Source organism: Verrucomicrobium spinosum DSM 4136 = JCM 18804 (assembly GCF_000172155.1).
In the GTDB taxonomy this organism is placed as follows: domain Bacteria; phylum Verrucomicrobiota; class Verrucomicrobiia; order Verrucomicrobiales; family Verrucomicrobiaceae; genus Verrucomicrobium; species Verrucomicrobium spinosum.
Genome location: NZ_ABIZ01000001.1, coordinates 7,546,109 through 7,603,779 on the forward strand (window position 1 = coordinate 7,546,109; position 57,671 = coordinate 7,603,779).

At 61.1% G+C, this 57,671-nt stretch carries 33 protein-coding genes (2 of these 33 running past the window's edge); 10 read left to right on the forward strand and 23 right to left on the reverse strand.

Going from position 1 to position 57,671, the window contains the following annotated elements; genetic code table 11:
* The 6 genes in view from VSP_RS30565 to VSP_RS30590 are tightly spaced (at most 24 nt apart) and all read right to left on the reverse strand, a layout consistent with a single transcriptional unit that may run on beyond the window.
* Positions 1–198 carry the 5' end (the start) of a hypothetical protein gene (locus tag VSP_RS30565; RefSeq protein ID WP_009965520.1) on the reverse strand. The gene continues 648 nt to the left of window position 1, outside the view, so only the first 198 of its 846 coding nucleotides appear in the window; it begins with the start codon at positions 196–198; the stop codon falls past the left edge of the window.
* 1 nt (position 199) lies between these two features.
* Positions 200–1,447 (reverse strand): YncE family protein, encoded by a 1,248-nt coding sequence (locus tag VSP_RS30570; protein ID WP_009965521.1) that lies wholly within the window; start codon positions 1,445–1,447, stop codon positions 200–202.
* On the reverse strand, positions 1,444–3,897 hold the full coding sequence (locus tag VSP_RS30575; protein ID WP_009965522.1) for a glutamine amidotransferase: 2,454 nt from the start codon (positions 3,895–3,897) through the stop codon (positions 1,444–1,446). The genes VSP_RS30570 and VSP_RS30575 overlap by 4 nt, the downstream gene beginning before the upstream one ends.
* A gap of 24 nt (positions 3,898–3,921) precedes the next feature.
* The gene (locus VSP_RS38150; protein ID WP_198141266.1) at positions 3,922–5,367 is read right to left on the reverse strand and encodes a trypsin-like peptidase domain-containing protein; all 1,446 of its coding nucleotides are present in this window, start codon (positions 5,365–5,367) and stop codon (positions 3,922–3,924) included.
* Entirely contained in the window at positions 5,354–8,743 is a 3,390-nt protein-coding gene (locus VSP_RS30585) for a hypothetical protein (RefSeq protein WP_009965526.1), read from the reverse strand. The genes VSP_RS38150 and VSP_RS30585 overlap by 14 nt, the downstream gene beginning before the upstream one ends.
* A complete protein-coding gene (locus VSP_RS30590; RefSeq protein ID WP_009965528.1) occupies positions 8,740–10,692 on the reverse strand; it encodes a vWA domain-containing protein in 1,953 nt (650 codons plus the stop codon). The genes VSP_RS30585 and VSP_RS30590 overlap by 4 nt, the downstream gene beginning before the upstream one ends.
* 15 nt (positions 10,693–10,707) lie before the next feature.
* Between VSP_RS30590 and VSP_RS43715 the strand changes: the two genes are divergently transcribed.
* The 3 genes from VSP_RS43715 to VSP_RS30600 all read left to right on the forward strand — a co-directional run bounded on the left by VSP_RS43715 (position 10,708) and on the right by VSP_RS30600 (position 15,336).
* On the forward strand, positions 10,708–10,842 hold the full coding sequence (locus tag VSP_RS43715) for a hypothetical protein (RefSeq protein ID WP_256200181.1): 135 nt from the start codon (positions 10,708–10,710) through the stop codon (positions 10,840–10,842).
* Positions 10,843–11,226: 384 nt separating this feature from the next.
* Positions 11,227–13,848 carry a DUF1800 family protein gene (locus VSP_RS41630; protein WP_157211146.1) on the forward strand — a complete coding sequence of 874 codons (2,622 nt, stop codon included), beginning with the start codon at positions 11,227–11,229 and terminating at the stop codon, positions 13,846–13,848.
* A 42-nt stretch (positions 13,849–13,890) separates the two neighbouring features.
* Positions 13,891–15,336: a DUF1501 domain-containing protein gene (locus VSP_RS30600; RefSeq protein WP_009965532.1), complete on the forward strand. Its 1,446-nt coding sequence runs from the start codon at positions 13,891–13,893 to the stop codon at positions 15,334–15,336.
* 25 nt (positions 15,337–15,361) lie between these two features.
* On the opposite strand, the gene VSP_RS30605 is transcribed toward VSP_RS30600, so the two are convergent.
* Positions 15,362–16,024: a PEP-CTERM sorting domain-containing protein gene (locus VSP_RS30605; protein ID WP_009965535.1), complete on the reverse strand. Its 663-nt coding sequence runs from the start codon at positions 16,022–16,024 to the stop codon at positions 15,362–15,364.
* Positions 16,025–16,060: 36 nt separating this feature from the next.
* Complete coding sequence (locus tag VSP_RS30610) at positions 16,061–17,269, reverse strand: TIGR02597 family protein (RefSeq protein WP_009965537.1); 1,209 nt, start codon at positions 17,267–17,269, stop codon at positions 16,061–16,063.
* 572 nt (positions 17,270–17,841) lie between these two features.
* Here VSP_RS30610 and VSP_RS40285 point away from each other — a divergent pair.
* The 5 genes from VSP_RS40285 (at position 17,842) to VSP_RS40290 (ending at position 31,817) form a co-directional block, all read left to right on the forward strand.
* Complete coding sequence (locus VSP_RS40285; protein WP_081452826.1) at positions 17,842–22,959, forward strand: DUF1800 domain-containing protein; 5,118 nt, start codon at positions 17,842–17,844, stop codon at positions 22,957–22,959.
* A gap of 46 nt (positions 22,960–23,005) precedes the next feature.
* Positions 23,006–24,463 (forward strand): DUF1501 domain-containing protein, encoded by a 1,458-nt coding sequence (locus VSP_RS30620; protein WP_157211147.1) that lies wholly within the window; start codon positions 23,006–23,008, stop codon positions 24,461–24,463.
* 24 nt (positions 24,464–24,487) lie between these two features.
* The gene (locus VSP_RS30625; RefSeq protein ID WP_009965543.1) at positions 24,488–25,147 is read left to right on the forward strand and encodes a hypothetical protein; all 660 of its coding nucleotides are present in this window, start codon (positions 24,488–24,490) and stop codon (positions 25,145–25,147) included.
* A 72-nt stretch (positions 25,148–25,219) separates the two neighbouring features.
* Positions 25,220–26,050, forward strand: coding sequence for a hypothetical protein (locus tag VSP_RS30630; RefSeq protein ID WP_009965544.1), 831 nt, complete (start codon positions 25,220–25,222; stop codon positions 26,048–26,050).
* Positions 26,051–26,126: 76 nt separating this feature from the next.
* Positions 26,127–31,817 (forward strand): S8 family serine peptidase, encoded by a 5,691-nt coding sequence (locus VSP_RS40290; RefSeq protein WP_009965545.1) that lies wholly within the window; start codon positions 26,127–26,129, stop codon positions 31,815–31,817.
* Positions 31,818–31,970: 153 nt separating this feature from the next.
* On the opposite strand, the gene VSP_RS40295 is transcribed toward VSP_RS40290, so the two are convergent.
* From VSP_RS40295 to VSP_RS30655, 4 genes are all read right to left on the reverse strand, one after another.
* Positions 31,971–32,798, reverse strand: coding sequence for an endonuclease/exonuclease/phosphatase family protein (locus VSP_RS40295; protein ID WP_009965546.1), 828 nt, complete (start codon positions 32,796–32,798; stop codon positions 31,971–31,973).
* 228 nt (positions 32,799–33,026) lie between these two features.
* Entirely contained in the window at positions 33,027–33,872 is an 846-nt protein-coding gene (locus VSP_RS30645) for a glycosyltransferase family 2 protein (protein ID WP_156346314.1), read from the reverse strand.
* Between the two features lie 203 nt (positions 33,873–34,075).
* Complete coding sequence (locus tag VSP_RS30650; protein ID WP_009965548.1) at positions 34,076–34,780, reverse strand: response regulator; 705 nt, start codon at positions 34,778–34,780, stop codon at positions 34,076–34,078.
* Between the two features lie 158 nt (positions 34,781–34,938).
* Positions 34,939–35,163, reverse strand: a complete 225-nt coding sequence (locus tag VSP_RS30655; protein ID WP_009965549.1) for a DUF1501 domain-containing protein — start codon at positions 35,161–35,163, stop codon at positions 34,939–34,941.
* A gap of 401 nt (positions 35,164–35,564) precedes the next feature.
* Between VSP_RS30655 and VSP_RS30660 the strand changes: the two genes are divergently transcribed.
* Positions 35,565–36,806, forward strand: coding sequence for an outer membrane protein assembly factor BamB family protein (locus VSP_RS30660; protein WP_009965550.1), 1,242 nt, complete (start codon positions 35,565–35,567; stop codon positions 36,804–36,806).
* Between the two features lie 54 nt (positions 36,807–36,860).
* On the opposite strand, the gene VSP_RS30665 is transcribed toward VSP_RS30660, so the two are convergent.
* Entirely contained in the window at positions 36,861–38,765 is a 1,905-nt protein-coding gene (locus VSP_RS30665) for a type II secretion system protein GspD (RefSeq protein WP_009965552.1), read from the reverse strand.
* A gap of 683 nt (positions 38,766–39,448) precedes the next feature.
* Here VSP_RS30665 and VSP_RS30670 point away from each other — a divergent pair.
* Positions 39,449–40,222 (forward strand): helix-turn-helix domain-containing protein, encoded by a 774-nt coding sequence (locus VSP_RS30670; RefSeq protein ID WP_156346311.1) that lies wholly within the window; start codon positions 39,449–39,451, stop codon positions 40,220–40,222.
* Positions 40,223–40,518: 296 nt separating this feature from the next.
* On the opposite strand, the gene VSP_RS30675 is transcribed toward VSP_RS30670, so the two are convergent.
* From VSP_RS30675 to VSP_RS30720, 10 genes are all read right to left on the reverse strand, one after another.
* Complete coding sequence (locus tag VSP_RS30675; protein ID WP_029190890.1) at positions 40,519–42,084, reverse strand: DUF1501 domain-containing protein; 1,566 nt, start codon at positions 42,082–42,084, stop codon at positions 40,519–40,521.
* A 20-nt stretch (positions 42,085–42,104) separates the two neighbouring features.
* Complete coding sequence (locus VSP_RS38175) at positions 42,105–46,106, reverse strand: DUF1800 family protein (RefSeq protein ID WP_157211148.1); 4,002 nt, start codon at positions 46,104–46,106, stop codon at positions 42,105–42,107.
* A 380-nt stretch (positions 46,107–46,486) separates the two neighbouring features.
* Positions 46,487–47,728: an AraC family transcriptional regulator gene (locus VSP_RS38180; RefSeq protein ID WP_157211149.1), complete on the reverse strand. Its 1,242-nt coding sequence runs from the start codon at positions 47,726–47,728 to the stop codon at positions 46,487–46,489.
* A 434-nt stretch (positions 47,729–48,162) separates the two neighbouring features.
* On the reverse strand, positions 48,163–51,378 hold the full coding sequence (locus VSP_RS30690) for a DUF7133 domain-containing protein (protein WP_009965558.1): 3,216 nt from the start codon (positions 51,376–51,378) through the stop codon (positions 48,163–48,165).
* 154 nt (positions 51,379–51,532) lie between these two features.
* The gene (locus VSP_RS30695) at positions 51,533–53,458 is read right to left on the reverse strand and encodes an FAD-dependent oxidoreductase (protein WP_009965560.1); all 1,926 of its coding nucleotides are present in this window, start codon (positions 53,456–53,458) and stop codon (positions 51,533–51,535) included.
* A 31-nt stretch (positions 53,459–53,489) separates the two neighbouring features.
* Positions 53,490–54,824 carry a FecR domain-containing protein gene (locus tag VSP_RS30700; RefSeq protein ID WP_009965562.1) on the reverse strand — a complete coding sequence of 445 codons (1,335 nt, stop codon included), beginning with the start codon at positions 54,822–54,824 and terminating at the stop codon, positions 53,490–53,492.
* 2 nt (positions 54,825–54,826) lie between these two features.
* Entirely contained in the window at positions 54,827–55,363 is a 537-nt protein-coding gene (locus VSP_RS30705; RefSeq protein ID WP_009965563.1) for an RNA polymerase sigma factor, read from the reverse strand.
* A 207-nt stretch (positions 55,364–55,570) separates the two neighbouring features.
* Positions 55,571–57,172, reverse strand: a complete 1,602-nt coding sequence (locus VSP_RS40300; protein ID WP_198141267.1) for a PA14 domain-containing protein — start codon at positions 57,170–57,172, stop codon at positions 55,571–55,573.
* A 35-nt stretch (positions 57,173–57,207) separates the two neighbouring features.
* Complete coding sequence (locus VSP_RS30715; RefSeq protein WP_009965566.1) at positions 57,208–57,660, reverse strand: ExbD/TolR family protein; 453 nt, start codon at positions 57,658–57,660, stop codon at positions 57,208–57,210.
* Positions 57,657–57,671, reverse strand: partial view of an ExbD/TolR family protein gene (locus tag VSP_RS30720; protein ID WP_009965567.1) — the final stretch only. It continues 444 nt past the right edge of the window; 15 of the gene's 459 nt are visible here — the last part of the coding sequence; its start codon lies off the right edge, out of view — the gene reads right to left on this strand; it ends in the stop codon at positions 57,657–57,659. The genes VSP_RS30715 and VSP_RS30720 overlap by 4 nt, the downstream gene beginning before the upstream one ends.

Consider the following 57,671-nt stretch of genomic DNA (forward strand, 5'->3'; position numbering starts at 1 on the left):
GGTCAGGGAGCGTCGCAACGACTCCAGATTGGTTTCATAGAACTCGTGGTGCCTGTCGTCTCCCGGTGTCCCGTTGAAGATCCACACCCTCGGCACGGCCGTGTTGACGGAGGGCCGGGCAGCCGGCTCCTGGGCAGAACCTTTTGGAGCTGCCAGAAGGCAGATCATGCTGCAGAGGATCAGGCGGATACTGGGCATGTCAGCGGGCAGAGGGTGAAACACGTTTCTTCCAGATCAGGATGCGGTTGTCGAAGGTCTTGGCCGCGAAACGATCCGGCCCAAGCAGTGTCAGGTGGTAACATCCCATTGGGGCCGGTGGGGCCGTCCAGATCTCTGTGCCATCTGGCAGGGCAAGCTGGCGCACCGGGGCGTTCGCGCGTGCCGAGGTGATAAAGGCGCTCTTGTAGTCAGGCGCATAGGCCACGGAGGTGAGATCATCGATGGAGCGGCTGATGGTGATGGCCTGCGGGGCATCTGCGGCACAACGGACCACGCCGCGCTCTCGCATCGCCACAAGAGCCTCTGAGCCATCCAGGTTCACGGCAATCCAACGCGGCGTGACCGAGATGCGGGACACCCACAAGACCTTCAGATCAGCCAAAGAGATCATGGTCACCAGATCCTCCTCCGGACCGGGCACTTCAAACGCCACCCCCGCCGCCTTGCCATCCCGGGACACGGCCATGGATTGCGCAAGGATATTCCGGGTGATCTCAGGGAAGATCTGGGCCACGGACATCTTCCGAGGGCTGGCACCGCCGCTCGCATGCACAGTGAGTCCAGCGTTTGAAAACACCACGAGATCCTGGGTTCCAGGAAGAAACTCTGCCGCGACAGGCGGGGCATTCTGCGTGACCTCCCGAGGCACCCCATTGGGGTTGACTATCGTCTTCCGGGTTTCCACCGGAACTGTCAGAACACGCTTGCCGGCTTCGTCCTCCACCATCACGGCACCGGACTGGTTGGAGAAAGCGATCCTCTGCCCATCCTTGGACCAGGCGAGCATGCGCAGGGTGAGTGTGCCCGTGGTCGAGCGGCCCAACGTGCGCACCGTGGTCAGGTCCTGGGTCTCCACGAGGTCGATGCCCCGGGGGTGCAAGTTGGCGAGGTGCGCGCCATCCGAAGTGGCCCGCAGGGATCCCCGGTCAGGCCCAAGGTGGGTCTCGGCCTGCTGAACCTCGATGGTCCAGAGCCCGTCATGAAAACCTTTGAGGATCCGCTTGAGCCGCAATCGCGCCTCCTCACTGGGATGCGTCTCCATGGCCGCACGCAACTGCGGCTCCGCTTCGAGCATCTGCGCCAGCGCTTGTTGCGCCTCGTCCCGCAGGCGGACCTTGGGCTCGGCCAGTTGCTCGATGAGCGCCGGGACGCGGTCTCCATCCCGTTGTGGTTCCTGAGCCGCAAGAGCGGCCGCCAGACAAAGCCATGTCATGAGGACTCGATTCATGCAGCACCAGGGAGAGGGGTTAGAGGAGTCACACTGGAACGACCGGCGCGGCGCAGCAGCCATTCCAAAGCAAGCAGAGTCATGATGACCGCCCACCACGACCACCGGCTCCACACCGGCTGCGGCCAGGCCCGCGACTCCCGTGCGGCATGGGCCTCAGAGGCGGCGCGACTGGCGGCCACGGCGGACTCCACGGTGGTCAGCACCTCACCGCCGCCCGCTTTGGCCAGACCCGCCATGAGTTCACCATCGGGAGCAGAGCGGGTGTATTCACGGCTCTGCACCCGCACACCGCACTGCGCCGCATCGGTCAGGACTTCGCGCCCAGTGTTGGTATCGAAGAGCACCTGCACCTCCTGGTTGGTTAGCTCTCTGGGCATTTGCAGCATGCCGGTGAACTCCCGCCGGTCCCGGTCATAGGTGAGGCGGACACGGGGACTCCCCGGCAGATCGAGGCGGGCTCCAATCTCCTGCACCGCCACTTTCTCTGGATCCGTCTCCGCCAGGAACTCCACTGCCACTGGCAACTTCCCGCCCGGTTCGGCTTGCGCGACGAGGATCTTTCCAGAGAGCTTGTCCCGCCGCCAGCGGATGCTGTTCTCCGCGAGCCACTTCATGGTGTTCACCCAGTAGGCGGCATAGTACGGGGAGGGATGGGGAGGCCGTGGCGAGGCGGGAGCCTGGGCCTCACTGGGATGGGTGGTCAGAGATGCGCCCTGTCCCAGCTCAATGCGATCCCCCAAGGTGGGAGCGTGATCAGAGCTCCAGCGGATCACTTCTGCCCCCCAGCCTCCGTTGGGATCTGGCAGGTAGGCGATGGAACGGCCTCGCCCGTAGTTCTGGGCGGCGATGACAGGCTGGTCGGGCTCATCCTTCACCACTGCGAGAATCGTGGCCCCGGGCTTGGCGCGTCGCACGCGGTTCATGCCGCTGAAGGAGGGGTGCGTGTCCAGGATCGCCGCATTCTCTTTGGGGTCGCTCACCAACTGCCAGATGGGATGGTTCCGCACTGAGGCAGGAATGGCGACTTCCAGCGTGCCGCCATAGTTGCCATCGCCGTAGTCCACCATGTCCACCGGAGTGATCTTCTCCCAGGGCGTGCGGTCATAGTTGCCGGAGTCGAAGGCGGTGTTGCCGCCAGCCATGAGGAAGCCCCCGCCCCGCTCCACCACCCACTCCACGACCCACTGCATCTGCTCCTCAGAAAAATTCCCCACCGGCACATCGCTGAACATCATCACATCATAACTGTGCAGTTCCTCCCGGGTTTTAGGAAACGGACGGGAGGAATCCACCAGCATCTCGCCATTGGCGAACTTTACCCCGAAGAGGTTGGGCCGGTCCACATACTGGCTCACCGGGGTGAAGGTGGTGCATTCCATCTCACCGGTGCCGGTGCAGGCGGAGGTGATCATTTCGATGTCATTGACGAAGTGCCCCTCAGATCCCAGCGAGCGCTTGGCATGGGTGCCTTCTGCCACGAGCACACGCAGCTTGGTGGTCACCACTTCCATGGTGAAAGTGAAGCGGTTGTCCTCCAGCGTCGCCTCCGTGCCTGGTCCCTTGAGTTCCACGGTGTACTTCGTGGTGCGGGCCGGACTCACGAAGACGAGCTTGCGGGACGCGGTGGCGACACTGGCATCAGAGGCAGGCGAAAAAGTGACCGTCTGCCGCGTGATCTCCGCCCCCTCATCATCCCGGAGAATGAGATCAAAGCTCTCCGTCCGGGAGACACCGCCAGCCTCCAGCTCCACGGGCACCACCACGCGGGACTGGGCACGCACCATGCGCGGCGGCAGCACCGAGACCAGGGCAGCGTTTCGCGCTGGCACATCCCGACCCACCAATCGCGTGGACAGTCGAACCCCCGCCTCGTGTAGCGCTCCAAGCGCCGTGCTGAGCCGTGAAGCATCCTGCACACAACCATCTGACACCACCATGACATGGTCGAGATTCGAGGACTCACTGCTGGCGACCAGGCGCTCCAATGCCGCAGCCAGCCGCGTTTCCGGGCCATCCGGCTTCAGGGTGAGGTCCCCGCTCGTTCCGATGGGCAAAGGCTCCGAATCCACCGAGAACTGCCGGTACTCCGGTGCAGGCAGCCCCGCCTTCTGGAACGCGGAACCCAAGTCAGCCGTCCACCCCAGCGCCTCCTCCCAACGCGTCCCCTGCTCTGTGCCCGCCATCGTCATGCTCGCGGACGCATCCACCAGCACCACACTGCGGGAGGCCCTTACGGGCGTGCTCACATTCTCCGATGGGTTCAACAAGATGAATGCAATCAAGGCGATGGCGCTCAGACGCAGCAACAATACAGGAGCCTGGAGCCATGCCGGATGCAATGGTCTGCCCCGGAGCGCCGTCACCACGGCCAGCAGCGCGGCACCCACAGCGAGCCCCACGATCAGAGGGACTGGCAGCGCTGGTTGCAGGGTGGAGTACAGATTCATGCAGGAAGAGAAGGGTGTGGGCGACTACTCCCTTTCTGCATTCAGAGGCAGACGGATGGCGAGGGTCTGGTCGTCTGCTCCGGTTCGAGCCTTAACCTGATTCACCCCCTCCACCAGCGCCGCCCCGGCGGCGCTGGCATCCGCCACGGGTTTCCCGTTGATCTCCACGATCTCCATGCCCACGGCGAGACCCGTTTTGGCTTTCTCCTTCTTTCCTATCTGCTCGACCACGAGGCCTTTCCGACCCTTGCGAAAATCAATGCCGGGCAGGCTGTCGAGACGGAAGGTCGATCCAGCAGGAACTGCCTGGGGGTCATTGCGACCGGCGGTCAAGGTGGCCGTCAGTTTCTGGCCCGCCCGCTGATAGCTCAAGGGCAGTGATTCCCCAGGCCGGACCATGGAGGCGAGGAAACGCAGATCCCCACGGGTGAAAACCTTGCCGCCGGAAGCCTCCAGCACAATGTCTCCCGCCTTCAATCCCGCCGCCGCTGCGGGCCCCCCCTCCATCACCTGGCCCAGCTTTGCCCCCGCCATGCTGACGAGGCCCGCAGCTTCAATGTCCTTGCGCAAGGGCTCCTCAATCTGCCAGCCAAAGAAGCCGCGCTCCACCTGGCCCCGCTCGGCAAGCTGGGTGACCACATTTCGCACCAGGTTCGAGGGAATTGCGAAACCGATGCCGACATTAAACCGCCCTGCCGCGCCCCAGATGGCAGTGTTGATCCCGGCAAGCCTCCCGTGCCGGTCTGCGAGCACGCCGCCGGAGTTGCCTGGATTGATGGCGGCATCTGTCTGGATGTAACTCTCATACCCACCTCGCGTGGTGAGATCCAGGTTCGCACGACGCACGGCAGAGACCATGCCTTTGGTCGCGGTGATGCCGATCTTGAAGGGATTCCCCACCGCATACACCGGATCGCCCACACGCACCGAGTCACTGTCTGCCAGCCTCAAGAAGGGCAGCCCGGTGGCCTTGATCTTCAGCAAGGCCAGATCGGTCAGTGGATCATCCCCCACGATCTCCGCGTCATACCGCCGGCGGTCGGCGAACTCCACAGAGATCGCGTCGGCCTGCTTGCCGTTCTGCAAATGGATGACGTGGCTGTTCGTGACAATCCACCCGTCGGCGCTGATCACCACCCCGGAGCCCACGCCCTGCACCCGCTCGTTCTCCCGGCTGCCGCCATCCCCACCGTTGCCTCTGGGGGCGGAGCGGTCCCGGTTAAAGAACTGGTCGAGCGGGTTCTCCGCATCAGCCCCCTCCACGATGCGGGCGGGAAACACCGAGACCACGGCAGGCGTCACGGTGTCGATGAGGTCGGCATCGCTGGGATAAACAGGGGCCGCGCCCGAGGGAGCGGCAAAGATCACCGCCCCCTGCCCCGCAGGCAGACGGGGAACCTCCGCCCGCAACGACGACGGCGACAGGAAACAAAGCATGCTGGCGAGAGCGGCGGCCTTACTGGGGTTCATTGCCAAAGTCATCGGAGAGGTTGCGGAAATAAGCTTCGATCTCGCGGCGGTGTTTTTCTGGCACGCGATTCTGCACAGTTTGGGTGGTCACCCGGCCGGGAAGGCTGGCCATGAGGAGGTCCAGACGTTCGATGATGCCATCAAAGGCAGAGAGAGAAGGCACCACGGCATCCAGTTGGCTGGCCAGTCCGGTGATCGTCTCATCACCCAGACGTATTGCTTCCGCCGAGAAGCGATCAATGTCCGCCTTGGCACTGCCCGCACCAGATTTGCCCTCCCCTTCGCCTGGACCTTCACCGCTGCCTTGCCCCTTGCCGGGAGCTGGTGGGGTTGGTTTCCCGGCCTGGGCCAGGAGTTGTTCCGACGGAGCAGCACCCTCCCCCTTCTGAGCGGCCTTGTCGCGCAGGGCCTTGGCCTTCTCCCTTAGCTCGGTGAGTTGGGCGAGACGTGTGGCGTTCAGTCGCGCCGCCTCCGCATTCAGCACCTGGGCCATCTTCTCCAGCCGATTTGCAATGCCAGCCTCTCCTGTTGCGGCTTTGTCTTCATCGGGTTTGGTCCCTTGCCCGTTCCCACCTGCGTCACCGGGATCGCCCGGTTTATTTCCTACCCCTCCGGCAAGGGCTTTTAGATCCTTGGCAAGTGCTTCGGTGCCGGCGCGGGCGCGAAGGGCAGCGAGCTCCGCCGCTCCCATGCCGGGGCCGGGACCTGCGCCCTTGCCACCCGGTGTCTTGCCGTTGCCACCATCACCTGGCGTCTGAGCCGGCTGGTTGCCGCCTGCGGCGGCGAGCGCCTCCAGGGCCTTGAGGATTTCATCGGCGAGCTCTGCATTCCGCGCCGCCTTTCCGGCCGCCTGTCGCCCGTCTTTACCCTCCGCCTCCCCCTGCGGGTTCTTCGCAAGTTCCGGGGTTCTCCCTTCTCCGCTCTTTTGGTTATTTCCTTTCCAAGATTCCCCGCCTTGAGAGGGCTCCCCCTCCCCTTCGCCTTTGCCACTGCCCTGACCCTGCCCTTGGGAGCCGGACTTCTGTGCATCCGCCTGGGCCTTGGCGGCCATCTGCTTCAAGGTGTCGGCCAGCTTCTCCTCGATCATCGCGCGGATGAAGTCGGAGAGATCCCGCAACCGCTGCTCCGCATCCGTCAGGAGTGGCAGCGCCGTGAGATGCTCCTTGGAGTGAAGGCGCTCGTCCGCATCCCGCATGAAGGTCTCCGCGGCCGCCATCAGCTTCAGCATGGGGTCGTTCTTCTGCGGGTGGGTTACGATGGAGGAGAACAGTTCACCCGCATCCGCCACAGCCACCTCCTGCTGCCGGCGGGAGGCCTCCAGGGTTGCGATGGGCTTTGCCACCTCCTGCCCGATCTGCTCCCGGACGGTTCTTTCCTCTTCCGCCAGACGCTGGGCCTCGCGAGCCAGTTCTTCCAGGCTCTTGATTTCCATGTCCTCGCCTTCGTCCATCTCGCCGTCCTTGGCATCTCCAATCAACCAGATGAGATGCTTGCGGATCAGGAGCAGGGAGCTCAGGGCCCGGTCAGATGACAGATGAGCCGGTTCAGCAAGGATGCGCGCGAGGTGGCGACCGGTCTCCGTCATCTGCGCCACAGCGGTGCCCAGCAGGGTCACATCATCCTGCGGGGCATTGGGCAGTTGCTGCCAGTTGGCGAGCAAGGCATTCGCCTTGAGGATCACGTCCTGCTGCTTCACGCCCGTCTCCTGGCACCTCGGCCCCACGCCATCGGCATTTTCATCCTTGGCCGCCTCCTTCACCATATGGCAGTCTGAGACCACGACCCGCTGGCCGCGAATGAGCTCATTCAGCTTCGCGATCTGCAACGGGGTGCCGTTGGGTGGACGCCCCTTGTTCAGCGCAGCCAGTTTTTTAAAGTCGCGAATGTCGATGCAACGCAGAGCGCTGACGCTGCGGGGACCGCCCCGCGGCTTGTGATCCAGCGCATAGGCGTACAGCTTGATGTTGTCGTTGATCGTCAGCGGTACGGTCTCCAGCATGGCGCGGGTGAGTTCCATCAGGTCGCGCTGGTCCCGCTCGGTGATGACCTTTTCCAGCGTCCACAAAGTCTGGCCTGCGGCCTCCATGATGAGTCCCACCTCCGCGACCCCAAAGTCATCACGCGCCCGGATGCGCACGGGCAGCTCTGTCACGCACGTGGCCTGGAGGTCCTTCACCGGCTCCAGCAGCTCCACGGTGGGCAGCCGGTCTGCGAGCCCGACCACCTCATAGCGCCAGGTGTCCAGCAGGACACCCGCTTTGTCGAAGACGTTCAGGACGCCGGAGTACTTGCCCAGCGGCGCCTTCCAGGAGGCCTGCACCGTTGCTCCGTCGCCGTGCGTGGAGATCGTTTGGGGCGCACTGGTGTCGGAGGCCAGCGTCCACTCCACCCGGTCCGGCGGAGTGTTAAACCTGAAACTCCACTCCAGGCGGCTGCCCTCCACCACGCTGGCATCGCCTCCGGGCCGCTCCTCGGCACTGAGCCCCGTGTAGTCTGGGAAGTGCACAGTGACCCTTGCCTCCTCCAGCCGCGGGATGGGGAGATACTTCACCGTGTGTGTCGGTGTCGAGCCATCGCCGGCGACCACGCGCACCTGGAAGTCCCCCGTCATGCCGGTGAGCACGGCGTCATAGGTGTGCCCGTCTGCCAGGGTCGTCAGCGCGTGGGGCTGCCATTCCCTCGAATCCGCTGCCTGCACCAGCATCTGGGGTTCTGCATGCCGACCCGCAACTGCGACGGCGAGACGCGGTGGATGCCGGTCATCATAGCGTGCCGGTGGTGACTCCCAGGCGACCGTGGTGTAAGTAGGCGCACCGAGAGGGAACAGAATGCGGTGCAAGGCAGTCTGGAAATCCGGCGACTGCCGGGCCGCACCCAGCAGAGTGGCCACCAAGACGCCCCCTAGAGCAAGCCAAACCAGCAGACGCCCGGACGGCGCGAGAGCCTGCCACTTGCCACGACGCAGGCGCTCCTCTGCCTCGCCCAGCAAACGGGAGGACAGAATTCCCCGATCGCCGCCTGTGGGTGCAAGTACGCCTTTGCCCGACAGTTCCCAGGCGGTACGCAGGAGCTGACCGTCAGCCGGGTTCGTGGCCTCCATGGCCTTCACCACGGCCAGGGGATTCCGCCCCTTCCTGCCAACCAGCCAGCGTTGAAGCACAAGCAGCAACACTCCGGCAACGGTGATGCCAAGGAGCCACAGACGCTTCAGTTCTGGCCAGGCCGCCGTGAGATCCAAATATGCCAAGCCCATGATGGCGGCCACCCCCACCGCCAGCCCGGTCAGCAGGGCGGTCGAGCCATCAATCAGCCGGCGACGACGCACGACGGCGTGCACCGGTGACTCATCGAACCTAATCTGGGAGGGACGTTTCATCGGGTGGATGAGGGGTGCGGACGGCGGGTGGCGACGAGGTTCTCCGCCATGAGGAGGAACAGGAGTGCCACCGCCACCCACGGCCAGAGTTCATGCCGCCAGGGGACGGATGCCTTTGCCAACGAAGGATCTTCCTGTGGAGTAGAAGCGGGAAGCGATGCGTCTGGAACACCAAAGGCCTGTCGCAGTGCGGTGATCTCGACACCATTCACCACAGACTCCGATGGAGCCGCAGCCACGATCTCCGTATTGCCTGTGGCATCGGCGTAGAGGCCGGGAGGGCGATCTTCATGAACACCGGGATAGCGAGGCTTCAGTTCAGGGCTGGCCCCCTCCGCCTGGGCCACATAGGTGAAGAGGCTCTTTACAAGTGGCACGAACAAGGGATCGCGCGGCAAATCCGTCCACTCCCGGGTCAAGGAATGAGCCAGCACGAGGATGCGGCCCTTAGAGGTGACGGCGGGCGTCTTCTCCAGCAGCAAGGCGTGTCCGCCATCCAGCGTTGCCAGCGCCTTCCAGCCCGATTCAACAGGGACGTCAAATCCATCCCGCCACTCAGCCTCCCGGAGATCCCCGCCATCTTTGCCATCGTAAGGAGCCAGGATGGGATGCGTCCGTTCCCAGGTCGTCAACGTCCGTACGGGGCCGGCCTCCTCTGCCAAAGCTGGCATGCTGTCACCCCCAGCAGGACGGATGCCGGGAGGGAGGAGCCCTGCCGCTTCCAGAACAGCAGAAGCACCTCGGGTCCAGCGGGCATCGAGTGCAATCAGAACACCTCCACCCGTCTCCACATATTGTGCGAGGAGGCGCGCATCCGCCGTGGAGACCGCAGGCAGACCGCACAACGCCACCGCGGCCACTCCGGATAAATCCGTAGCTCCCTGGCGCGCGGAGAGTCCGTAAACGATCTCGGGCTGGAACGGGGTCTTCCCATGCGCCGCGCCAGAGGCCGTGAGCGCCTTGTCCACGAAGTAGGCCTGCCCTTCAAACGGCGTGTTGCCCGGGTTGCCATCCACCAGCAGGACCCGCCGGGGTTGGACCCACCGCACCGCGAAGGGACGCTCGTCATCCGCAGGCCAGTCGTCCCCGCCGCTGAGGGAGATAGTGCCCCGCACTTCATCACGAGGCGGCTTGAGTTTGAAGATGACCCGGTCTCCGCCCTCCGGCACGGTCTGCGTGATCGTGATGCCCTCCGCCTTCAAGGTCACGGCGCGGTCGGCCCCCGTGGGCAGGTGCACCTCGGCCTCGATCTCCATCTGCTCCATCACGTAAGGCGTGAGCAGGGTGACCTGACGCACGGCGGCGTTCTGCATCGAAGGCGACCGCAGGGCGTGCACTTCCAGCGACACTCCTGGAGGCCAGACTCGCGGAGGACTGGGCGGCACGTCTCCCTCCGCCAGATGCGCGATGAGCACCACTTTCCCAGACTGACCCGCTCCGCCGTCGCCAGCACCAATCCGGTCCAGGGCCCAATTCATGGCCCGGGTCAAATCTGTGGGAGCCCCGGCACGAGGGGTCCATTCCCCGGCATCAGAGATCACCGCCACCTCATCCGAGAACTGGGCCAGCGTCAGTTTGCCGCCTTCGGCGACGTCTGCGGCGGCACGTTGGAAAAAATCCATCCCCGCTGTTTTCATCGCCCCGGTCACGCTGCCGGAGGCATCCAGCAGGATCACCGTCTCCGCCGGATCAGCCACCGCCTTGACGCTGGAGCTGAAGAAGGGCCGACAGAAGACCACGGCCAGCAGGATCACGCAGAGAAGCCGCAGAAGCAGCAGGGGAATCTCCTCAAACCGCGACCGCCGCCGCCGCTCCTGCAACACCTCATTGAGAAACCGCAAACTGCCCACCGGAAGCTGCCGGTACTGCATGCGGCGACGCAGATGCACCCACAGCGGCACCGCCAACGCGGCTAGCGCCCAGAGGAATCCGGTGTTCAGGAGTGACATCTTGCGACATCATAGGTGAAAATTTCCGCCGCTGACAAGCAGGCATTTTCGGGCGTCGGGCTCGTTCGGGGGCGGGGGCGGCAGGAGATTGAGGCCATCGCCGGGGTGGACCTCCCCTTTGTCTGCCCAGATGCTGGCGGAGAATATTAGGAAACAACTCACGCTCCGGCAGGCGAAGGCGGCGTCGAGCCGCACGCACTCCAAGACGCTGGTGCGAAGCTCCTGGTACCAACTGGAAAGATATTCAAAAGAGATTGGACATCGATTGCTGCCTGACCTCCAAACACGCGAAGCGTCTTGGATTGTGTGCGGCTCGACGCCGCTTTGGTGGCTCTTGTGATGGGCTCGAGCCTCTCAACAGCAGCAGCGGACCTGTCGAGCCGACTTCAGGAAATTACGCCCCCATCTCCTGGGATAAACTCAAGCGCAGAGGGGGCCTCCTCTCCCGCTCCACCTAAGTTTTCACCTCGAAACAATTCCTCACCTCATCGGGAACATTTGCGCAGCATGATCTGCCAGTGGTACTTTACCTCCATGCGATCTCCTGCATCGTTGGTAAGCCCGTCCCGCTTCGCGGAATCCCGACCTGCTTGGGCTCTGTCCCTGCTGCTCGCCCTCCTGCCCGGCACGGCAGCCCTGGCCGAGCTGGACAAGAACACCAACCAGCTCAGTGACGTCTGGGAGCTGCAGTTCAACGCCCAGGCGCTCACTGCGGGGCTGGACACGGATCACGACGGCTTTACCAATCTCCAGGAAGCGGCGGGCGGCACCAACCCCTTTGACGCCACGTCCCGGCCAGCCATCGGCATCGGGGCAGGACCAGGGAATGGCGCGGAGATCTCCTGGCAGTCATCCCCGGGCAAGCGGTACCGGATCGATGTCAGCAACACCCTGGCGCTCAATTCATGGCAGACCTTGCTGACCGTGGACGGCACGGGCGAGATCTTCGACCTGCCGATTTCCGTGGCACCAGGCTCTCAGTTTTTCCGGCTCAATGTCAGCGACATCGATACTGACCTGGACGGTCTGAGCGACTGGGAGGAGCGGCAACTGGGGCTGGATCCACGCAGCAGCGCCTCGGAACGGCAAGCGACATCCGACTTCAGCCGGGTGAACACGGAGTGGACCGGCACCAGCGTGGTGACGGTGGGGCTGCTGGACGGTGAGATCAATGAAGACTGGCCGGACAAGGGGCTGGTGGCGATCCGACGGACCGGCGGGCTCAAGCCCATCACCGTCAATCTCACGCTGACCGGCACCGCCACCCGTGATGCTGACTACACCTGCCCGGTGATCGGCAGCCAGGTGACGATCCCGTTGGGAGTACGAGAAGTGTGGGTGGAGTTCACGCCCCTGGAGGACTCGCAAACAGAAGGGGCGGAAACCATCATCCTCACGGCCACGAGCGGGACCGGCTACACCCTGGGGACCACCACCACTGCCACGGTGACACTGGCGGATGCCAGCACGCAGCCCAGCCCGAAAGCCGCCGCCCGTTTCCTCATCCAAGCCGCCTTTGGCCCCGATTCCGATGGCGCAGATGCAGATGCCGTCCCAGAGAACGTGGAGGAAGTGATGGCACTGGGGTTTGAGGGCTGGATCGATCAGCAGTTTGCGATGACGCCGGTGGGCAAGCTACAGCCGTATGTGGACTGGGCGGTTCCCAATGGGCAGGCGCTCGCACTGTATGGCAACTACAAGGAGTTCGCCTGGTGGGGGCGCGTCATGGGATCGCCCAAGCTCAGCCCCACCGCACCCGCCAGCCCGGCACAGCCCTACGATGCGCTGCGTCAGCGGGTGGCCTTTGCCCTCAGCGAAATCCTCGTGACCTCCGACCGGCCGGAACAGCTGGCGGTGGAGCAGCAGGGCATGGCCAACTACTACGACCTGATGGTGCAGCATGCCTTCGGCAACTACCAGGACCTGCTCTATGCCGTGGCCACGCATCCGGTCATGGGCATCTATTTGAGCCATCTGGGCAACCAGAAGGCAAACTCCGCGTTGCGCATCTACCCGGACGAAAACTTTGCGCGGGAGGTGATGCAGCTCTTCAGCATCGGCCTGTGGGAACTGAATCCCGACGGGACAAGGAAACTCGTCAACGACAATCCGGTTCCCACCTACAACAATGGCGACATCACGGAGCTGGCGCGGGTGTTCACCGGCCTCTCCTTCGGCAACAACGCCAACTTCCAGCTTTATCCCCGTGACTTCACGGTTCCGATGAAGATGTGGGACCAGTACCACGACTGCGAAGCCAAGGTGCTTCTCGGAGGAATGCAACTGCCCGCCCGCACGCCCTCCAGCGGGAATGCCGGCACGGCCGGTCTGGCGGATGTCACAGCGGCGATTCAGAATCTCTTCAACCACCCCAACGTGGGCCCGTTCATCGGCCGCCAGCTCATTCAACGCCTGGTTACCTCGAACCCCAGCCCCGGCTACGTGGGCAGGGTTTCCGCGGCCTTTGCTGACAACGGCAGCGGAGTGCGCGGTGACCTGAAGGCGGTGGTCAAGGCCATCCTGCTGGACCCGGAGGCGCGGGATCCCGCCGTGATGGACCTGCCCACCTGGGGCAGGCTGCGGGAGCCGCTGCTGAGGGTGGTTAACATGGCCCGCGCCTTCAACGCCGCCTCCACCTCCGGTCACTACCCGCTGGACCAGTTCAGCACAGACCACATGCAGGATCCCATGAACGCCCCCAGTGTGTTCAACTTTTTCCTGCCCAATCACAGTCCACCCGGCCCCATCACCCAGGAGGGGCTGGTGGCGCCGGAATTCCAGATCATCAACGCGAGCACCGCCATCACCGGCCCCAATTACTTCTGGAACGCCATTGAGGGGAGCCTGCACCGCTACGGCAACGGCACCGCAGCCTACATCGTGAAGCTGCAGAACGATCCGGAGCTGGGCATGATTGTCCCCTCGAACCTCATCAACCAGGACACGCCTTCCGGCGCGGCTGCCATGGACCCCGATCCCTTGCTGCGGAGGCTGGATCTGGCCCTGACCGGGGGCACGCTGAGCGCCCGGCAGTTTCAGATCATCCGGGAGGCGATGATGCGCATCCCCACCAGCTCATGGCAGTGGCACCGTCAGCGGCTGCGGCTGGCGACTTACCTCATTGTCACCTCATCGGACTTCAACGTGCAGCGTTGATGCGCAGTGTGGCCGATCCATTCCCTTCTTCCATCCCCCTCCATGAAGCCCGCCCCTCTGATGAACCGTCGCCAGTTTCTGGGCCAGGCCAGTTGCGCCGGCGTCAGTTCCATCCCGCTGCTGAACACGCTGCTGAACCTTCGTTTGGCTGAGGGGATTGCCGAGGCGTCTTCTCCGCAGCCAGGCAGCTATCGGGCCCTGGTCTGCCTCTTCCTGGCGGGCGGCAATGACTCGTTCAACATGCTGGTGCCACGCGAACCCAGCGCTTATGCCACGTATCTAGCCTCCCGTTCCAACCTGGCACTGACGGACGCCCAGCTCGTCAACATCCAGCCCGAGGGACTGCCGCCGTTTGCCGTGCATGGCGGCATGCCGGAGGTGGCCACCCTCTTCGACAACGGCAATGCTGCCTTTGTGGCGAATGTGGGTACACTCATCGAACCCGTTTTCACCCGCGCCGAGGTGGAACAAAGCCTGAAGCGGCTGCCGCTGGGTCTCTATTCTCACTCTGACCAGATCGAGCAATGGCAGACCGGAGTGCCGCACTCCCGCTCCGGCATTGGCTGGGGTGGGAGGCTCGCAGACCTGATTCACCACATCAACTCGGTGCCGACCGTGCCCATGCAGATCAGCCTGGATGGTGGCAACGTGTGGCAGACCGGAGAGACCGTGGCGGAGTATGCGATCACCCCCCAAGGGGCGGTCAACCTGAGCAACTACAATACCGCCTATGAGGCCAACCAGAGCGTGCGCAACGCCCTGAGCGCCGCCGTGGACAGCCAACTGGCGCAGGACTATTCCAACTTGCTGGCACAGACGTTTAACTCACGGAAGAAGCAAGCCATGGACGCCTATGACATCTTTGCCACGGCCACCGCACCCGACCTCCCCGCCGGAGTCACCTTCCCCAATACCTACGTGGGCCAGCGCCTCGCCATGGTCGCCAAGACCATTCAGGGGCACAATCATGCCCGCCTCCAGGCCAGGCGACAGACCTTCTTCATCCAATGGGGCGGGTGGGATCATCATAGTGAAGTCCTCGCGGGTCAGGCCGCCATGCTCCCTCAGGTGAGCGCCGCCATCGGTGCCTTCTACAGCGCTCTCGTGGCCATGGGCATGCAGGACAAGGTCACCCTCTTCACCGCCTCAGACTTTGGCCGCACCCTCACCTCCAACAGTCGTGGCTCCGACCACGCCTGGGGCAGCAATCAACTCATCGTGGGCGGCGATGTGGCCGGCAAGCGCATCTATGGCCAGTACCCCTCCCTGGTGGTGAACCCCGATTCCGGCCCGACCGTCAACGATCTCGACACCGGCCGCGGCCGGTTCATTCCCACCACCAGCTGCGACTCCCTCTTCGCCGAACTCGCCCTCTGGCTCGGTGCCAACCGCAGCGACCTCCCCCTCATCCTCCCGAACATTGGGAACTTTTACAACACATCCCAATCGGCCTGGCCGATTGGGATGTTCAAACCTGACTTGGGGTAGATGGTGGAGGCAAGCCTCGGCCTATTCACGGATGACGATTGCGGCGTCTCCTGCGGCCGAAGACTGCGAACATGGCACCGGCCATGGCGAGGACAGAAACGCTTGGCTCGGGTACGGCGGAAACAGTATTGGCGGCGTTGCCCGCGCTCGCCAGATTTGACGCGCCAATTCCTGGGCTAAGCTCACTGCCATCCTTGGTAAAGAATCCCAACGAATAATTGCTAGTAGGGTCGGCTGGAGTGAGCCATGCGCTTGACCCATCGACAGCTACGGCATTGGTGTAGAAACCATATGTGGTCCCCTCGCCAATTGACGTATCGCCAGTGGTGAGCGTGGGAAACCAATACAGTGCCAGAGGGTCGTTTGTGGTGAGTCCTGCGAACAATGTTGAATCAATGGCTATTGTGGCATCGAGAACACCGTCCACTCCAAACGAGCCTAAATCACCGACAAACAAGATCCGATCGTCCAGGCCAAACGTGCTTCCCACAGCGGTAGATGTACCCGCCAAGATCGGCTGGAAGGTAGCGTCTGCAGTGCTCGCCACCAGCATAAACACTCCATCCTGAGACATTGCGACTCCGTTCGAATCTTTTAGGAGGTCGGCTTGCATCAAAAACGTGATCGTGGCGTTCACTGGAAGCAAGCCTGCGAACAGCGTGACCAAAGTGGCTACTATGAACTTCATGTCGTTAAAGAGGGGGGCTATGATGAACGGATAGCTTTAAGGCGCAGCGACATAGGAGGGGCGAACCGACCAGAGAACCGAACTCGCAACGGTCCCGGCTTTCTTTCTGATCACGATGCACTTGCTATTGCTAATAACCACATCGGAGTCCGCAATGGTGTTAGCCACCCCTGACTTTCTCCAACCCGGTCCTGCCCCACTGGAACCAGTATAGTAATAGTAGCTGGCGTCTGCTGCCTTGTTACGCCCTGGAATAGAGTTATCCCACACAAGCACCTGGTCCTGACGGGTGGCAATGGAATGGGTCGAACTGCCGACAAACGCTCCCGATGCAATCAGATTCAGCTGAGCCAAAGTGACTTCAGTCGCGAACGGCAAAGCCACTGCGTTGTCCTGATCAACCCCTGCTGAAACATTGAGGGGCGTGCTCAAGGTTGCCATCTGAACCCCACCTAACATTTTCACGGTGGTAGGGGTGGCAATGTTATGCCGAATTATGAAAAATGTATCAGGCAGCAACACATCATCATTCGCCAAAACGCTTGCAGCACCTGCCCTTCTCCAGCCAGGACCTGCTCCCGTAGAGCCTGAAAAATAATAGTATGACACTACGGCAGCCAAATCTTTCCCGGCTGTGCCATTGTCTGGAATCAGAATCTCCGACTGCCTATTGGCAATGGAGTGTGTGGAGCAGGGATGTACGCCACCTCCTGCTGGAAAAATTGAACTTAAGGTTTGAAAAGGAACTACATCCACGGTTGCTCCCGCAGCCAACGTTGAAAGGAGGTTGTCCCCCGCAGCGTCCACGGTCAAAGTTCCTACCCCATTAGCAAGCACTGTGTAGTACATGCCCGCCCGTGAGCCACTGCTCACCAACATGTAAAAGTGCTTTGGTTGTGTGCCAGCGGCATACACAAACTGATTCGAAATGAGACCCGGAGTGCCACTTAGAGTAACAACATTATCGGTGTCCACAAACACCTCGCCGGAATCCCGGACACTATTGTTGTTAGTATCGGTGAATGGCTCCCCCACGTCATAGGCACCGTTCTTTGAGACCGTCGCAACAGTTCCAACAAATTCAGGAACACGTCGCAAGGGAAGGTAGACGTAAGAGTCCGAATTGCCTGAAGTTTCAAAGGTGAATACCCCCAACGGATCCGTCGAAACCTCTGCGGCCATGGAGATCCCTTGCGTAGAGACGGCGGCAACAAAAGCTGCCAGGAGGAAGACCTTGGGTTTCATAGGAGGGCTTGGAGGAGAATTCGCAAGGGAGCTGTACACTATTGCATCTAAATCTCAACAAGTAGTTTCCCTTCTGAATTCACAGCTTGAAAAATACACGCCCTACCCACTGAAATAAAGGATATTTAGAGTCTTAAGACGCAATTTCCCTTGTCCGACGAGGCACTTCCACGGCGCATTTATAGGGGCAAGTGTTCAATGTGAACGCATTGAAGGGCAAGCTTGTGGCAATTTTGGACCGATAGAGTCTTCGCGTTGGTGACTTTGGGTGTGATGGGCGGGAGGGGGAGGAATCATCCGCAGAGTGTGAATCAAGATGGAATTGTTTTTGAGGACGCTGACCACGTCCGGTGTAGCCGGCAAGCCTGGGAGCTCCCCATCGACAACCCGTCCGACGAGACTAGATCGTTGAATCCCCGGCGGCAAAGCCCCTCAATTGTGGGCTTCCCAGTCGTGGAGGCGAACGTGTAATGTTGAACCCGGCGATCCTCCCGGCCCCTAATCGATCGTAAGACGGTCTGAAAATTGCCAGCAATCTAGAGAAGTCGTAATCTCCGCCAATACCAAAACCTATGCGAATGCCTGCCCTCTGGGTGCTGGTGACTTGGGTGGCCATTCTGCCCCTGCCTGCGCTCCATTCCCAGTTCACGACTCTTTGGTCCATCGGCGTGGAAAACAACGATCCCCAGGAACTGGGGGGTGAAACATGGCCGCAAAACAACCTGCCTGGCAGCGCAACGGCGCTTGATAACGACTACTACTTTGCCGGGACCTACGGCATCGGCACCGTGGCAGCCACTGAGGCCGCCTCGCAGTTCGAGCGGGTGCTGAGCACGACCAACCACACTCAGCGCATCCACTTCAATCTGAACGCCGGGCAGGCCACCACCACGGCGAGGATCCGGTTCCATTTCAACCAGGTGTGGGGCGGCTGGTGGCAGGCGACGACCAACACCCAGGGTCCCGGCTACGGCAACCACTCTCTTGAGGTGCGGCTCAATGGCGCTCTCATTGGGACGAAGCTCTTCACCACCCGGGGCGAGATGCTGGTGGAGGCCAATGCGGGCACCTTCACCCTCGCGACAGGCGAAAACGTCCTGGAAATCACGCGGGTGACGACCAGCCCCTCCAGCCCGGACGGAGCCCTCCAGTTCGACTATTTGCAACTCGATCTGCACCCCACTGCGCTCCAAGATGCAGATGGCGACGGCCTGCCCCGGTGGTGGGAGGAGGACCACGGGTTCGACGACCAGAATGCCGCCGATGCCGCATTTGATCCTGATCAGGACGGACTCACGAACCTACAGGAGTTCACCCGCACGACACTCCCGCGGAACCCCGATACCGACGGTGATGGCCTGAAGGACGGATACGAGACCCATACTGGCACCTATGTGGATGCCACGCACACCGGCACCGACCCCAACAACCCTGACACGGACGGCGACTCGCTCCAGGATGGTGAGGAAGTTTTTTTAAACCCGCGCCCGAATCCCCTGCTGGCTGACACTGACAACGACGGGGCACCCGATGCGTGGGAGGTCCGCACCGGATTCGATCCGACCAGCAGCAGCAGCAAGCCCCCTGCATTCCCCGGTGCCATCGGCATCAAGTTTGTCTCCGACCTCACCCCGGAGCACGGCCTGCTGCCGAAGGAGGTGACCGGCATCACTCCGCAGATGAACTGGAACAGCGCGATGCCCCTGAGCACTTGGAACGATCCCACAGGATCTGAGGTGGACATCGTGACCCCGATCGCGGGCAAGGTGGTGGATGCTACGGGAGTGGACTCAGGCGTGAAGTTCTCCTGGACCAACCCAGGGCACACCTGGGGCACAGGCAACGGTGGTGGTCCCACCCAGAAGCTCTTCGACGGCATGCTCTCCGTTGCAAGCGACAATGCCGCGTCCGTGACCGTCACGCAGGTGCCCTATGCCACCTATGACGTCATCGCCTACGTGGGGTCTCAGTCAGAGGCCTCCGTGGGTTATGTACGGCTCAACAACAACAGCGCCACAGACCTGAGGTTCAGCAGTGCGAGTTCCCGACCGGAGAAGACCTTTATCGAACAGGGCATCTACAATGCGACCTATCCCCGTCGCGGGAACACCGTGCGCTTCCGCAACGTGACGGGCAGCACCTTCAATCTGCAACTCTACCGGACCAGCTACTACAACGTAGGCCTGCATGGCATCCAGATCGTGAATGCCACTGCGGACACGGACTCCGACGGCATGCCTGACCACTGGGAGTACCGCTACGGTTTCAACCCGGGGTCCAATACCGATGCCACGCAGGATCCTGACAGCGACGGGCTCAACAACGTGGGTGAGAAAAACCGTGGCACGGATCCCCGGGTGGCCGACACCGATGGCGACGGCCTGCTGGACCTGGTGGAGACCGGCACCGGCATCTGGGCGAGTGCCACCGACACGGGCTCAAATCCGCTGCTGCAAGATACCGATGGTGATGGCCTGACGGACGGGGCCGAGGTGGCCACTCTGCCACTGCCGACCGATCCCAACAATGCCGATACAGATGGCGATGGGCGCAGTGACCTCCTCGAATCCACGGAGCGCACCAACCCTCTGGCGGCTGAGGCGACCACCTTCAGCATGCCAGTCGTGACCACCTCGCCCTCTCGCACTTTCGACTGGACGGTGGAGAACGCGCAACTGGTCTGGGACCACTCCCGCAATCACTCTGGCTTTAACGACGACCTGTTTGCGCTCTCCATTACCAACGCGGTGCGGCCGCGTGAGGCCGCCCTGTACTTTGCCCTGCCGATTCGCAATGGCAACGTGACCTACTATTTCCACACGAACTACTGGGGGGCCTTCAGCAATCCGGACAGTGACACCCAGCATGTCTGGGACAGCGACTGGTCCTCCCCGCCTGCTGACTTGAAGACGGCCATGGGCTTCAGCGGACGCGGCAGGGTGGACATCTCTGACCGTTTGCGGTTCCGGGTTTCAGCCACCAGCACTGGTGCCCAGACGAGCTGGAACGTGACCTTTGCCATCATCAATCAGCGGACGGGGTCAACGGTGGTGAGCCGCACTTACAACGGATGCGCCCTGGCCACCAGCGCGCACAACAACACCGCCACCTGGCAGACGAATGATGATCCGGCCGTGGTGAACCGGTTCAATTTTCGCGTGCCGGATGCTGTGACCGTTTACTTCCAGGCAACACCACTGGAGAACACGACCGCCTTCAGCGCCCACAAAGACACGGACAATGACGGGATGCCCGATGTCTGGGAGACGCAGTACGGGCTGAACATCAACAGTGCGGCGGATGCCCCCCTGGACCCCGACAGCGACGGGTTGAAAAACGTGGACGAATACACTGCCGGCACCTCCCCGCTACAGCGGGACACGGATGGCGATGGCGCTCAAGATGGGGTGGAAGTCTCCACCCGGAGCAACCCGCTCCTGGCCTCCAGCCTGCCACCGCTCTACCGCGGCACCGGCAGCTCGGGTGAGGACCTCAACGGCAACGGTCTGGCCGATGCCTGGGAACTCTGGGCGGGGAGCTTCAACCTGATGGCGAATGTGGACACCGATGGCGACGGCATGAGCAATGCGGCGGAAGCAGCGGCAGGCACGGACCCCTTTGACCCCGCGGGCCGGCTGTGGTCCGCCATTGCTGCTCAAGGAAACAACATCCTGGTGCGCTGGCCGGCGCTGGTGCAGAAGCAGCAGACCGTGTGGCAGAGCGGCAACCTCACGGACTGGAGCCCCGCCACGGGGACGCCTGTCACCCTGGATGGTGTGAACCAGCAGACCTTCACTGATGTGCTGAACGGCCCCTCCCGTATCTTTTACAAAGTGCGGGTGAACGATCTGGATCGTGACGGGGACGGCGTGAGCGACTGGACGGAGCAGCATGTGCTGGGATCAGACCCTCTGGCCGCCAACAGTTCCCGCAGCGCCACGGGCGTGGACGCCAACCAGGACGGCGTGGTGGACACGACCTACAGCGGTGACTACGTGACTCTGGTAGAGCGCCTCCAGGGCACCGCTGCAGCAGGCGGATTCCCCGGCTCTGGCAGCGGTGGCGGCGGCGGTACCGGCATCGCCAGTGGCAGCACGGCCATCTCCCGCACCCAGGCAGCGCGGTTCCTCACCCAGTCCACCTTTGGGCCGACGGTGGAAGACATCCAGGCCGTGCAGGAGCAGGGCTACGCGAGCTGGATCACCCAGCAGGCCGCGCTGCCCGCCACGCTGCACTCGCCCTACATCCTGGGCATCTACAATGACATCCGCGGGCAGCGCACGGGCCGGGGCTACAGCTATGGCGGCAGTGACAATGAGTACTTCCTCTTTGGCAACAATATGATGACTGCCTTCGCGCGCGGTGCGGTAAACGGGCAGGACCAGCTCCGGCAGCGCATGGCCTTTGCCCTGAGCCAGATCCTCGTAGCCTCCCGCCGCGATTCCGCCCTGGAGAACAAGGCAATCGGCATGGCCAGCTTCTATGACATCTTCGTGCGGAACGGTCTTGGAAACTACCTCGACGTGCTGCGCGAGGTCACCTTCCACCCCATCATGGGGCGCTACCTCAGCCATGTGGGCAACCAGAAGGCGCACCCGGAGATCAACCAGTATCCGGATGAGAATTACGCTCGTGAAGTGATGCAGCTCTTCACCATCGGGCTCTGGGAGCTGAACCCAGATGGCACGCGCATGCTGGACAGCGGCGGGCATCCCATCCCCACTTACACGAATACCGAGATCACCCAGGTGGCCCGCGTGCTCACCGGGCTCTGGTATGGCGGGCAGGAGTGGGGCAACGGTGGCTGGGATGACGCCGCCTTTGCCACGCCCATGACAATGCATTCTGACCGTCATGACTTCGGGAAAAAGACGCTGCTGCGCGGCTTTGTGGTGCCCTCCCGCTCCCCTTCCGCAGAGAATGCCCTGCGCGACATCGACGACCTCATCCGCATGCTCTTCGAGCACCCGAACACGGGTGTTTTCGTAGGCCGGCAGTTGATCCAGTTCTTCGTCACCGACAACCCAAGCCCCGCCTATGTGCAGCGGGTCTCGGCGGTGTTTGCCAACAACGGACAGGGCGTGCGCGGAGATCTGCTGGCGGTGATCAAGGCCATCCTGCTGGATGAAGAAGCGCGCGATGCACGCTACTCCTCCGGCACCTCGTTTGGCCGTCTGAAGGAGCCTGTCATCCGCGCCATGTCCATTGCACGCGCCTTTGGCCTGAAGGGAGAGACAAGCCTCCTGTGGTGGGACTGGAATGACTTCTTCAATGTGAGCCGCCAGGAGCCGACTTTCTCTCCCAGCGTGTTCAACTTTTACCGCCCCGACTACAAGGCCCCGGGCGTGCTGACGCAAAACAGCCTGTCTTCCCCAGTCTTCCAGATCACAGACAGCTTCTCCTCGATCTCCTTCCCCAACCGGCTCTGGGATCTGGTGCAGTATGGCTTCCGGCTCTGGAATGTGTACCAGTTCCCCCTGGACATGGAGCGGGAAAAGGCGCTGGCCGCCACGCCGGAACTGCTGGTGGACCACCTCAACACGATCCTCTGTGCAGGCAACATGGAGGTGGGCACCCGCACCCACATCCTGAGTGCGATCAATCAACTGCCGGCCAATGAACTGGCGATCCGCGCGCAGGTGGCGGCGTATCTGGCAATCGTCTCCCCGGAGGGGGCCGTGATCCGGTGACCCCCAGCCCTCTTCATTAAAACGCGACGCTGTTCTCCGTATGAACATGAAAGACCAACGGTCCCCCTTTCACCGGCCCAACCGCCGGCAGTTCCTCGGCCAGTCTGCCTGTGCGGCCCTGGGGAATCTCTCGATCCTCAACACGCTGCTGAATCTGAAGCTGGCCGGCTCCGCTGCCGCCCAGTCAGGGCCCACAGACTACCGCACCCTGGTGTGCGTCTTCCTTCACGGGGGCAATGACTCCTTCAACTGGCTGGTGCCTCGCGATGCCGCCCGGCATGCCGTGTACACGACCACGCGGGACAATCTGGCCCTGCCTCTGAACACCCTGCGTCCCCTGAACCAGTCCGGTGGAGACGGGCAGGAGTACGGCCTGCATCCGAACTGCCCGGGGTTGGAGGAAATGTTCAACGGGCTGGGCGGCGACACCGCAAAACGCCGCGCCGCCTGGATCTCCAACGTGGGCACGCTCATCGCTCCCGTGACCAAGGCGCAATATCTGGCGGAGACCATGCCGCTGCCCAGGGCGCTCTTCTCCCACAGTGACCAGATCGACCAGTGGCAGACCTCCGTCCCGCAGGGGATGACGCAGCTCAGCGGCTGGGCGGGCCGCGCTGCGGATGTGCTGCACGCCTCCTCCAATACGACGAATTTTTCCATGAACCTTTCCCTGGCGGGGAACAATCTCCTGCAGGTGGGCAACCAGACCAGCCAGTTCGTGGTGACAGACCAGGGGGCACTCACCTTCACCGGCTCTTACATCGGGGATCCGAGCCACTTTCACCGCATCAAGAACGCCGCGCACCGCAGCATCCTCGCCCAGCAGTACGCCAATCTGGTGCAGCAGTCCTTCTCCGGCCTCACGCGCAGCAGCATCGAGCTGCAGGAGTTCTTCCTGGAGCAGTTCAGCTCGTACGACGACAGCGCGGTGGCTGCCCTGTTCCCCAATTCCTACATGGGCTCCCAGTTCCGTGCGGCAGCCAAGATGATCGGGCTCCGTCAGGCGCTGGGGCTGCACCGGCAGACGCTCTTCATTGGCTTCGGCGGGTGGGACCATCACACAGAGCTGCTGGACTCCCAGGCCCCCATGCTCTCCGTGCTGGATGCCGGACTGGCCGGCTTCCAGCGGGCGCTGGATGCCATGGGCCTGCAGGACAGCGTCCTCACCTTCACCTCCTCAGACTTCAGCCGGACGCTGCGCAGCAACGGCCGCGGCACCGACCACGCCTGGGGGGCGAACGCCCTCGTCATGGGCGGGCCCGTGCAGGGCGGCAGAATCTACGGCACCTTCCCGGATCTCGCGATCGACAGCAACAATGACACCGGCTATGGCGGGCGGATGATCCCCACCACGTCTGTGGACCAGTTCGTGGGCGAGATGCTGCGGTGGTTCGGGGTGGCGGCCTCGGACATGCCCTATGTGCTGCCCAACCTGGGCAACTTCTACAACGCAAGCTCCTCCACCCTGCCCATCGGTTTCCTAAAACCCGGCACCTGGAGCTGACCCCCCGCTTCTCCTCCACATCACATGACAACACCGGGACAGGCGGGCAGTTCGGCGCACCAACGCCCCGGCCGCCTCATCACCGCAGCCCTTTTGCTGGCGGTGATTGCCGCAGGCTTGTGGCTGGTCCTCAAACCGAAACCCGGGCCTGGCTCTCCCGTTGACAACGCCACCCCGGCAGCGCCCAGCCCGCCCCTCCGGCCGTTGCCCCCGAATCCGCCCCCCGGCACCAAACTGCCGGGTGAAATGATCCTGCAGGCGTATGCCCGCCCCGGCTCCCGTCCCCAGGATGACCTGCACGCGGTGGCCCATGCGCTCGAGAATCTGGCGCTCCTGGTTAAAGGAAATGACCCTTTCCGGCTCGGGGCCAATGAAGAGTTCGCCGACGCTCTCAAAGGCCGCAACAAGGCGCAAATCCGGTTCCTGCGGGATGACCACCCGGCCTTCAATGAAAAGGGCCAGCTCGTGGACCGGTGGAAAACGCCGCTCTACATCCATGCCGCGAGCCGCGACCGCCTGGAGATCCGCAGCGCCGGGCCGGACCAGAAGATGTGGACGGAAGATGACCTCCAACGCCAGCCCGACGGCCAGTTTCTGAAAGGGAAGGACCTGAATCCCACCAGCCTGTATCTCCCACAAGACCGACCCCTGGGACAACCGCCCGCAGAAGCATCCAGTCGGTGACCGGTCAAAATGTTGTGGCGAATTGTCCCACTCAGAGGACACTTCCGGACAGACCTTCTTTTCCACAAATCCATGTCCTCCGCACCCGTCAGCGGCACACTGCCAGGCCTTCCCCGCCGCTCCATTGAGCTGGTGATGTTGATTTGCGCCGTCCCATTCCTGCTCGGATCTGATGTTGAGGCACAGCAGACCTTTGTGCCGCCTGAGCCTTTCCCGGCGGAGAAGTATGAGAACGGTTGGAGGAAGAACCCTTTTACCCTGAAGACGGCTCCGGTGGCCATCCAGCGAGAGTCCTTTGCCAAAAATCTCGCCCTGGGGAGCATGTATGATGATGCCGAGGGAGTCACCTGCGTGGTGGTGGTGAACACCAAGACGAGGGAGCGGACGCGACTCAAAGGCCAGGAACCCGCCGCCAACGGCATGCGGGTGACGGAGTCCGTCATCGCGGACACCCGGCGGGATTCCTACGCCGTGATCGTCTCGGGAGGCGAAAAGGCCACGCTGCGATACGACACCGCCTTCCTGAAACAGATGGCCGCTGGGCAGGGCGGTGGCGGGACCACACAGGCTTCGCCCCATGGGATGGGCCAAAAACACACTCCCAACGGAGCCGCCCCTGATCCCGGCACTGCCGCCATTAACATGACCAACATGGAGCAGGATCAGAGCGGTGCAACACAGCCCCCTCCGGGTGCCTATGGCCAACCCTCTCCGCAGGGTGCCAACCCCGGCATGATGAAGGGCGGCACCGCTCCCACGCCCGCGCCGCCGGGCATCCGGCCTCTCCCTGGTCAACCTCCCAACATGGGCGCAGGCCGCCCCAATATCCCCAGCAGGCGACGTTTAACCGTACCTCAACCCTCTGCGCCGCCCCCTGTCCCGCCCGTACAGGAGAATCCGTAGCCTTCCACGTACCGCAGGCGTTCACGTTCCAGTGGCCAAAAATGCTCGTTCCAAGTAGCATGGAGCGATTTTCCTCATGAGCACGCGTTCCTTCCGAATTTTCCCCTTCCTGGCAGGCGGTATCCTGGTGTTGGCGGGCTTGGCCATCACCACAGCATGGCTGCTGCGTGATGCGTACTCCGACAGAAGTGCTGACAGCGATGCTTCGCGAGATGGTTCTTCGACGGCAAGCCCCACCGCGCCGAAGCCGTGGGATCTGAGCCACTCGACCGCCGGAAGGAAGCAGGAAGCTCCCGCAACCGGATCCGCCTCCTTCCCCGCGCCTGCCGCCCCGCTCCCTCCAGCAGGCGGTCCCAACTCTCCCCGCCGGGGAGTGCCCGCCGAAATCGCGAGTGGCAAAGTGGTGGCCGCGGACAACTCAGAGATTTCTCCAGATGGTGTGCAACGGCGCGTGACGCTGCATGAGACCAACTTCAAATACCCGCACCTGCGCATGGAGGAGCAGGTGCGCCGCATGGCCAATGGCGGAGAGGTGCTGGTGAAACGGAATGTGATGGTGGCGGATCACCTCATGGTCACGCTGAAGCCACGTGTGACGGAGCCGGAGTTTCAGGCCTGGCTTGGCCAGCATCAGTTGACCATTCGCGAGCGCATCCCCAATGCCCCCCTTTATCTGGTGGCAACAAAGGATCCGAGTCTTGAGACCTATGACGCCGCCCTGCTGGCGCTTGCTGAGGCGGGCAGCCCGATCGCCTATGCGGACCCAGACTACATCGTGCAGAACCAGGCACAGGCTCCGGCCCCCAATGATCCGTCCTTCAATCAGCAATGGGCGCTCTCCAACACGGGTCAAACCGGGGGCATGGCAGGAGCAGACATCAATGCCCTCACCGCATGGGCCGTGACGGAAGGCAGCAGCAATGTGATCGTGGCGGTGATCGACACGGGCATGGACATGGACCACCCCGACCTGGAGCCCAACCTCTGGACCAACCCCGGTGAAATCGCCAGCAACGGCCTGGACGACGACAACAACGGCTATGTGGATGACATCCACGGCTACGACTTCGTCTCGAACGATGCCAACCCCGAAGACGATCACGGCCACGGCTCACACACCGCCGGCACCGTGGGCGCGGTGGGCCGCAACGGCACCGGCGTGGTGGGCGTGAGCCATCATGTGAAGCTCATGCCGCTGAAGTTTCTCAACTCGGCGGGATCCGGGGCGGACTCTGACGCGATCAAGGCCATCTACTATGCCACGGCCAAAGGTGTCCTCCTTTCTTCAAACTCCTGGGGCGGGGGCGACTACGTTCAGGCGATGAAAGATGCCATCAACCATGCCGGGACCAACGGCGTGGGTTTCGTGGCGGCGTCCGGGAATGACGGGCTCGACAACGACGTCATCCCCAACTACCCCTCCAACTACGAGGCGGACAACCTGATCGCCGTAGCCGCCACGGACGCGAATGACCAGCTGGCGTGGTTCTCCAACTACGGGGCCAGCAAGGTGCATCTGGCCGCACCGGGTGACAGCATTCTTTCCACGTACCGCGACGGGGGCTATGTGCACTCCAGCGGGACGTCCATGGCAACGCCGCACGTATCGGGTGCCGCGGCACTGCTCAAGGCGGCGAACCCGGCAATCAGTTTTGCCCAGATCAAAGCGGCGCTGCTGGCCAAGACGGATCTCGTGACCAATCTGACCGGCAAGGTGAGCACCGGCGGGCGTCTTGATGTAGGGAACGCGATAGATCTGGCCACTTCTGCCTACCCCGTGCTGGTCAAGACCACCGTCGTGGATGGAGGCGTACCCGGCACCACGGGCAATGCCGATGGCATCATCAGCCCCGGAGAAACCGCGGCCCTCACCCTGGAGGTGCAAAACCTGGGCGGCCTGTCCACCGGCCCGCTCCAGGCCACGGTGACGATGAACAGCGCCGATCCCAAGGTGACACTGGGCAATACCACCCAGACCTTCGGGGTGGTGCCAGCCGCCGCCCGGCAGGCCAACACCGGCACCTCGCTGACCATCACCGTGGCGGCCGATCACACGACGCCAGCAAGCCTGCCATTGAGCATCACGTTTACGGATGGCGCGGGCGTGAACCGGGTCGAGGAGGCAACCCTGCAGATCTTTACCGTTTCCCAGATCAGTGGACGCATCACCAATGTGAGCGATGGCTCCGGTCTGGCTGGAGCGACAGTGCACCTCAGCGGCCCCGTCACCCGAACGGCCACCACGATCACTGACGGCACCTACAGTGCCCATGTGGTGGATGGCAGCTATGCGGTACATGCCAGTGCGGCAGGGTTTGTTTCTTCCAGCTCACAGACGGTGGAGGTTCCGCCCTCCGCAGAGAACGTGAACATGACCCTCGGCTACTCGGCGCTCCAGATCACGCCCTCCATCCTGGGAGCGACGGTTGAAGAGGATGACACGACCGCGCAGACCATCACCCTGCAGAACAATGGCAACGTGCCGCTGACCTGGAAGCTGGAGGAAACTCCCCGGCCTGACAACGCGGCCACTGCCAAGGTGCTGGCCAACCAGCTCGCGGGATTGAAACCCGTGCATCCCCTTGCGTTTCTGCCCACCGGTTCGGCAGTGCAGGCCGTGGAGGAGGGTCCCGGGCCCGGACGACTGCTTCCAGCCCGCCCCGGTCTCAACGCCCTGGACAACAACACCGCGACGTATCCGTACCTGCCCTTCGCCGATGGGTTCGAGGATGGAACTTACAACAAGTGGTTTGAGAGCTGGACGGACGCGCATCGCGAGGTGGTGTCCAATACGGCAGGGGAGGGAACCAAGTCCTTCCGCTTCAACATGGCCGGCACCGAAGACCACTTCTCCGGAGTTCATCAGGAGTTTCAGTGGGCGCAACAGCCCGGGCATGTATCCTTCCGGGTGCGCACCGCGGCGCGGGATCTGGCCACCGCCTACATGGTGCTGTGTGATGTAAGTGGAAACTATCTCGTGGACTTCATCTGGTTCTTCGCCCACCCGAACGGGCGCTTCTATCTGAATGCCGATGTGGGAGGCAATCAACTGGTGGCCTACGACAAGGACACCTGGTACCACATCGAGTTCCGCAACATCGACTGGGACACCCAGACCTTTGATTACTATGTGAACGGCACCGTGGTGCAGGCTGGCGTCCCCTTTCGCAATCCCGGGGTCACTCAGTGCATTGCGGCCTTTGCTTACAACTACAGCAGCAATGTGAATGCGTGGTTTGACGGCGTGGAGTTCTCAGGTGATGCGCTGGACTGGATGACTCTCTCCCAATCCTCGGGCACCATCGCCCCAGGAGGCTCTGCCACGGTCACGGTCACGTACAACGCCTCCCGGCTCAATACGGGGACTTACGAGGGCCTGCTCACCCTGACCACCAACGATCCTACCAGCAGTGACTCGACTCTGCCAGTGACCCTGCAAGTCACACCCACCACGAATACCGTGCCGGTGGCCAACTCCAGCACCGTGCCTACCAGCGAGGATTCACTCACGGCTTTCACTCTCAGTGGGTCGGATGCCGACAACGACACGTTGCAGTACTACGTCACGCAACTTCCTGCCAGAGGGCGGCTTTTCCAGGCCTCTGATGGATTTGAACCAACAGTCCCCATCACCACAGCGCCCACACTTGTCCTCAGCAGCAACCGCCAGCTCATCTATCTGCCGGAGACCAATGAGAACGGAACACCGTACACAACATTCACATTCACAACGCGCGACAAACGCAGCGAGTCCGCCCCGGCCACCGTCACCATCCAGGTATCTTCCGTGCCGGATGCGCCGGTGCTGGGAGCCGATGTATTTGCGACCATGCCCGGGCAGTCCCTCGCTTCCCTCAATGTGCTGGCCAACGACTACAGTCCGGAAAACTTGCCACTGACGGTGCAGTCCTTTACCCAGCCTTCACAAGGCACGGTGACGGCCAATTCGGACGGCACACTCGCCTTTCAGCCCGGGGGCGGATTCCTCTCCGGCTCCACCAGCTTCACGTACACTGTGACGGATGGAGCACGCACCTCTATCTCAACTGTGATAGTGCATCTGGGCGATCTGCGGGGCGGCTCCTGGACAGCGCTGGGAGGGAACAGCCACCGCTCCGGACTCTTCCCCGCCGTCCTCAACGGTCCGCTGCAATTGCGCTGGACGCAGGCGCTGCAAGGCGCACCCACGATGCCCGTCGTGGCGGACAACCGCGTTTACGTTACCGGCCACCGAGCGGATGGCTCCAACGAGATCAAGGCTTTGCACCTGGACACCGGGCTCCCTACGTGGAGCCGCAACGAGATCATCTCAGGAGGGGTCAATCCCCCCCTGCATTACAGCTCGAACCTCTACTACGTGCTAACGGATCCCGGCAACGCCTCCAGCATCACCGGGCTGGAGGCCGCCACGGGTAATGTGATATTGTACGGCACCTTCACCCCCACCGTGAGCGAGCTGGGCAAGTCGCTGCTGGGATCACATGGCTTGGTTCACATGCCGGGCGGCTCTGGTCCCAAGATCTACGGTGTCGAGCCATACAACCCTCCCTCCGCCGCCTACATCACCACGCTGCCGGGTGCCCAGACAGGCACGCCCACAGAAGGTGCCGACCTCATCCTGACTGCCACAGGAGGAGCGATCCACGCACTGGATGCCAGCTATGGTGTCCAGCGCTGGACCTTCCGCCCCAATCCCGCCCTGCTTACCACCAACTCCACGGTGGTCTGGGAGGCCGGCGATGCCGTGGTGAACCTGGAAGGCACGCTGTACTGTGTGGCCACCCATCAGGCTCCGTTCACGCGATGGAGCAGCACGAGCAGCAAGCACCTTTTCACCCCCGCCGTGCGACAGGGCGTGGTGTATGCCACCTTTGAGGATGGCACTCCAGGTGTGCATGTGTTTGACCGGCGCACCGGGGCTCTGCTGCGCACCATTCCGCTGCCAGTCACCCCCACCAGCCAGCCTCTGTTCACGCAGGATCGGGTGATTGTCAGCACCGCCAGCACCACTCACATCATCAGCCTGATGGATGGCGCGGAGCAGCAGACCCTGCCCAGGGGCGGCCTGCTGGTTCCGGCTGACAACAACCTCATTCTTGTGGATACCACGAACCCAGGTGTGACGGCCTACGGATCGCCCCCGGTGATCACGTTGAGTCCCGCCACGGCCTCGTCCGGCAGCTCGATCCCCTGGAAAATCGGCACCACCGTGCCAGAGGGGCTCATTCACTTCACGCTGGACGGATCCACGCCTACTTCACAAAGCCCGACCCTTGCCAATCTGGGGGTGTTCAGCTCTCTGCGCACCACGACGGTGAAGGCGGTGGGCATTCATGCCGGACTCACCGGGCCCGTCACCACCGCCACCTTCACAGTGGGTGACAGCAACAGCAACCAACTGCCCGACTGGTGGGAGCAGCAGTATGGCAGCCTGCGCGCCACTCCCGTGAGCGTCCTGGACCCCACAGTGGATGACGATGGCGATGCCCGAAACAACCTCACCGAGTTTCTCGCTGGCACAAACCCCAATCAATCGGACGCCGTGGTCACGCCGTTGCAGGCGAACACCGGAGGCAGCATCACCCTCTCCTGGCCCAGTGAACAGGGGCGCTTCTACTCCGTGCAGACCAGCCTGGATCTGAAAACCTGGGATCCCGTAAGTGTGGCGACCATGCAGCCGGGTTCTGGCGCGGTCATGTCCTGGCAGGACACCACCGCAGGGGATGGGCCGCGGAAGTTCTACCGCGTGGTGATCACCACTCCATAGGGAGGGAGGAGGAAGACTGCGCTCGCGCGATTCCAAATCGCCAGCTACACCGACCATAGGTGACGAAGGTGGGTGGAGTATTGGCGTGCATCCCAGCAGGCGAATGGGTGGCGCGCTCCTCGGTGCCAGCCCAGGTCTGATGCCTGGTGTCTTCTACTCTTGTGTCTTCATCCTCACCCGCACGCGGCTCTGCAACGGCCGATGATCGCTGGCCTCCGCGTTGGGCACAACCTTGGTCCCGGCATCTTCCAGGCGGACGTCGGCTCCGTCGCGCAGCAGCACGTGATCGATCACCAGGCGCGGTTCGTCCGCAGGGTAGCTGCTGGCATCTCCTTCTGGCACGCATCTGCGAAATCCGGCCTCGGCCAGCAGAGTCAGAGTGGTGGAGCCCGGGCGATCATTGAAGTCACCCGCCAGAATTACCGGAGTGGTTGTTTCCTTAAGTGCAGCAATCAGGACGCGGGCGTTTTCCCGCCGGGCGGCATCATCCGCACCGGAGTCGAAGTGTACGCTCACCAGTGTGACCTCTGCCGGAGAGACGGTGGGGACGGCTACCGTGATCAAAGTGGCCGCCCGAGGCTCGCCGCCCTTCACCGGCAGGGCGATGGTGCGGGAAGACGCGATGGGAAGGCGAGACAACGCCGCAGTACCGTACTCCCCTCCCGCAAAAGACATCGCCGCCCCGTAGGCAAAGGTCATGCCCTGAGCTTTCGCAAAATCCGCCGGCACATCCAGACCCTGAACCCGGCTGGTCCGGCGGTCCACCTCCTGCAACGCCACAAGATCCGGCTTGAGCGCCCCAATCACGCGATGCTGCAAGGCGTGGTCATACTGCCCGTCGAAACGCCGTCCGCCGTTACGCAGGTTAAAGGAAACAATATCAAGCTCCGCTTTGACCGGCTCCTCGGCCGGGAGGACTGGAAGGCTCGGCAGGAACAAAAGGAGCAGATGGAAACAGAAGCGGCGACGGGAAAGGCGCATGGCGCACCCATTGACCAACCGCCCCCGTCTGGCAACCAAAAGGCTGTGAGACCGGCTTCGGGCCGGCCGCCTGCGTTTGGCCCCGCCTCTGCCCTGCTCCGCCGTTGTGGTTCGAGATGATCACAAGCTCCACCAAAGCGGTGTCGAGCCACACGCACTCCAAGACGCTTCGCGAGGCTGTTCACGGTGGAGCAATGTCCCCCAACCGAAGATGGCCACCTATAAAACCTAACTCCTAAACGACCCATACAACACAGGCCGGGAGAAATGAAACGCGCCCCATCCCTTGAGTCGCTCACACAACTGGAGCCGGAGGTCTCGCGCGTCGGGCTGGTTGGGCCGCAGCCAGCAGCCTGCCAGACACCGCACCGAATTCCAGACTCCGGGCCAGGCCGGCTTCACGTGATGCCAGGCTGCAAGCTGGAAGATTATCTGGGAGAAGAGCTTCTCACGTGAGGCGCAGCGCCGGGCCAGGGTGAAGGGGAAGTTCAGCCGACGGCAGACGTGCCCCGCATTCACCTGCTCCAGCGCCCATGCGTAGTCCTCCGCCGTGGGCAGGTTTTCATCGAACGGGCATTCCACCCAGCAGCTCCGGCGCAACAGACCCAGGTTGTTGCTGTAGAAAGACCCAAATTTGAGCCCTTTTTCCTGAATCTCCTGCCAGGTGATGGCATCGCTATAGTCACTGCCCGGATTGCGCTCCCGCCCCTTGCCGCTCACACAGGCCACGCGTGGCTCCAGCATGGCTGCCACCATGTGCTCCAGTGTGCGGGGATCCTCCAAAACCGTGTGGGAGCCCAGCACGAGCACCAGCTCCGTGGGGAGATGGCGCAGACCATGGTTGAGCACGCGGGAAGGTTCATACTTCTCGTGCCAGCGGAGCACCTCACCTCCCGCACTGCGGATGAGCTCGCCACAGGCGACGCATCCAGAGCTGTCCACCCCTAGAATCCGGTCCGGTCGCAAAGTCTGGCCCTGAAGCGCCGCCATCACGCGCGGCAGGGTGGAAGAGGCGCGCGCGTAGCGAATCAGCACGCCAACTGTGGGCCGGGTGGAGGGAAGTGCTGTGTTCATGTTCAGCACTTTATCAAAAGCCGGCACTGGCAAACAGGCCCTCATTTGAGGGGCGGTTCTAGGCAAGAACTTCAAAGTTCAGATCTCAAACTTCAAACTCCAATCGAGCCAGCGATGCCATCCCACAGGCCGACAATGCGCCCCCCTTACGATCCCCGTACCAGCACCTTGACCACTGACGCACTGCCCACTGACGCACCGGCTCAGGTCGCCCAGCCTTCGTCGTTGTTGTGCTGGAGGAACTTGATCACAGCCTCCGTGCGGGAGCGCACGTGGAGCTTTTGATACACGCCCTTCAGATAGTCCCGCACCGTTTCGTAGCTCAACGAGAGCTCAAAGGCGACCTCCTTGGGCACCATGCCCTGAGCCAGACGCTCCAGGATCTGGGTCTCGCGTGGGGTGAGACCAGGGATGGGCGGCTTCTCCGTCTTGGGCGGTTCCTGAAAGGATTGGATGAGCAACCGGGCGATCTCCTGGCTGAGCGGGGCCCCCCCTTCACTGGCAGACCGGATACCGCCGACAATGTCCTCTGGCTTGGAACCCTTGAGCAGGTACCCGTGAGCCCCCGCACGCAGGGCGGCGAAGACCTTGGCGGGATCATCGTGCACGGTCAGCACCACAAAGGCGGCGCTAATCATCTTGCGGGAAAGCACAGAGATCAACTCTGCGCCGGACATCAGGGGCAATTCCAGATCCACCACGACAACGTCGGGCTCGGACGCGGGCAGTTCCCTCAGGGCAGATTCTGCATCCGCCCAAGCCCCCACGAACTCGCAGTTGTGCTCCGGCTTGCCCAGCAAACGCTCAATGAAGGTCCGGACGACCTTGTCATCCTCCACCACCGCGACACGAAGGGTGCGGGGCGGCTTGCTGTCATCCTGCTTCACCTTACGAGCACCACTTTCCATGCGCTTATATAAATCATAACGCTGATCACTTGCCACAAAAAAGTGCTGGGTGTTCTCCGAACTGGCGGCGCAAATGAGGGAGATGGATAACTAAATAAAAATTCTTAAGTTACTTATTATCAACGATATACGTCCTTAGTCTTCATCGATCATGCCGTTCATGTCCATCTGGTGCCGTTGAGGAAGTTCCTGTTGTGCGAGACTTCAATAAACTGCTCACCGGACTGGCTGAGGTGCCGCGCCAGCAGGCCGCACTGGCCAACCTCCCCGCCGTAGCTGGCGCGCAGCTCCGCAGGCTCACCGGCGAGCTTGAAGTTTTTCATGACCCCGAGACTGGACCAGCGGTGGGCCCGCTCCTGCATGATGGAGTAGTCCGCCGTCACGATGCCCCCTCCTGCTGCACCAATCTGGTGGCCAGGGCGTACTCATCTGCGATCGTTCAAACAGCAGGCAATGCACTTCACCGCAAAAATTCCTCGCCGCTAACACTTGAGGAGGATGTTCTGACCGCTGCGCGGAGAGAGTCAGTCCGTCAGTGGGCAGTGCGTCAAGGCGTTGGCCCCAAACGTCTCATGTCGTCGCGATCCGACCCGACGCCCACCTACTCCGGATTGAAGGGAAAGTGCTCCGCTTGCCGCGCCATGCCTCTGACAACCAAACGCTCCTAGGCCACTACCAGAGCTCCACCCCAGGTCTTGCGTCTTGTGTCTCCCGCGAAGTCGGGCAAAACCCCCGTTCCTCACGACGTACTTGCATTCCCTGCCTCGCCTCTCCCCTCCCCAACATGAACCCGTCCACTCCCGCCCGCGCCTTTCTCGCCCTCGCGCTCACCGTCCTGATCACCACGCCGTGCTCTGCCTCTGACTGGCCAGCTTGGCGGGGTCCGACGATGGACGGTCACGCGGCCGCCGGGCAAAATCCGCCGCTGAAATGGAGCGAGAGCGAAGGCGTGCTGTGGAGGACCCCGGTTCGCGGGCGAGGGCATGGGTCACCCACGGTGGTGGGCGCCCACGTCTATCTGGCCACGGCCGACCTGGAAACCGAGGAACAACTCGTGCTCTGCCATGATCGTGGCACGGGCAAGAAACTCTGGGAGACCGTGGTCCACCGCGAGAATCTGAACACCAAGGGGCATCGCATCTCTTCCCAGGCATCGTCCGATGTGGTCAGCGATGGGGAGCGCTTGTACGTCAACTTCCTCAACAACGGAGCCATCTACACCACGGCGCTGGATGCCACCGGGAAGCAGCTCTGGCAGCGCCGTGTCAGTGACTTTCAGGTGCACCAGGGCTTCGGCTCTTCCCCCGTCCTCTACCAGTCCATCGTGCTCGTCTCCGCCGACCATCGCGGCGGCGGGAAGCTCACCGGCCTCAACAAACTGACGGGCGAGATCGTGTGGCAGCAGGACCGTCCTCCCGTGGCCAACTATGCCTCTCCCGCCGTCGTCCACGCTGCGGGCAAGACGCAGGCGGTGCTCGCTGGTTGCAACAAGGTGGAAAGCTTTGACCCGCTCACCGGCAAAAAGCTCTGGAGCATCGACGGCAGCACCGAGGAGACCGTGCTCACCGCCGTCACGGATGGCAGCCGCGTCTTTATCGGCGGCGGTTATCCCAAGAACCACACCATGGCCATCGAAGCCGATGGCTCCGGCAAGATCGCGTGGGAGAACACCACGCGCGCCTATGTGCCTTCCATGCTTATGAAGGAAGGTCACCTCTTCGCCGTGCTCGATACCGGCCGTGCCGTCTGCTGGAAGGCCGCCACCGGAGAAGAGCTCTGGTCAGAGAAGGTGGACCGCGAGTTCTATGGCTCCCCTGTCATGGTGGACTCCCGCATCTACGTCACCAGCAAAGCAGGCGTCACCTCTGTCTTCGAGGCCACACCACAGAAATTCACGCTGCTCGCGCAGAACACCCTCGGCGATGAATCCTTCAGCACGCCGGCCATCTGCGACAACCGCATCTACATCCGCTCTGCGAAAACCGATCCCACCCGCCAGGAATATCTGTGGTGCGTGGGTGAGTGAATGAGCCGCGCCAAGTTATTCGATGCCCTTAAGGCATAAGTTCAAACAGGCCTGTCACGGAGCATTGGATACCGCGGCCGTGGCGACTCCATTGCCGCCGGGATCGACAATTCTGGCTGTGACGAAAAACAGCACATTGGTGCGCTCGACCTGCTTCACCTTGCTCTGGAACGTGCGCCCAATGAGAGGCAAATCCCCCACTACAGGGACCTTGTCATCCGCTCTAAAACGCTTCTCAAATGCCGCTCCCCCCAATACCACAGTGCAGCCGTCCCAAATAGAAACAGCCGTGGAGATTCGGTTGGCCCGGAAGATGGGCTGCAAAATCTGATTCTCTACGGTGAAATAGACTGGCTGGCCGGTGAGGCGGTCGGTGGTCGAGTTCTGGAAGTCCTGGCCGTAATCAATAAACCCCTCGAACTCCAGGAATGACGGCGACAAGCTGAGCTCAATGACTTTGTTTTGCCCGATGACGGGTTCCACTTCAAAGACGATGCCGACATCTCTCTTTTCGAATGACCGCGGCGAAGATGGTTTGCCCAGGCCTCCACCTGTGGTTCTGGTAGGAGTCTCCGGTGCGTCGTATTCTTTGGGGTATCGAAACTCCTTCACCATCTTCAATGCCGCCCTCTGGCCGCTCTTGGTGAACAAGGTGGGAGTAGCCATGACATCGATGCCCTTCGACTGATTCAATCCCCGTAGCACTCCCTGAAACTGGGGATCGGTAAGGACACCTGACACCGCGAACGCACCAGGTGACTTGGCGTCGGCTCCCGGCACCAAGGCACGCCCGATCCTGGTGCCACTGGATCGCAACCCCAGCACCTCAGTCGCGCTCCGCAATCCATCCGTCACCGTCCTGCCAGCAAAAGGCAATACTTCCCCTGGAACGGACTGTCCGCCGCCACTTGCGAAGATCTTCTCCGAGCCAGGCACATTGAACTGACCCAGCAGCCAGTCAATACCCAGTTCCTTGACCCTCGCGTCTGACACCTCGACCATGCGAATCTGGATCTCCACCTGCTTGGCCGTAGCATTCACAGCTTGATCCACAAGGCTGTCCACCAGCATCATATTGGTGGCAGTATTCCGCACAAACAACACGTTCGTCGCCGGTGTGTAGGATGCAGTCGCCCCATCCGGGAATGGAACGCCCCGTTGTTGCAAGAGTTCCAGGGCACCCAGCCGGCCTGTCGGCAGCCCCCCTCCTGCCGCAGCGACCGGCGTCGTTTGCAGAAAATCCGGAGGCACGCGATATTGCCTGCTGATCAGCGCCTCCTGTTTATCCTGGAGGGAGGTGATGATCACTGCATGCTCATCCACCCGGTAGTCGGCTCCGGTCAAACTTGTGGCCTGACGCAACACCTCCTCCAAAGGCACCGAGGACATCCGTAGCGTCAGAGTCCGGGACTCTATCTCCGGGGAAGCATGAAGGATGAACCCCACTCCCTTCTTGGCGGGATCCAGATCCCGGCTGCGAATGCGCAGAAACTCCACCACCTCAACCAGGCTCACGGAATCAAAATCCGCCAGCGGTACAATCAGCGTGCGCAGCTTCTGCTGGATGCTTGCTCGATTGCTGCCAGCCATACGAGACTCCTGCCCTGCCGAGCCAAACAGGTGAGAGAGGTCAACAGCAGGCACCGCATCCTCCCACATGGCGGCGGTCGCACTGATGGCGCGAGCCCGTTGATGATCCCTGGCCGCATCGTAATACGGTGACCGGAGCTGTTCTCCCCGTTCCATGGCGCGGCGTGCGGCGCCGTTTTGGGGATCCGTCCGCAAGACGTCCTGAAGTTGCAGGTCTGCCTTGTCCAGATCACCCAGATTCTGGAGACCGTTCGCCCGTGCCAGGGCGGCCTTCACGGCGGCACTGCGCTCGCCAAGCGCGGTCTGATCGATTTGATTTGCGGCTGCCGTCTTGTCCACTGCCGGATCAGCCAGGGCCACTCCTGCCATAAGGCAGAAAGCGACAGAGAAACTGCCCCATGGGTAAACAGGCGAACAGGTTGGAAAACAAGTCATCAGTTTCATCGGCATTTCGCACTTTCGTCAGTTCCCCGGCAGCAGATGTGTTTGCTAACCCAAGCTGGCGACGAGGGAATGAATGTTCGCGTAACACCTATGACCAATTGCGCCTTTTTTGAATCAGTCAGAACGCTTGCTCGATTCCGCCTTCAACGCCCTCAAAGACCAATTTTAAGAGAATGCAAAACTGATGGCGCTTTCGATGTTTTTCCTGACACCTCACCCTCCCCCTTCCTTGAAGGCTCCATGAGGCTTCTCCAAATCTAAGTTTCAAGCATGGCGAACGTTTAGGGATGGCAGGAAGCGGCCCCTGTAACTGACCAGCATCAAAATGTCTTTTGCAGCACTGAGCTCCGATTCAACACCCGGTCAAAGATTGCACACTGCAATTTATGGTATCATTCAAGATCATCTCAGCCAGGCTCCGGCTTCAAACTCATCAGACATTGCTGTTGACGGCGCTAACTTGCGGGTAAGTGTGCATAACAACTCCTTGAACTGTACTCAAAGAGTCCAGCCGCAACCACACCGCGCTCTGGAACTTTTTGCCAGGAGACGCACAGCCAGAGACTGCCGCCTTCAAAGCCCCCCCACATCTTCACCCTGTCACTCCGATGCAATCAGAACCGACAGCGAGCACTCCCGACGTCCTCCAATCCTCGTTTTTCAGAGCGATGGGTGCCAATCAGCAGTTCCGCCTCCTGCTTGAACAGGTGCCTGATGTCGAATACTTCGCCAAGGATCTGGAGGGTCGCTTCGTCGCGGCCAGCGAGAAAACGTTGAAGCGGCTCGGCTTCAAACACGAGCGAGATCTATTGGGACACAAGGATGACTTCATTCATCCCGCCAGCGTCGCAGCGGCCATCCGGCAAGACGACCTTGAGGTCATGTCCACCAAGCAGCCCTTGATAGACCGTCTTGAGCTCTTGTACAACCGCTCGAACGAAGATGACTGGTTTCTTACGACCAAGATTCCCATCAGTGACGTCCGGGGGGATGTCATCGGAATAATGGGTTTTGTTCGTCCTTTCCGCCAGGAGCGCCCTGAAACTTTCGCTGACGTTCACATTCAAAAAGTAGTGGCTTACATTCGCAAACACCATTGCAGCCGCATCACGGTGACTTATCTCGCCAGCATTGCCAACATTTCCCAAAGGCAGCTCAACCGCAAATTCCAAAGTTGGTTTCGCATGAGTGTGCAGGAATACATCATGCGAATTCGCATCCAGGCGGCGGGTGAAGAACTCGCCACCAGCAACAAGCCGATCGGAGTGATCGCCTTGGAAAATGGCTTTTACGATCAGAGCTTCTTCACTCGCTATTTCCGGCGGTTCACTGGCGAAACGCCCCTTGTGTATCGTCGCAACCGGCTGAAGAGGCCAGTCTGATGGGTGTACTTTAGGGGTGGTCACAGCGAGCACCAAGAAAGACCAGTCCTTCTGGCAAGTCTTTTACGCGTAACATTCGCAGGGGCTGCGACCTGCCCCGTGGAATCCAATGTCCGAACTGACCTATCCAGCGATGAGACTCTAATGAACGTGTCAATCTCCCTCACGGCTGAGATTTTACCCACTCTGTAGAAACGGGTGGCCGCTTGAGTTTCCCACCAACCCAAAGACTCCGGCACCTCTCACCACCAGAGCCCCCAGGACGAGGCCAAGCCTCTTCAATTTGGCGCTGGCACTCAGAACATGGCAAGGTTGGCCGTTGAGGTGGTCAGCGGGTTGTCAAAATGCGGCAGGTTGGGCAGGATCGCATCCATCGCACTGGATTGAACCCCAAACCAGTTCGCCAGCACGGCGGCATACTGGTCCACCGACACATCCGGGATGAGCAGACCCCGACCACTATGGGAGTCGATCGATCCAGGCTGGTCGCCCAGCTTGAGCGCTGGATAGTGGCCATACAGGTTCCTTCCCTTGACCCCTCCGCCCATGATGATGGAGTGGCTGCCCCACGCATGGTCAGACCCACTACCGTTGGAGAGCAGGGTGCGGGCAAAGTCAGAGGCGGTAAACGTCACCACCTTGTCAAAGGCGTTGATCGCGGGATCCTTGAGCGCATTTCTAAAGCTCAGCAGCGCTTGACTCACGCTGGCCATCAGACCCGAATGGGCCGCCAGCATCCCGGAGTGATTGTCGAAGCCGGAGACATAGATGAAGAACACCTGCCGCCGGTTGCCCAACGGGGCTCTGCCTGCAATGACCCGTGCTGCCATCTTCAGGTAGTTCCCCAACGGGGTCTGGGCATTGGCAAAGTAACTGTCAAAGTTCACCCCGGTGGCGGCCGCCGCAGCCAGACCCGCCGCCACCACCCCTTCTGTGTTGCGCGCCTGGCGGACAAACTCGTTGTACCGCTCCTCCAGCAGTTGGTCATGAGTAAGGCGCATGATGTCTTCGAACGCCTTCAACTGGCGTCCCAGCGCGCTGTTGATGTAGCCCCCGGTGACATCACCGGGGGTGTTGTAGGCAAATTTGTAGTTCAGCCCGTAGGAACCCAGGGACACCGGGCCATCCTGACCAATGATGTACTGCTCCACTCCGTCCCCTGACCCGGATTGGAAGGAGTTCAGGCCCGTCATGGCAACTGACATGGAGATCTTGCCCCCCTGGTTGTACGAGGCATTGATCAAGTCCGCCACCCGCCCGCCCCAGCCAGAGCTGAACGGCTTGTCTGAGATGGATGACTGCCACTGGACCTGCTGATCAGAATGGGAAAAGAGCCCCATGGGCACCGGCACCGTCCGGTTGATGAAGTCCGCCCGGCTGGCAATGGGATGCACCAGCGTTCCGACATTGGTCACGAAAGCAAGATCACCTGCATTGAACATGTCTGCCAGCGGCCTGGCGTTGGGGTGAATGCCCATCTGGGGGAACGCCCCTCCGTAGTACTTCTGGAAGGCACGGGTAGGCACGTCAGGAGCGGCGACGGGCAGGTTCAAGGAATGAAGCCCCGCCCGCGGTTGCACCAAATTGCCACGCGCGGCCTCATAGTCGCGGCGCGCCTCATCACTCGCCGGATCCCCCATGGGCACCAGCATGTTGTTGGCATCGTTGCCCCCGCCGAGAAAGACGCACACCAGCGCCTTGTAGTCGTCCGTCCCGGGCGGCGGATCTGCCGCCACCGCCAGATTCATGAGCCGGATCTGCGCCAGGGCGTTCACCATGCCCGTGACCCCCATGGAAGCACACGCGGTGCGGCTGAGGAAGGCACGTCGGGTGTCCATCTTCTTGGTAAGTGAAAGGTTCATCTTGGTGATCTTGTAATGGCTTACTTCTGAATCATTCCGCAGGGGGAAGTCATGACGAGGGCAGACGCCAGCCGCAGACGCTCCTGCAGAGCCGACATCTGGGTCTGATGGTTGATGCTGGCATCCGAGGTGGAGTTCAGGTACACCGTGTGAATGATGATGTCCCTGGGGTTGTCCTCCCTTGGCGCTGCCGTTGAGAAACCGGCTCCATGCCTGGCCTTGAGCGCCCCGCTGCAATAGTAGAGGTCAAACTGGTCCACCAGCGCAGCACAGGCCTCAATGATGCTGTTACGCTGATTGAAGGCTGAGTCAGCCGGGCTGATCGTCTCGTCCCCGTTGGTGTCCATGATTTGCATGTAGGGCTCTTCCAGTCCCGTCGTGCTTGTCACGACATTCACATCACCGGGCCTGTAGCCGAACGGATTGTAAACCGGGTGGGGGTCGCCATTCGCATCCACGTTGGTCTGAGTCCGCAGATCGCGTCCCACAAAGCTCGACAAAAAGAACCGGTTAATCTGAGAGATCGACGTGATGGCATCGACCGTCTGAAATTCAGGCACCGCCAAACCGGCATCTGCGATGGCACCCGGAAGGGTGAAGTCAGGCAGGAACCAGTTGAACACGGAGGGTTTGCCAAACGGCAGCTGTTCAAGGGTCTCTTTCTTGAAGCGAATGAAGGTGGGTGGCGTTTCAAACTTGGCCAGCTCTGTGGGGAAGCGATTGGCCATCGCATAAGCAGGCCCGTACCACGCCTTGGCAAGGACGCCGGTATCCGCGAGGTGCGAAAAAGGAATGTCACTGTGCGCTTGCAGCACACGGAGCCAGCCAATCGCCTGAACGACAGGCTCTTTCTTCCGACCATAGGCAGCGCTGCCGGCAACATCCAGAGAGCGGGCCTCATAATCCAGCAGAACCGCCTTGATGACGGCACCCAGATTGCCCCCGGTGTTTTTCCATACCTGGGTCACCCTGTAGATGTAGCCGGCGGACGGGTTGGAGGTCACCAGGCGCTGAATGATGCGGCGGATGATGAACGGGGCAGTGCTGGGGTGATTGGAAAGGAAGTCCATCACGGCATCCAGATCTGTCTCCCCGGTGCCTCCTGCCGGGATATTGAACCCAAGCACGGGGAAGGTTTTGGCTCCCGTGTCGTGATAGTCACTGAAGTTCTTCATGCGCTGGGTGACACGCTCCTGGTGGGGAGAGCCGCCGTCGCCCATGAAAAAGTTCGCATTGTCCCGCATCACCCCGTTTTTCAACTCCCTCGAATAGCCCCATCCTGTGAAAACTTTTGCCATTTCCGTGATGTCTGTCTGCTCATAGGTGGGCAGGGGCAGGCCGTTCTGGCCCAGCACCAGCGAGCCGTCTTCATGCAGATGCAGGAGACCTATCGAGAAGAGTTGCATGACTTCACGGGCAAAGTTCTCATCGGGCAGTGAGATGGGATTGCCGCTCGCGTCATACCGGGCTTTCTGATTGCGCAGGTGGGAGAGGAACAGTCCCATCGTGGGATGGGTCGCAACCCCTTCCAGAAGCGTCCGGAAGCTGCCCGTACAGCCATTTTTAAGCATGTCTTCGAAGTGACTCACCCCTACGTGCTTCTCGTACAGCCTGTCATCGTCGTTGATGACAAATATCTCTGAGAGCGCGAAAGCACTGCGGCGGCGCAACTGGTCAGGCGCATAGATGGCGTAAGTATGCCAGCATTTGGTCTGGTTGCCCGGCAGCGCTTTCGTGATGCTAGGATCATCCGAGGGGGCGCCCAGGGTGTTGAGATAACGTTCATGGGCATCGGCCGCATCCACCGCGGGCGCAAGATCCGGGGAAGGGCGTGAGAACTCATTGTCAATCCAGGCAGAAAACGCCGCCATCCGGTCCCCATTGTAGGGAGGGGACATGACCATCGCCTTCATCGCCTCTACCGAAACTTGTGTGGGGCCAAATGTGGCCTGAGTCAGGAAGCGGAAGATGTCGCGCTCCAGATCCGATCCTGTCAACGCTGGCAGGGCCGGAGGGGCAGGTGGGATCACCAGCTCCGTGGATCCACTGATGGGCACAAAGGGACCACTGATCTCTCCGGAGGGGTTGGTGATGGAGGCAATGTTGAGGTGGATCCCCGCGTCGAGCAGTTTGTCGAGCACGGCTTGATCTGTGGTCAGGATCTGTCCCGCAATGATGTCCCAGGAGGCATCTTCCGCCTGACCTCTAGGCAGACTCTTGAGGTGCGTGCCCAGCGGGCTGTTGATGGTCAATATCGCCGTGGCCTGGGAGGAAGTAAGACCATAGAACCTGATGTTGACCAACGCCGAGGCGTTGTCCCCCTTGAGGCGGATGGTGGCAATACCCGACCCCTCTGAGGTGACGCCTGCCATGGGTGCGAGCTGGGCCACAAGCAGCTTGTCATTCGCCGGCACGTTCGTGGCATCATGGATCTTGACCAGTGTGCGCTGGGTGCTTCCCAACGGCCCGCAGGCCAGGGTTTCAGGCACTTCCACTGCACCATCCTGCACGGGTGCCACGAGCACCTCCACACTGGAGGATCCGGCAGGAATCAGAACGGCCCCTGAAATGGGCGCGCCACCCACCGACTTCAGGACAAAGTCGCTCGTGGAGGCCGATCCCTTGGTGCCGTCTGGATCGCCCCCATAGGTCAAGATCACAGGAAGTGCGCGAGCGCTGGATCCCGTGCGCGAGATTCTGATCACCGCAGGGGTCTGCTCTTTCTCATACCCCAGAGCCGAAACCGTCGATACAGAGACAATCTGGTTGGTCACGCCGGCAGCCCAGTCCTGAGCGAGGATGAGATCTGCACCAGGTTGCCCGGTGCCAAAAGAGTCAGGATTAGTCGGGTCAAAGCCCTTGATTGCCCTTTCTTCCCAGTCTGTCAGTTGATCGCCGTCCTGGTCACGATCCACCACCGAAACCCAAAACTCGGTCTGGCCTGCGCTGACATTGATGGTGATGGGAAGCTGTCCACCCGTGCCCGGCACCGGATCCCCGATCCGGCTCCAGTGGATGCCTGTCACGTCAGCAGCATGAACCTGGTAAGCCTTGCCCAGCAGGCTGTTCACAGTGAAGGTCACCTGGTTGGCCGCCGGCCCGTTGCTCACCACCACACTCAGTTTCGAGTTCACGTCACGGGGATTGGTCCCCGCTTTCATCTCCTCATAGTTGGACTGCCCGTCTCCGTCGGCATCCGCGGCACGTGCCTCAGGCGTGGCCACCAGCATCCCCGCGTCAAAAACCGCACTCCACACCTTGCTCAGCCTTCCATAGGAAGAGACCGTCGTCTCTCCCGGCACATCGTTGTCCACGATCAGAGAGTTGACGGGAACCTGCGTCGCGCCATCCAGGCGAATGCGGCCCGAAGTGAGCAGTGGCCCGAAGTTGAAGTTTTCCCCGGCAACAGTGATGGTTCCCCTCCCTCCACTGAGAAGGTTGATAGAGCCAGAGCCAAAGCGGCTGCCCGGAATACTTCCCGCGATCAATTGCCCGCCAGACAGCGTGACGATGCCGCTCCCTCCACGAAATTCTCCACAAATGAATCGGGAGGCTCCAGCCAGTTGCAGGGTGGCACCCATGCTGTCCAGGTTGAACCGCCCACCCCCCAGGTCCAGTTTGGCGTCGGCCTCCAGAGTGATTACTCCGGGCCCCCAAGTGCCTAGGAAAAGACCCGCCGCGCTCAATGTGTGGATGAAGGCACTCTGCCCCTTCAGATTTAACGTACCCCCGCTAAGTTTGACCGCATCCGTCGTTCTGGACGTCAAAGTGGCATCGCCTTGTAGAGTAAGCACTTTGTTGGAAAGCGTATGCTGCTCGGCGCTGTTCGCGGGATTGTTCAGGATCTCCGCCCGTCCTCCAGCTCCGATCAGACCCGGCTGGCTGTTGGTGGGCACTCCAAGCGTCCAGTTGCTGCCGGCCAATAGATTGTTGCCAGCGGCTCCGGTCCAGAGCGTATCGGCGGCAGCCAAGGTGCCGCCCCAGACGATGATTAGACATCCCACGCTTTTGATGGTTTTCATAAAGAGGTGATTGGGCATGCTTGTAATGAGGTAAAACGAAGGGAAGTACCAACTCCCCTGACCGCCTGGTCAGGAGCTCTTAACTGGGATTGCCTTGCAAGGTGCCAGTTGCTGGCAACGGACTCGTGTTCACAGCTGCGGGCCTCCCCGCAAACCCGATCATCGGCAGCCTGGCTGATTCAGGGTGAACCTAAGAGGGGGCCGACCGGCGCCGGAGGGGGGGCTGGATGATCACTCCACGGCTAATTGGAAAGAGCACAGACACAAGCATCAATTGCGCTAATTTCTGCTACGTATTGCGTCTATTTTCTAATGCATGCTTTTACGTGAAGCAGAATCAATGTCGCTCGATTTATCATAGTCATGACGATCCGCCCTGCTTACGCCGGGGTCATCGCACGGGTGGCATGCCCGCGTCGCCAATTACGGCGATGTTCCCCGGGCGGATGCCCCACCACCTTTTTGAACACCTTGCTAAAGTGCTCCAGGTGTCGATAACCGCACTGTTCCGCCACATCAAGAAGGGGCAGATTGGTTGTTTCAAGCAACTCTTTGGCACGCCGACACTGCACCCGCCAGATTTCCGCCAGCAAAGTGCGGTGCACGACATCTTTGAAACGCATTTCCAACTGACGGCGGGCGATTGGCACCCTCCCCACCACCTCCGCCACACGCACCCCGTCACAGGCCTCTCTCTGGATGATCTTCAAGGCGCTGGCAACATGCGGATCGTCCACGGCAAAGACATCTGTGCTGCGCCGCCAAGCCACCCCCACCGGAGCCAACTGTTGGATCGTGCCCATGGGTGGCACCTCGCCCGCCATCCAGAGATCCAGCGTCTGCGCTGCCCGATAGCCTGCCCCTTCAGCGTTCAAAATGATGCTGGAGAGCGGCGGAGGTGCAAGGTCTGTGAGAGATATGTCATTGTCCACTCCCAACACGGCCACATCTTCCGGCACCCGAATGTTCGAGTGGAGACAAGCATTGAGCACCTGAAGCCCCACGCGATCGTCACCTGCCCATATGCCCAGGGGCCTTGGCTGAGAATTTAGCCATCGCCCAATCACTTCTGGAGCACGGTCGGCTTCTGAAGCCTCAGGGCTCAGCAACAAACTTCCACAAACCCCGCCCCGCGCCTCGAGCAGATGTCTAAATTGCTCATACCGCTCCAAAGACCATTGTTGAAGGCTGTCCCCTACAAAGGCATGGTGCCGAAAACTGCGGTCATCAAAGCACTTCAGTGCCAGATGCGCCGCCAGCAGCGGATCTTGGGTCAAGGTGGGAAAAAAAGGTTTCTTCAACGCGCCACTGACGTTCACCACAGGGAGTCGCAGTGCCTTCAGCGACCTTTCCACTTCGGGAGTGTCCACCCGCGCGATGACGCCTTGGCCGCGCCACTCTTGCAGGCATGGCGGCGGGAGCTCAAATCGACGGCGGCGGATGACATGCAGTGCCCAAGGCTTTTTGTTCTCACGCTGGTAACGTCCAATGCCCATGAGAAGATCCCGTGAATAGGCCCCCGTATCATCGACCAGCACAGCCACCTGCTGGCAACCCGCATTGGACTTCGGTCGCGCCTCTCTGCCCGCCGCGACAGTCGGGAAGCCATTTATATGGTTCATGGTTTGCATCTGATTGCATGCAGAATGCTTTCCCCCAGACAATTGGTTACAGAATTGTGGGGACATGGCGAGGACATCCCATTTTTCTGCCCTGGCCATGCAGTGCTAGCTCTTGGAGTGGGACGTGTGTGGACTTAACTGAGCCTGTCGAGTTTGAGAATCGAACTCGACAGGCTCAATGATGGCCCGTTACAGCGGGCGAGGATCTTCAACGCAGGTGACTCACCTCCCCGCCCGACCAATGGTCGCTTCTCCGGGAGGAGATCCCCCCCGCATCTCAACCTCTTGTCACCAGCAACATGCCCCCGGCCCCAGACCGACTTCCAAGTTTGGCACCCAGCGACCGACAATTGGGCGGTTTCCTCCTTGGAGCAATTGAGTCGGCATGGTGGTGAGAAGAAGCAGGGGCGGGGCGACAGGTTGAGTTTCCCCTGCTATTTTTTACCTGCGGGAGCCTCCCGGGAGGGAGAGAGAAACTCAAGCAGGTCAATAAACTCCTCCGGCGACATCGCATTCGCGAGCCCTTCCGGCATGGAACTGACTTTCTGCGCCGCCCTGGTTTTGATATTGGCTTTCTGAATATCCATGACCAGGCCGCCAGCCACCTTCAGCTTCACCTCGGTGTCGGTCTCATTGACAATGAAACCCGCATAGTTGCCACCATCTTTGGTTTCGAAAGTGTGAGTGACGAACTGGGGGGCAACCAGCGCATTGGGTTCCAGGATGCTCTCCACTATGTCCGGCCTTTTCATGCGCTTGGCCAAGCCGTCGATGGCGGGGCCATATTCGATGCCTTCACCGGTCCACTTGTGGCAGGCGATGCAAATCCGGCGGAAGACAGCTTTGCCATTGTCAGCACTGCCCTTGGCCGTGGCGATCTCTGCGGAAACTTGTTTCCTTGCTGCCTCCGGCATGTCGGGAGCCGCAAGAAATCGCTTGAGCGCTGCTGTAGAGGCCACGGCTGGCTGGCTGGCGCTCTGACGCTTGCGCAACAGATCCAGCCCGGCCGGGCTTGCGGCCAGCTGGTTGCTCTTTAGGAGCGGGCTCCAGATCTTCTCAAGCGCGACGATGGTCGCATCAAGAGTGTAGTCGATCCAATAGTCACGAGGCTTGTCCACAGCGAGCAATACGGCTTCGACCGCCTCCTTGCCAGGCACAAAACTGAGTGCGCGGATGGCCTCGCAGCGGGTGCGAGGGAATTCATCAACCACCTGCATCTTCATGAGATCCAGCGCGCCTGGGATGCGGTCCCATTCGTCAGAGAGCACCCTCGTTGCAGCAGCGCGCACCTCAGGAGTCTGCGCCCTCAGCGCACGTTTGAGCAAATCTGGACTCACTGCATGATGCCCCTGCTGGACCCACAAGCACTCCAAGGCCAAACGGTCATTGTCAATCTTCAAAGCTTGTATGGCGTCCAGAACCGACTGCGTCGGCCTGTCGCGCAATTCACGGCGAGCCCGATAGCGAGTGCGAGGCTCGGGCTCTTCAAGTTGAGCCAGGAGCTGCGGAACTGTTTTTCCCCACTGCGTCACGGGCTCCAGCAATGGCTTGTTCTTGTACACCAGCCGGAACACGCGGCCATGGGTGTGGTCACGATTGGGGTCCCGCTGCGAGTATTGCATGTGGCCGATAAGTGCGGCGCTCCAGTCCCCAAAGTAGAGGGCGCCGTCCGCGCCGATCTGGGGATCCGTAGGTCTGAAGGTCATGTTGTTTTGGGCCGCAAGGAGATCCCCGCCCGCCCGGCGTGAGCCTTTAAAACCCGCCCCGTCATCACCTATGGTGAAAGTGGTCAGGCCATTCATGTTGATGACGCAGGCAAAAATGAAAGCCCCCTGCCATTCGTCCGGAAACTGCCGGGTACGTATCCATTCCGTCCCCACATTGGGCCGCATCCCACCGCCATTTCCCAGTACCGTGTTGAGCCCCTTGCGGCTGGAGATAGGGGCACCGGAAAGGGGCGTGTCCCAATGCTGCTGCGGCGTGGTACCATCGCCTACGATCCCCTGTCCCCACTCGTCAAAAGTGTAGCACCAGGGGTTTCCGTAGCCTGGCGTGACGAAGTGCCGGATCTTCCGGCTCCGGGGGTCAAAGACGTAACATCCGGGTTTGCCTGATCTGCGAAGAGGCCCCCATGGAGTTTCCACGGTGGTACTCATGGAAACACCTTCCAGCATGTGTAACAGTCCTCCGGGAGACCACTCAAAGGCCCCAATCGCGTGGTGGGTGTCGTCCGTGCCCCAACCATCGCTCAGGACCACTTCAACGTCGGCTTTGTCATCACCGTTGGTATCCTTGAGCCAGACGAGCCGGGGCTCATCCACCACGATCACACCACCGTTCCAGAACTCAAAACCCGTAGGGCATATCAAGCGGTCTGTGAACGTGGTCGCCTTGCCAGCCCGTCCGGTTTTGGGGTCAACTCCATCCAGGATCACCAACTTGCACCCCGGACGCGGGTCCCCCGGTTTCCACTGCGGATAGGTGCTCATGCAAGCAGCCCAGATACGCCCACGATTGTCCACATTGATCTGATTCACTTTTGACAGCGCAGGAAACTCCCGCTCGCTGGCGACGAGTTGCACCTCAAAGCCCGGCGGCACCTTCATCGTTGCGATACTCTCCTCAGGCGTGGGGTACTTCAACTCCTTGGGCTCCTTGGCTGGCTGAGTGCCAAACATGGTCTTGGGAACGAAGAGCTCCCCTGTGTTGCGGTCATCCGGCACGGCATCGCGCCCTTGCGCCAGTTCCCAGACGACCGCATCCCTCACTGCCGCCATCGCCCGGATCTTTGCATACTCACGAGGAAACGTTTCTTTGTCATGGGTGCGCCTGCCCCCATAGACATACCAGCCATTCAACATACGGTAGTCTTGGGCGTGCACCCACGCCTTGTCTGCACAAGCCGCACGGAGCTTTTCAAAATAGGGCCGCGACGTGACAGCGCTCGATGAACGAAAAAGGCCGTGATCAATCAGCGTGGCCACCTCTCCGGCTCCCTGCGGCGTCAGCCTCGCTCCATCTGTGGTGAATTGCAGACCGGGTTGGGCCGCGAACAAAGTGCGCGTCGGCGTAAAGACATCCACATAGGGCAGGCGGCGGTCGCGGGCCACTTCACCCAGTGCCTTGGCATAGAGCTCCAGGTTGGCGTTTAGCTTTTTGCCATCAGGAAGGAACTCGCCCCCCTCTTCGACCGCTGCCGGAGAGATTAGAACGAACTTCATCGCCCCCTTTTTCACAGGATAGCGGGTGGCATACTGATCAAGCATTTTCCCACAATCCACTTTGAATCGCGCCACCCCTTCTGCGCCGCCAAAAGACTCATTGTAGCCAAAGAAACAAAGCAACGTGTCAGGCCCAAAGACCTTCAAGGGATCTCCCAATGCGGTGTAGTTCGAGGGCCGCTGTTGAACCCCCACTTCATCCGCCGGGCGGCAGAAATTTCGCACCACAAGTTTTCCCTCAGAGTAGCGCAAGTGCATGAGGGCCTCCAGCGTTCCCTCCTGGCCCAGAACCTCCCCAAACGCCCCTCCCACAAGTGCGATTCTTTCCCCCTGATCAGGCGTGAATAGGGGCGGCCCAGGCTCCTGGGCAGAAACTTCCGTTGCCAAACCAACGGCGAATAGGAACGCGGCAAGATAGGACTTTTGCATAGAGAAGATAGTCAGCATCTGAAGGTTCGGAGCAGTCTGAGCCCCGGAGAGAACTTGAAAGGTGGAAACAATCTGGAGGGGAACGCAGTCCCCAGAACGGTTGCCCGCATACAACGAGAGTTAAGTGAGCTGCGGCAGAACCAGCAGCGTTGCCCTACTTCACACCGGCACCGGTGGGAAGCTCCAGAGAGCCTTCCACATTTTTGCGGCGCATGCCCCCTGGCTGCTGCATGAGTTTTTGCAGAAGGGCAAGGTGCTGGTCATACACACCTCGTGGGCTCACGTCATGGCGTACGCAGATCCAGGCGGCCTTGCCGACCACTTCACCCATCATTCCACAGGTTCGCATCACGCGAACCGGACCAATCGCCTCGCGATCCACGCTGATGTTTCGTCCCGCCATGAACAGGTTGTTGATGTTCCTGCTGTAGAGGGTGCGATAAGGAGCCCAGTAGGGTCCCTTGTACTGATATTCTTTGCCCGTGGTGGCTTCTGAGATGAACTCCTGACCCTTCAAGTCCTTGCCAAAGGCCGGGTGGGGCACGTGGATGTCGATATGCCAGCTGTTGGGATAGGCGGGGTCTGGCCACTTGGTGCCTTTGCGGAAGTCTTCTGCCTTCAACACCACATCCCCCATGAGACGCCGGGACTCGCGTTTCCCGGCGATGAAAGCGCTCCACCCAAGCCTGTGGTTGGGGTACAGGCCGTCCACATTCTTGAGCGCATCCCAAGCACCATACATGGCCCGCATGTTCAGATCGCGAATCAGCTCAATTTCTTTGATCGAATCTTTGTCAAACCCACTCTCCCAGAACCAGCCCCCAAGATTGCTAATGGGAGTGTTGGCCCACTGGCCCTTTGCCCCTTTGCGCCCCGGGAAGGGTTTGTCCGTGAGATTCAACGCCCAGGGCACACGGGGGAAAGGGGCCGCGACCTGGCCAGCTTCTGCCAGCATGGAGAGTGCATCCTTGTCCTTGCACTCACACTTCAAAACTTGCTTCTGGTCCGCTTGATCCAGGACGTTCCACAAATTGCTGGCCCCCATGCTGCCCTCCTCGGACACCTCAAAGTCTGCTCCCGCCAGGAAGCCGACTGTCGCGTCCCCCGTGCAATCCGCAAAGAGCTTTCCGCTGATCTTTACACGACGAGCCGTTCGGACGTGCTGGGCGGTCACGCTCATGACGTGTGCTCCCTTTGTATCCACAGAGTTCACACGGTGCTCCATGAACAGTTTAAGTCCGGGCTCCTCTTTCACCACAGCCATCTTCCGCTGATCTTCATACACTTCGCCCCCTTTGCCATTGCCGCTCGCACTGCTCTTTTTCGGACAAATCTCTTCGACGATGTCTCCAATGTGCGGGAAGGGCTTTTGCCGTGTGTGCCCCTCAGGCCAGACCCGCACCTCGCTGCTGGCATTGCCTCCTAGAACTGGACGATCCTGCACCAGGGCCACACTCAAGCCCTGACGGGCTGCGGACACTGCGGCAGCCGTGCCTGCGACGCCCCCACCCACCACCACCAGATCATAGCTGCCACCATCTGCTGGAGTGGGTGGCAGTCCCAGAGCAGAGCGACGCCAGGCTGTAAGTTCAGCAATGTCGTTGGGAGGGACGAAACCGGAGTCCTTTGCAAACAACACAGCATCACAGCGGCCCGCGAATCCGGTGAGATCGTGCAAGGCAAGCCTGGTGCTGCCGCCAGCCTCCACCACTCCCCCGTCCTGCCAGGCCCAGTCTGCCCCATGGGTGCCAAAAGTGGTCGCAAGCGGCTTCCCATTCACCAGAAGCTGGAAACGCCCGGGGGAGCCCGGCACCCTCCATGGGGCCACCCAGTCCCTGGTGCGCACCCACACGCGATAAGCTCCTCGAACTGGTATCTGCACCTCGGTCACGGCATCCTTTACTGGCACGCCCAGACCATGTGCCAGCAGATAGGGCGACCCCATGACATCCATGCTCTGCTGGTCCAAGTCCCAGCCGCCTGGATCGGAGAACATTTCAGCTTCTACGAGAACGTTCTGCGAGCTTGCGGAAGCCAGCATGAACACATAAGAGATGAGTGCGAGGAGAGTAAGTTTCACGATTTTTATAGCAAACAATATGCGGACGCGTTCAGGGCGCAGCATTCCGCGCCGGTGGCTCGCCCACCCGCAATACCGCGTCATCAAAGGCCACGGTGCCAGAGCGGTCCCGCTGGACACCGAGGAGCAGTTCAAAACTAACACCCTTGGTGCCCGGAGGAGCAATCGCTGCCAGTTGGGCAGACTTGTCCGCATTTATGGTCTCACCACTAAAGAGGAAAGCCTTCGCTGCATAGGCAAATGCCTTGTTATACTTATCAATGAAATTCAACTTCAGTACGGCGTACTGACCCGCACGCAAGGGATCCTCTGTATGCTCCAGTGTGCGTACAGAGGCCACAAACGTTCGTCCGGAAAGTCCTTCTCCGAAGATTTTCTGCCGGGCATGAGGCCAGGAGAATTGTTTTCTGGCTGAGACAAGCAGAACGCCATTTTCAATCCGAACACCCTTGGACGAGAACAACCAGTCTTTGCTCCCAGGTGTGGGTGTGTCGAAGGTGCCATTTTTCAGCCAGTTGTCCTTGTCATCGGGCACTCCCACGCTCTGGTCAAAGCTGCTCAGCATTTGTTGCACCTCCTCCGGGTTCAGCATGGTAACCCCCAGGGTTCTTACCTCGGCCGCCTCTCCCTTCCGCAGGACGGTGCCCCCCTTGCCACCACCAACCTTCACCTCCCCGCTTAGCACGGCAACTCGGGTGCTCTGATCCTCCCGCGCCTCAACGGTGAAATCGGTGCCAAGGTCCTCGACACTCGTTTGCGAGGTGTTCACCGTGAGCCGGGACGCAGGAGTTGGACAACGGCAGACCACTTTTCCAGACCTCACAAAAAGAGAGGTCGGCCCCTCGAAGCGTATGGACGCCGGCCCTTCCATCAGCACAGAAGCTCCATGGAGGGTTTGAAACTCCGCAGTGCCCTCAATCAGGCTGAGGTCTCGCCCAGCAGGGTCATTTCCCGCGGTCACACTCAAGGCCGGTGTATCATCGCTCCAGCGGGCATTGACCGTACTGACCAACAAGGCCGCCGACGGCTTCACCCCAGGATCGCCAAGATTGAGGCACAATACGAGGGCAACGAAGACAAATCCTGCCAGTCCAAATGACCAGGAAGTGAGCAGCGAACTGTTCAACATCCGGGACCGCTTTGTATCCGGTGCCACGCGACGGGGCGGCCTGCAGGGCATCTCTTTCCAGCTTCCAAGCTCCTCTCCCCACTCGCCGAGGATAGCATCCCAACTCGCCCACTCCCAGAACTTCTCCTGATTTTCAACAGAGCTGAGAAGACGCTGTTCCAGTTCATGCCGATCTTCTGGGGAGAGCGTCCCGTCGAAGTAGGCATTGAGCAGTGAGTCGAGTCTTGTGAGGGCCATGACTACAGGGGTTTGGAAACAATGCGCCGCTCTATACAGAGCCGCAACGTGTCACGTGCGCGCATGAGCGCGACTTTTACCGCCCCTGTACTCAGTCGCATCGCACTTGCAATTTCTGGAGGACGGAGGCTTTGTTGATATCGCATTTCGATTGCGAGCTTTGCCTTGGGGGCCAGGCGCTCAATGCAAGCTGTCAGGTGATCAACTCGCTCATCAACCGCTCCAAAGTCCCGTTCCTTCTCAGTCAAGGCCTCGACAACCTCCAGGCGCAACGCCTCCGGCGGCGCGCCTGACTTCCTGAATGACTCCAGCACCTTGAAGCGAGCAATGGTGAACAACCACGCACGGAAGTTGGTACCCTCCTGGTAGGAGGCAGCGCGGGATGTCACGGTCAAAAAAGTATCCTGAACCAGATCGTCCACCAAGGCCCGCTCGCGGACCAACGCACGCAGAAACCCGCGTAAAGCCACCATCTCGCTGACGAACAGCTGATGCACATGCGCGAGATGGCTTGGGTCGCTGGTTCCAGATTCAGACATTCAGAAATTAGATGTGGGGAAAAACCGCTTGGTAACATTTATTTTCGGAAAATTGCTCACGGGGGCTGGATCAGTGGGCACAACGACCATCTGTTCTGTCCGATGCTTCGCCTTGGGTTATATGACCCGAGTAGGCTGCGGCACACGAGGAGTCCCGTACTCGCGGGAGTAGTTGGGTCTGGAGCCGGGTCAAGTCTCCCGTGGCTTTTAGCGGCGCAGCATGTCCAGAGGACCTGATTTTTCACCCAGGACTTTCCAGACGGGTGCATTCTCTTCAAAGGGAGGTGGATTGTTCATCTTGGGCAACTTCCCGGCGGAGAGCCGAAAAAGCGGCAACCCATTTTTTTTCTCCTCTTCGATGCACAGGCAGGCAAAGAACTTCCCGCCCGGCTGCTCGCCAATCAGGATGTCTATGTCATACCACTGCCCCTGTACCGCTTTGAAAGGGGTCCCCTTGACATAGCCTTTGCGCGGGAAGCCGACGTAGGCACCTTCAGGCTCAATCGATGCCTGGGACAATGATGAAACTGGCTTCCACGAGGCGTCGAGAACGTGCTTTTTGTCAAAGAACACCACCAGGGTGTCGTCGCCCGCACCCATGAATTGATAGGTTCCCGTCTTGGGCGGCGAAACTTTACCCTTGTAGTGAGCCACCCATTGCGATGGCTTGACATGGTCCTCCACCCCGTAGGCTTTGGGTGCCTCCCCAGCGCCCATGTCCGGCATGACAAATTGCGTGGCGTAAAGTTTGGTCGGCGCCCTGTAGTACTGGTCCATATCTGACTCCTTTAACCCGCCTTCAACCCAGGCGCGCACAGCGCTGTTATAGAGCTCAGGACTCATCGTGTGGGGGCGCCCCCCCTTTGTTTGCTTCAAGTCATAGAAAGTGCCCTCCAACCCGCCCCCCCCACGGGCACCAAACATGGTCAGGCCAAGGCCGCCCGTGCCCAAGCCGCCAACGCCCATGCCGTTGCCGTTGCCGAACCCCAGGCCGGTCCCGAAGCCCGCACCGCCCATGCCGCTCATGCGACCGGCCACGACCTGGGTGCTGCTCGTGGCCATGGTAGGCATCTCCGGCAGCGTGATGTTGGAGGCCAGGCCCTGCACGGAGATGCGTCTGGCTTGCGCGGGCGCCCCACCGGCGTTTTTGCGTTTTTGCAGAGAGACTTTGTGCTCCAGCGCCCGCTTGCTGGGGCTCGATGTGGGAGGACCGCTGGAGAACTGCAGCTTGCGTTTGGCGGCAATCTGCTGAACCACCCAATATCCCGCCCCCAAGCCCAGCACGAGGTGTAAACCAATGCTCACCACCAGAAAGCTTGCAGAGAAGAGCTTTCGTTTCACCTTCTTGGGCGGGGAGGCAGCCGTGGCAGGTGGGGGCGCATGCCTGGCTGAACTTGACACCACCTGGTCGTGGGACAGCACCGCGGCCGAGCGCGGCCCGGCTGCGGCCACCGATGGGGGGGGAAGCGATGGCAGGGACGGGGCAGGCAAGAAAACCGGAGGCGCGCTAGCGCCGGACTTCGGCTGTGAAATTGACTCCTGAACCCGTATGACCGGGGGGGCAGGCGCATGTACTTTTTCTGCCGCAGGCACCCAGGCAGGCTCGGGGGGCGCTGACTGGAGGGCGGCAATGGCAGCCAGTGCCTTTTTGCGCAGCCCCAGGGAGGTGACGCCCATTTCACGCAACTCCTCACCAGAAAGGGTTGGCAGCAGGTCCACCGTGATGTCGTTCTCGATAAACGGGCTCAGCAGTTCATCCAAACCGTGGCTCTCAAGCCATGCCTGGATGTCTGTGGTGGGATCTGTCATGGGCATCGTGAGAAGCTGATCTGTGGCGTTCTGCATTATTCTTCCTCCTCGGCGACAGTGAAGGTAACGTTGGTTATTTCCGCTGCAGCCAGGGCATCCAGCACATCCACAGTGCGGGCGTACTTTGCCTCCGGCTCGCTCAACACCGTCACCAACGTGGGGGACTTGGCAGCGTCAGCGCTTTGCTTCAGCCTCATCAGGGCTCCGGTCAGGCGCGGCATCTGATGCCCCCCCTTGGCGTCCATGGGTTCATCGTTGAGCAGCACTTCACCATTCTCGGCTATGTTGATGACCACTTCGTCCGTGAACTCCACGCTTTTGCTGGAGTCCACCGTGCCGGGCAGTCGCTGGTTGAGCTCACGCTCCACCTTGACCGCACCCGCCATCACCATGAAGAAAAGCATGATGACAAAGACCACGTCAATCATGGGGGCAATCTGGAACCCGAGGTTGCCATCGCCGTGGGAGTTGGGATTGTATGCCTTCATTCCTTGTTGGT

What these genes read in the sequence shown, in the direction of transcription:
- VSP_RS30570 (WP_009965521.1), bottom strand. Translation starts at nt 1,447, where the DNA reads ATGAATCGAGTCCTCATGACATGGCTTTGTCTGGCGGCCGCTCTTGCG.
- VSP_RS30575 (WP_009965522.1), bottom strand. Translation starts at nt 3,897, where the DNA reads ATGAATCTGTACTCCACCCTGCAACCAGCGCTGCCAGTCCCTCTGATC.
- VSP_RS38150 (WP_198141266.1), bottom strand. Translation starts at nt 5,367, where the DNA reads ATGAACCCCAGTAAGGCCGCCGCTCTCGCCAGCATGCTTTGTTTCCTG.
- VSP_RS30585 (WP_009965526.1), bottom strand. Translation starts at nt 8,743, where the DNA reads ATGAAACGTCCCTCCCAGATTAGGTTCGATGAGTCACCGGTGCACGCC.
- VSP_RS30590 (WP_009965528.1), bottom strand. Translation starts at nt 10,692, where the DNA reads ATGTCACTCCTGAACACCGGATTCCTCTGGGCGCTAGCCGCGTTGGCG.
- VSP_RS41630 (WP_157211146.1), top strand. Translation starts at nt 11,227, where the DNA reads ATGCGATCTCCTGCATCGTTGGTAAGCCCGTCCCGCTTCGCGGAATCC.
- VSP_RS30600 (WP_009965532.1), top strand. Translation starts at nt 13,891, where the DNA reads ATGAAGCCCGCCCCTCTGATGAACCGTCGCCAGTTTCTGGGCCAGGCC.
- VSP_RS30605 (WP_009965535.1), bottom strand. Translation starts at nt 16,024, where the DNA reads ATGAAGTTCATAGTAGCCACTTTGGTCACGCTGTTCGCAGGCTTGCTT.
- VSP_RS30610 (WP_009965537.1), bottom strand. Translation starts at nt 17,269, where the DNA reads ATGAAACCCAAGGTCTTCCTCCTGGCAGCTTTTGTTGCCGCCGTCTCT.
- VSP_RS40285 (WP_081452826.1), top strand. Translation starts at nt 17,842, where the DNA reads ATGCGAATGCCTGCCCTCTGGGTGCTGGTGACTTGGGTGGCCATTCTG.
- VSP_RS30620 (WP_157211147.1), top strand. Translation starts at nt 23,006, where the DNA reads ATGAAAGACCAACGGTCCCCCTTTCACCGGCCCAACCGCCGGCAGTTC.
- VSP_RS30625 (WP_009965543.1), top strand. Translation starts at nt 24,488, where the DNA reads ATGACAACACCGGGACAGGCGGGCAGTTCGGCGCACCAACGCCCCGGC.
- VSP_RS30630 (WP_009965544.1), top strand. Translation starts at nt 25,220, where the DNA reads ATGTCCTCCGCACCCGTCAGCGGCACACTGCCAGGCCTTCCCCGCCGC.
- VSP_RS40290 (WP_009965545.1), top strand. Translation starts at nt 26,127, where the DNA reads ATGAGCACGCGTTCCTTCCGAATTTTCCCCTTCCTGGCAGGCGGTATC.
- VSP_RS40295 (WP_009965546.1), bottom strand. Translation starts at nt 32,798, where the DNA reads ATGCGCCTTTCCCGTCGCCGCTTCTGTTTCCATCTGCTCCTTTTGTTC.
- VSP_RS30645 (WP_156346314.1), bottom strand. Translation starts at nt 33,872, where the DNA reads ATGAACACAGCACTTCCCTCCACCCGGCCCACAGTTGGCGTGCTGATT.
- VSP_RS30650 (WP_009965548.1), bottom strand. Translation starts at nt 34,780, where the DNA reads ATGGAAAGTGGTGCTCGTAAGGTGAAGCAGGATGACAGCAAGCCGCCC.
- VSP_RS30660 (WP_009965550.1), top strand. Translation starts at nt 35,565, where the DNA reads ATGAACCCGTCCACTCCCGCCCGCGCCTTTCTCGCCCTCGCGCTCACC.
- VSP_RS30665 (WP_009965552.1), bottom strand. Translation starts at nt 38,765, where the DNA reads ATGGCAGGAGTGGCCCTGGCTGATCCGGCAGTGGACAAGACGGCAGCC.
- VSP_RS30670 (WP_156346311.1), top strand. Translation starts at nt 39,449, where the DNA reads ATGCAATCAGAACCGACAGCGAGCACTCCCGACGTCCTCCAATCCTCG.
- VSP_RS30675 (WP_029190890.1), bottom strand. Translation starts at nt 42,084, where the DNA reads ATGAACCTTTCACTTACCAAGAAGATGGACACCCGACGTGCCTTCCTC.
- VSP_RS38175 (WP_157211148.1), bottom strand. Translation starts at nt 46,106, where the DNA reads ATGAAAACCATCAAAAGCGTGGGATGTCTAATCATCGTCTGGGGCGGC.
- VSP_RS38180 (WP_157211149.1), bottom strand. Translation starts at nt 47,728, where the DNA reads ATGAACCATATAAATGGCTTCCCGACTGTCGCGGCGGGCAGAGAGGCG.
- VSP_RS30690 (WP_009965558.1), bottom strand. Translation starts at nt 51,378, where the DNA reads ATGCAAAAGTCCTATCTTGCCGCGTTCCTATTCGCCGTTGGTTTGGCA.
- VSP_RS30700 (WP_009965562.1), bottom strand. Translation starts at nt 54,824, where the DNA reads ATGGCCCTCACAAGACTCGACTCACTGCTCAATGCCTACTTCGACGGG.
- VSP_RS30705 (WP_009965563.1), bottom strand. Translation starts at nt 55,363, where the DNA reads ATGTCTGAATCTGGAACCAGCGACCCAAGCCATCTCGCGCATGTGCAT.
- VSP_RS40300 (WP_198141267.1), bottom strand. Translation starts at nt 57,172, where the DNA reads ATGACAGATCCCACCACAGACATCCAGGCATGGCTTGAGAGCCACGGT.
- VSP_RS30715 (WP_009965566.1), bottom strand. Translation starts at nt 57,660, where the DNA reads ATGAAGGCATACAATCCCAACTCCCACGGCGATGGCAACCTCGGGTTC.